The following is a 57,671-nucleotide window of genomic DNA, read 5'->3' on the forward strand; positions in this document are numbered from 1 at the left end:
AACGACTGCTATCGCTCCGGCATTAATAAAGGGATTCCGCGGTTTGCCCCCTTCGTGTTCAAGTTGAACGATAGAGTTAAACGGGTCACCCGATGGCTCACGGCCTACATTGGACCAAAGCGCATCGCCCATTTTTCCCAACGCAATCGTCAGCGTAAACACTTTCGAAATACTCTGAATCGAGAAAGGAGTGGTGGCACAACCGGCTGAGTAGCGTGCGCCTTCCACTGTAGCAAGTGAAATGGCAAATTTTTGGGGGTCCGCATGAGCAAGCTCAGGGATATAGTCGGCCACCTTACCACGCTCGGTTTCGGCGGCCATTGCCCTTGCGATCTCATTGAGTAAATCTTGCATTTATAGCCGTTAATTTTGGGTAAAAGAGGGCTGCCAAAATACCCGAAAACGGCGGCAATGTCTGTCAGAAGCCTATCGCTAGTAGGCCAGTGAAGAGCCTTGAGCAGCTAGATGGTTATTCTTTTTTATTGTACGAAATAGTGAAATAAGCAAAAAACCGATAAAGATTCCACTTTTTTAGTTTTACGATGGTAAAAGCATTTGCCGATTTCTTTAATTATCACTCATAAATTTATTTTGTTTTAACAAAGGTTTGAAAGGCTAAAGATTTAAAGCATTTCGCTTGCGGTGTGTTAAGGGGCATCTAGACTTGGCTCTCATGGGCGATTTAAAAGGAGAGCGCTAATGGCAAAGGAAACCATCACCGATTCACTGCCCACCGCATCGTTTAGCGAAACAGTATCGTTCTTGTTTAAGGTCATGGCGCCCAATATTGCCAAGGGCGTCATTATTCGCCGCCCAGGCGTTATGCACGTTGCTGAGCGATGGGCACTGGACAAGCGCTCCATTAAACAAGTACAGGCGTTTAATAATAAATATGGAAAGGGCCCGCTACTTTTTAAAACACCGTTCAAACCCATGGCATTGATATTAGACCCGGATGATGCAACCCGGGTAATAGAGGAGACGCCTGAACCCTTCGCCACGGCTGAATCAGCAAAAAAGAGCGCACTTGCCCATTTTGAACCGGATGTAGCGTTGATCTCAAAGGGTAAGGCCCGCGAAGAGCGGCGGCGGTTAAATGAAGACGTTTTAGAAAGCGGTTGTCCGATGCACCGTTTTTCTGATCACTTTACCCAAGTGGCTGAGCAGGAGGTAAACGCACTCTTAAAGGCCGTTTATCATCATAATAATAAGCTGGACTGGCCCTTGTTTTTTGATGCCTGGAACCGTGTCGTGCGTCGCGTGGTGCTGGGGGATGCTGCTCGGGATGATTACCCGCTCACCCAGGAGCTTATTCAACTGCGTAAGGCTGCTAATTGGGGGTTCATGCGTCCCAAGCGCAAGCGGTTACGGCAAAAATTTCATAACCGTTTAGCGCACTATGTCGAGCAGGCTGAAACCAATAGCCTAGCGGCGAAGGTGTCCCATTACGCCACCGGGAGCCAGGCAAAACCTGTGGACCAGATGCCTCAGTGGCTATTCGCGTTTGAGCCTGCCGGTATGGCGACGTTTCGAGCGTTGGCGCTGCTATGCGCCCATCCGGCTCAGGCTGAACGGGCTCAGCGTGAAATTAACCTCTCCCCACCGCCAGACAACCCCTTTTTACAAGCCTGTGTGCTGGAAGCCTTGCGGTTGTGGCCAACAACGCCCCTTATTCTACGCGAAACAACAGAGCGAACGTGCTGGTCGCAAGGCGAAATGCCTACCAATACCACGCTGCTTATCCATGCGCCCTATTTTCACCGTGATGACCGCACATTGGACATCGCCAACCGCTTTGCGCCCGATATTTGGCTAAACCCTGAGCAACTTAAGCACTGTCCACTGCTGCCTTTTAGCGGAGGGCCGGGTATTTGCCCTGGAAGAAATATCGTCCTGCTGGTGACCAGTGCGGTACTGGCCGCGCTGATGAACAACCACACGTTTACGTTAAACCCGCCCGACAGGCTCACAGGAGATGAGCCCATACCGGCGTTATTAAGCAACTTCCATCTCTGTTTTCAGGTTAAACAATCAGATGCTTTATCACGCCAGGAGGGCTGAGGGCGCGTAAAGCGCTTGTTTGAATCGCTAAGCCTGCTGGAGCGCCGCTGCAAGGGTGGTCTTCTTTGCCCTTGATGTGCGTTGCATCCTTGTAGAGTGCTCGCTACAGTTCGGCCTTTGCTGGGCTAACTGAACGTATGGAGCATGTCGCATGGCCACCTTAATGATTCAAGGCACCACGTCAGATGCAGGTAAGAGCACCGTGGTCGCCGGGCTATGCCGAGTGCTTAAACGTCGAGGCTTTCGTGTGGCTCCTTTCAAGCCTCAAAACATGGCATTGAACAGTGCCGTAACTGAAGATGGCGGAGAAATCGGCCGCTCTACCGCTCTACAAGCACAGGCCGCTGGCGTGGTACCTCATAGCGATATGAACCCTGTGCTGCTTAAGCCGGAATCGGACCGCGGTGCCCAGGTGATTTTGCGCGGCAAGGTGTACGGCCATATGGGGGCGCTGGATTACCACGCCTTTAAGCAGACTGCCCAGGAAAGTGTGATGGCCGCCTGGCATGCATTGCAGCGCCGTTATGATGTCATTATTGCCGAAGGGGCGGGCAGCCCTGCCGAAATTAATCTGCGAAAGGGCGATATCGCGAATATGGGGTTTGCGGAGGCGGTAGATTGCCCCGTATTACTGGTCGGCGATATTGATCGAGGGGGCGTATTTGCCCAGTTGGTAGGCACGCTTGAGTTGCTCAGTAAAAGCGAGCAGGCGCGTACCAGGGGATTTATTATTAATCGTTTTCGCGGTGATATTGGCCTGCTGAACCCAGGGCTTGAGTGGCTTACCAAGCGAACGGATAAGCCCGTTTACGGCACCTTGCCCTATTTGCCTGGATTATTATTGGATGCAGAAGATAGCGTAGGCCTCACCCAAAAAACAGCGCAGGTAGCGCCATTAACTATTGTTGTGCCGGCGCTTCCACGTATCAGTAACCATACCGACTTTGATCCGCTGCGCCTTCACCCTCACGTGGCGTTGCATTTTATTGGACCGGACCAACCGATTCCCGCGGCGGATGTCATCATATTGCCGGGGAGCAAGAGTACTGCCCACGATCTGGCGTGGCTAAAGCGCCAAGGATGGGAGGCGGCTATTAAACGCCACCTGCGCTATGGCGGCAAACTACTGGGTATTTGCGGCGGTTTTCAAATGTTGGGCGAATGGGTAGAAGACGCAGAGGGCCTTGAAGGTCCACCAGCGCGCGTTGCGGGACTTGGGTTATTGCCGCTTACCACGCAGATGGTCTCGGACAAGCAGTTGCGTAACGTTGTGGGTCAGCTGCTGCCTGAAGGGGCCAGTGTCACCGGTTATGAGATCCATAATGGGGTTAGCGAGGGCGCGGCGCTGGCGAACCCGCTATTTGATTTGGAAAACCGTCACGAAGGGGCTGTTAGTGACGATGGACAAATAATGGGTACCTATCTGCACGGCTTGTTTGACCATCCTGATGCGTGCCAAGCGCTCTTGAAGCGCTTTGGGCTGACCGAAGTAGGCCAAGTGGATTACCTGGCCCATCGCGAAAAAGAGCTAGAGCGTTTAGCGGATTCGCTGGAGGCGCATTTGGAAATAGAGGCAATTATTAAGCTTATCCAGCAAGCTTAATGGTCTGATAGCAAGCGGCGCTGGTCGTTTGCCTTGCAGTTGTGTCTTTGCTGATGCTGTCATAAGGATAAATTCTGGCTGGTATGCCGCGTCGGTATCCTCTAACCTTGCGGCGTTAACGTAGCTGATACTGGTCGCAACAGCGTAAAAGAGAGCGTCATGAAGGTAGTTCAGATTAAAGAAGCGGGGCAGCGAGATGCCTGTTTAGCGCAACTGTGCGCTAGCGTTTATGGTCAGCAGGCAGGATTAACCCCGCTGGTGGTGTTTGCCGGTACGCGCAAGGTGCTGTTTACGCAGGAAATAGCCCGTTTGGTGGCGGGTGTTGATGGTGCTGGTAAGCCGTTGTCGCTGGCGCTGTTGGTATTGGATGAGGCGGGCGAAGGCATGACGATTACTCACGCCTGCGAGTTTGAGCAAGGCGCCAAGCAGCGGCTCATCAGCGAATTGGCGCTTAAAGCGCCGCTGCGCGTTGAGGTGGATAATGCGGAGCAGGAGGCGGTTTATCAGGCGAGCGGTATCAAGCGCTGGTTTGATGGCGCTGACAGCAAACGCATTGGCTTAAGCGGCCGCCATCCGGCCAGTAATGCAGGCGAACTGGCCGCGACCGTTGTGTTGGATGAGGCGCTCATTTTACGACGCTTTAAGCACGACCCAAAAGCATTTGAAAGCGCCAAACAGGACTTTCTAAACGGCTTGAACCAGTTTCCCGCAACGCTCTGAGCATGCTTATTCTGTGAGCTGGCCGAGGCTACTTTTTGGCCAGCTCGCGCATGGCGCTTTCCAGCCCTTCCAGTGTCATGGGGTACATGCGGTCCTCAATAATGTCACGAATCAACTGCGTGGAATACGTGTACTCCCAAGCGCGAGGTGGCATAGGGTTAAGCCATGCCAAGTGGGGAAAGGTCTCGCAGACGCGTTTCAGCCATGCGCCGCCGGGCTCTTCATTAAAATGCTCGACGCTGCCACCTCGGTGAGTAATCTCATAAGGTGACATGGCCGCATCGCCTACGATGACTACCTGATAATCCGCGCCGTAAGTGTGGAGCACGTCCATGGTGGGGATGCGCTCGCTGCCGCGTCTTGAATTATGTCGCCAGACCCCTTCGTATAAACAGTTATGAAAGTAGTAGTGTTCAAGATGCTTGAATTCGGAGCGGGCAGCCGAAAACAGCTCCTCACAAACGCGAATGTGATCATCCATGGAGCCGCCTACATCCAGAAACAGCAGCACCTTAACAGCGTTGTGGCGCTCAGGGCGCATCTGAACGTTTAGTAAGCCCCCATCGCGCGCTGTTTCACGAATGGTACTGTCGACATCGAACTCTTCCAAAGCACCTTGGCGGGCGAACTTGCGTAATCGGCGCAGCGCCATTTTGATATTGCGGGTACCCAGCTCCAGCGAATCGTCATAGTCGCGAAAGCGCCGTTCATCCCAGACCTTTGTTGCGCGGCGATGGCGTGAGCCTTCCTGGCCGATACGAATGCCTTCAGGGTTATAGCCATAGGCGCCAAATGGGCTGGTGCCGCCTGTGCCAATCCACTTGTTACCGCCTGCATGGCGCTCTTTTTGCTCCTCTAGGCGTTTTTTAAAGGTGTCGATCAGCGCTTCCAGACCGCCTAGCGATTCAATGTTGGCTTTCTCTTCATCCGACAGCTGCTTTTCAAATTCCCGGCGCAGCCAGTCATCGGGAATCAACGCCTCAATGGCGGCATCCATGTCTTCAAGGCCTTTAAACCAGGCAGCAAACGCACGATCAAAGCGGTCAAAGTGGCGTTCGTCTTTAACCATTACCGTGCGAGCGACTTGGTAAAATGCTTCCATATCGGCAAACACGACGCCACGTTCAACCACCGCGTGCAGGTCCAATAACTCACGCAGCGACACAGGCACGCCCGCACGCTTTAAGGTTTCGAACAGACCAATAAACATGGCTTAACGACCTGTGCCTTTCTGACGGCGTAACATAAATGCCAGGCGTTCAAGCAGCTGGGTATCCTGCTCGTTTTTAACCAGTGCGCCGGCCATGGGCGGCAGTGCCTTGGCTGGGTCGCGGTTGTAGAGCGCTTCCTGGGCAATTTCATCCGCCATTAGCAGCTTAAGCCAATCAACCAGTTCAGAGGTTGAAGGTTTCTTCTTAAGGCCGGGCGCATCACGTAGTTCGAAAAATACGTTCAGCGCTTCGCCGACCAGCCGCGGTGCAATATCCGGAAAGTGCACATCCACTATCGCCTGCTGAGTGGCTCGGTCGGGAAATTCAATGTAATGAAAAAAGCAGCGGCGCAGAAATGCATTGGGTAGCTCTTTTTCATTATTGGACGTGATGATAATAATGGGGCGTTGATCGGCTCGGATCGTTTCACCGGTCTCGTAAACGTGGAACTCCATGCGATCCAGTTCCTGGAGCAAGTCGTTCGGAAACTCGATATCGGCCTTGTCTATCTCGTCGATCAAAAGCACGACACGTTCATCGGCCGTAAAGGCTTCCCACAGTTTGCCGGGCTTTATGTAGTTGGCTACGTTCTCCACGCCTTCGACACCTAGCTGAGAATCGCGCAGCCGGCTAACCGCATCGTACTCATAAAGCCCTTGGGCGGCCTTGGTACTGGATTTAATATGCCAGGTAATTAGCTGAGTGCCCAGTGACTCGGCCAGCTCTTCCGCGAGCAGGGTTTTACCGGTGCCAGGCTCGCCCTTAATCAGCAACGGCCGTTCAAGAACAATCGCCGCGTTAACCGCTTGCTTTAGTGCATCAGTGGCAATGTAGGAAGAAGTAGAGTTAAACGCCATGAAGAGTGCCTCGACGGGTCGAAAACGTATTCAAACAAGTGTACGTGAGGGTAGGTGTCGGGGCCAACAGCCAATTCCGATGGCGTTAAATAGAAGCACCAAGACCCAATGGGTACGCACGGTACCTTTATGGGGCAAAACTACGTAAGCACGGACAGGATTGGTGCACTTTCTTCGCATGGGATATTGAGGTAGGCGAGCTGAGTACGAGTGTTTTTTTTATATGTTTTTGTATTTTAATGATTTTTAGAATGATGGCACGTAGTTCGCTATATCTTAAGTAAGAAGCAAATGAACAGCGTCACGAGCCACATTGAATGCTCTTCCTTCTTTGCTATATCGCCACGGTAATGACCGTTTTGCGATACACCGTGTGAGCTGGCGTGCTCCACTTGGGTCCCCTTCGGGGGGCTTTTTTTATATTTGAAGAAAAAGAGCTAGGCTTTGTACGAAAACTGCTTGCGCTCGACCATACGGCGTTAAAAATCAGCTCAAAATACTCATTTACTCATGTAAACTCCGTTTTTTCGCTGATTTTTGCCTTGTCTGGCCTTCGCTCAGCGACTTTTCGTACAAACCCTAACATTTTCAACATATAACAAGAATGTCACAAGAAATTTGGAAACACTGTTCGATTGGTATATATTGTATAGGTAAGCCGGTTGGTCGGCACCAATCCCAAGCTAAAATGCATAGAGGGTGAACCTAATGAGCAATATGAAATTAATTTCAGCCGCTGTGGTAACTGCTGGCTTAGCACTGGCAAGCCAGGCTGCCTTAGCGTACAACGCTGGCGATGCATTTGTTCGTGGTGGCGTCGCTCAAACCGATACAGGATCAGGCAACGGTAATATCAATGGAGAGTCACTGAACGTTCAAAGCGAGACAGGCTTTACGTTCGGCGCTGGTTATCTATTTACTGATAAAGTGGGTGTTGAGCTTAATAGTTCTGAAAAGTTTGAACATCAGCTCAATGCGGCATCACAAGACCTGGGAAGCATTGACCGCTTACCCGTAAATCTATTGGTAAATTACTACCCCATGGGTGGGCTGGATTCACGTGTTCAGCCGTACGTTGGTGCAGGTCTTAACTACACACGCTTCTCGGGTGGTCCTGACAATATTGACGTACGCAGAAGCTATGGCGCTATCGGCCAAGCCGGTGTGGATTTAGCAGTCACCCAGAACGTGTTACTGAATGGCTACGTAAGCTATGCGGATGTGGATGGCGAGATCAAACGTGATGGCGAGCATATCGGTAAAGTCGATATGGATCCGGTCACCGTCGGCGGTGGCGTGACGTTCCGTTTCTAAGGCATAAGCCAGCTTTAAAATATCATCTAACACCCGGCCTTGCGCCGGGTGTTTTTGTTGCGGCTTAACCACAGGTTCTGCTACGGGCCTTATGGGGTCAGATTATCGTAACCGCTTTCAGTGACCACTACGTTATCCTCGATACGAATACCACCACAGGACATTAACTGATCCACCAGCGTCCAGTTAATTGGAAGCGATGTGTCGCGTAACGGGTTTAGGAGCATTGGAATAAAGTAGAGTCCTGGCTCAACGGTTACCACCATGCCGGGTTTCAAAATGCGCGTTAAGCGCAGGGCGGGATGTTCGCTGGGGGCAGGGGCCGCTGAGCCATCAGGGTGGCGTAAACCGGCTACGTCATGCACTTGAAGCCCCAGGGAGTGACCTAAACCGTGTGGGCAGAAGGCGCGAGTGACCCCTTCGCTTACCGCTTGCTCGACGGTGCCTTTAAATACGTCATGGGCAACGAGGATGCTTCCCAGGGCTTGGTGCATTTGCTGGTGTAACTCAACAAAAGAGGTATCCGGTTCGATGCGACTAATAATGTCATCTTTTAGATGATGTAGTGCCGTTACCAGTTCTTCAAAAATCGCGGGGGCATCAGGCCCTGCGTGGGTGCGGGTGATATCTGCGCAGTAACCTCTAAAGCGTCGCCCGGCATCTACTAACAAGCTGTAGCGCTGGCTGGGTGGTGTTATATCGTAATGTTGGTAGTGCAGGACGCCTGCATGTCCATTCAAACCAATAATATTCTGGTAGGGAACGTTAGATTCGCGCTGTCGGCTAGCCGCTAGGTAGGCCAGTTGAATATCGAGCTCCCCTGAAGCGCCAATAAAGGCGGCTTGGGCGGCCTTGTGACCTGCTATTGCAAGGTGATTGGCTTCTCGTAGACAGGCAACTTCGTAAGGTGTTTTGAACATGCGAAGTTCATCAAGCGCTCGCACAACCTCATCAGGGGCTGTTTCAGCGTTCAGCGCCTGCTGAATATCGGGCGCCGTGCTTGCTATATCGCCGATGACGACGCTGCGGCCCTCTAAATGAGGCGCGCGTGCGTGGGCACACTGATGTACATCAATGACGGATAGCCAAGGCTCATCGGGTAGCTGAGTAGGCTGATGCCAAAAATCAGCGGGCGCATGCAGATAAAACTGCGGTTTTTTACCAGGCTCAATGACTAGCCAGCTGTGCTGAATGTCCGCAAGGCCTACCCAGTGCATAAAATGGCCATAGGTTTGGAAAGAGGCGGCATGATCGTCAGCAAAATGATGGCTGGCGTGGCCGCTATAAATCACCAGACTGTCAAAACCGTACTTTGCTAACACCTGCTCATAGGCATGTTGTAAATGAACGATATGATCAAGCTGCAGGTTAAAAAGCGTTGTTGACATGAAAGTCTATCCTGTTAACTACGTGACGGGGCGAGTTCGCTCCAGAGTTTGTCTAGTTCTGCATGGTGCTGATGCTGATGGCGGTATAAGCGCAGCTCCATGGGCACATCCCAGCGGCTATCGCCTGCTCTGACGAGGGTGCCTTGGGCGAGCTCATGTGAAACGTTGCGCTCTGGCAGCCAGCTCATGCCATATCCCAGCAGTACCAGCTCTTTTATACCTGCCGCGTACAGGTTTTCACTTTGTGCCACCAGGTGGGTGCTTTGAGGTAATCTGGCCAGGTGTGCCTTTATTGCAGAGCCCAGCAGGCCTCGCTTGGGGTAGGCAAGCCAAGGCGAGGGCTGCTGGCGTGTGCCTGGCAAAACGGTACAAGGCTCGCCTTGAGGGGCAAGGCCTGTCACGGGAATTAGCCGCTCATGGCCGATCACTCGATAGGTACAAGCGCTTGTATCGATATCCAGGTCGCATCGCCCGACAGGCCAGTAACAGATAGCCAGGTCGCACTCTGCGCGCATTAACGCTTGAAAATAGTCGTGAGCAATCCACCCGGTAGCGCGCAGGTAGGGCTGTACATGGTCCTGCCAGCCGGTAGATGCTAGCCATTCAGGCAGGAAATTCCCCAGTAGGCTTTGCGGGGCGGCTACCATAATGCGCCGCTGTTGACCGGCATTAATCTCGCGCAATCGGTCACGCGTTAAACGAACGCGCTCCGTTACCTGTTCGCATAAGGTGAGGAACTCCTCACCGGCGGGGGTTAACGAAAGCGGTAGCGTTTGGCGATTAATGAGCGTAATGCCCATCTCTTCTTCCAACAGTTTAATCCGTCTAGAGAAGGTCGGCTGGGTTACGTTTTGATCATCGGCGGCACGTGAAAAGTGCCGAGTCCTGGCCAGGGCAATAAAGTCTTCTAGCCAGCGAATTTCCATGCTTTACCTCGCAGTGAGATGGCGTGACTGGCCAGTAAATGCCTACGCTTCATAGGCGGCCTTCCTCAACAGCGTGGCAGGCTACACGCGTGCCGTCATCCTGCATTTTTAATTGCGGGATTTCTTGAATGCAGCGCGCATTGGCATACGGGCAGCGACCATGAAAAACACAGCCGCTCGGTAAGTTAACCGGCGTTGGCACCTCACCTTTAAGGCGAATATGCTGCGGCCGGTCATCTTCAAGGCGCGGAATAGATGAAAGGAGTGCTTGGGTGTAAGGGTGGCGGGGCTTGGCGAACAGGGTCGAGGTCGTGGCTATTTCGCATACGGTGCCCAGATACATCACGGCAACCCGCGTACCAAAATGCTCCACTACCGCAAGGTCATGGGTGATAAACAGGTAGGTCAAATTGCGCGCGTGCTGGGCTTCCATCAACAGGTTCAGCACCTGTGCCTGAATAGAGACATCCAGCGCTGAAATGGGCTCATCAGCAACAATAAACTCAGGGTCCACTGCCAGCGCTCGCGCAATGGCAATACGTTGACGCTGGCCGCCGGAGAATTCATGACCAAATCGCTTACCCCAGTCTGGGTCAATGCCCACCGAGCCCATTACTTCTTCGACCTTATCGGCGATCTGCTGGCGGTTCCATGTAGGGTGGTGCAAGCGCAGTGGCTCTTCCAGTGTTTGCTGGATGGTCATCCGCGGATTAAGCGATGCGTAAGGGTTCTGGAAAATCATCTGCATGCGCTTGCGATATGGCAGCAATTGGCGCGAGCTTAAATGGTCAATGCGCTGACCATCATAGTGAATCTCGCCTTCAGACGGGGTGATCAGCCCCATGACCGTACGGGCGACGGTAGATTTGCCGCAGCCGGATTCGCCGACGACGCAGAGTGCCTCGCCACGCATTATCTCCAGGTTTACGCCATTAATAGCGTGTACGTGCTCCTGGTGACGAACGAGCTTGCCGCCTTTAAATCGCAACTGGTCAAGAAAGTCGCCTGACAGCGAGAACCGCTTTTTGAGATCGCAGATTTGCAGAAGTGTCTGGGCTTCTTCGACGTTTTCAGCGGGGATGTGATGCTCTGCCATCGCACTTGCCTGCGTACTCATTGGCTTTCCTCCTTTAAACGACGATCTTCCAGCAGTTCAGCCACCATATGGCAAGCTACCTGGCAGTTGCCCGCTTGTACAAATCCGGGCACTTGCTCAATACAAGCGGGGCGGGTTTGCCCATCGGCGCGCTTAATAAAGTCGCAGCGCGGGTGAAAGGCGCAGCCGCTGGGGAGATTGGAAAGCGAAGGCATACTGCCACGGATCTGATTCAGTCTTTCACCGGGTGTTGCCATCTGGGGCAGGGCATTAATCAGCCCTTGGGTGTAGGGATGCTGCGGGTCATTAATGATCTCACGCGTGGGTCCTTGCTCAATCACGCGGCCAGCATACATGACCAGCATGCGTTGAGTGACCTGACTCACGACGCCAAGGTCGTGAGTAATCAAAATAAGCCCGACATTGTGCTGTTCGCAGAGATCCAGCAATAGCGCCATGATTTCTGCCTGAATGGTGACATCCAGTGCCGTTGTCGGCTCATCGGCAATAATGATGTCCGGGTCAAGCAGCAACGCAATGGCAATAATAATGCGCTGTCGCATGCCGCCGGAAAGTTCATGAGGGTATTGTTCCAGACGCTTTTCCGGTGAGGGAATTTGCACCTGGCGTAATTTATCCAGTGCAATGGCGCGGGCCTCTTTAGAGGAAATCCGTCGGTGAGCTTTTAGACACTCCACCATTTGAGCGCCAATTGATAACACTGGGTTCAGCGTCATCATTGGGTCCTGGAAGATCATTGAGATTCGGTTGCCACGTATTTTACGCAGCCCGCGCTCCGACATGGTATTCAGCGTTTGTCCTTCAAACGTAATACTGCCACCGGCAATAAATCCGGGCTTGGCAATCAGGTTAAGCAGCGAAAACGCCGCAACCGATTTGCCAGCACCAGACTCGCCTACAATGCCTAAACGTTCACCGCGCTCTAGCGTAAAGCTAACGTCACGCAGTGCACGTACTTCGCCTTGGCGCAGGCCAAACCGTACATCCAGTTGGGAAACTTCAAGTAATGCCATGGTGCCCTCAGCCTTTATAGAGTCGTGGGTTCATGACATCGCGCAGCCAGTCGCCCAATAGATTGATAGACAGCACCAGCACTACCAGTACCGCACCGGGAATTAGCGTGATCCACCAGGAGCCTGACTGAATGTAGTCAAAACCTGCCTTGATTAACGAACCAAGCGATGGGTGGGTCTCGGGCATCCCCAGGCCCAAAAACGACAGCGCCGCTTCAGAAATAATGGCGTTGGCAATTTGCACGGTAGAAATAACGAAAATAGGCGATAACGTATTGGGCAACACATGGCGGAACATAATCCGTTTGCTGCGCAATCCCATCACCCGGGCAGCGTCTACATACTCCTTGTTTTTTTCGGCAAGTACGGAAGCGCGCACGGTGCGGGCGTATTGTGGCCACTCGGCCAAGCCAATAATCAGTACCAGCATCAGTACTGCGTATTGACTATAAAAAGAGCTACCCATGGTGGCCTTCACGACAGCGCCGACCACGATAGCCACCATCAAGGTGGAGAACGACAGCTGAATATCCGCCAAGCGCATAAAAAAGGCATCCACGCGGCCGCCCAAATAGCCCGCCATTAGGCCAAACGTCACACCCAAAAGTGCCTGTAAGATCACCGCACCAAAGCCGATTAAAAGCGATACCCGCGTACCGTACAAAATAATTGACCAAAGGTCTCGGCCCTGGGCATCGGTGCCCAGTGAGTAGCGTTCGTCAGCTCCGTCGACCCAGAACGGTGGCAATTCGGAGGCCATAATATCGATCTGACGCAAATCGTACGGATCGGTAGGCGCAATAAGAGGCGCGGCAAAGGCAGCCACTACCAGGCAGATAAATACCGCCAGGCAGAGCTGTGCCGTGCGGTCACTCTTGAAGCTGTACCATAAATAGGAGTCGCGAAAGCGTTGAAAATGGCTGGGCGATTTGCTCTTGGGCACGCTCTTTGTTGTCATCGTCATGCGGGTTTACCCGTCAGTTTTACGGTGGGGTTCACAAAGCCGTAAATCAAATCCACGATGGTGTTGGTCACCACGAAAATGACACCGACAATCATTAGATAGGCCACGATTAGCGGGATATCAGCCCGATTGATCGCGTCCAAAAACATAAGGCCCATGCCCGGCCACTGGAACACGGTTTCGGTCAGAATGGTGTATGCCACCATCGTACCAATTTGAACACCGCCTACGGTGATCACCGGTAGCATGGTGTTTTTAAGCGCATGGACAAAATAGACGCGGCGCATTGAAATACCCTTGGCTCGGGCATACTTAACGTATTCAGACTGCAGTACTTCCATCATTTCAGCGCGGATCAAGCGAATAAACAGCGGCAGCATGATAGAGGCGAGTGAAATGGCAGGTAGCACCAGGTGTTGCAGGCCGCTCCAGGAGGCCAGGTTGGTATCCCAATAGCCAAACACGTGCACCAGGTCATAACCGCGCCCAAACGAGGGCATATTGCCTTGGGTAGATAATGCACTGTTTAACCAGGCCCCCCACGCGGTTCCCTCGGGAAAAATAGAGACGGTAATGCCGATAGAAAAAATTTGAATTAATACAATCGCGGTTAAGAATACCGGGATCGAAATACCGATAATCGACGCCCCCATAAAAAAACGGGAGATAATCGAGCGCGGTTTGATAGCGCTGTATACCCCGATAGGTGCCGAAAACACCACGATAATTAAGGTGGCTGCAAAGACGAGCTCAAGCGTTGCTGGCAGGTGGCGTGCAATAACGCTGAGCGCCGGTTCGCGGTAGAAGTAGGAGTTACCAAAGTCGCCTTGCACGGCGTTTTTGGCAAAGCGTACATACTGCACCATGAATGAATCATTAAGGCCCAAGCGCTCGCGTAGGGCTTCTCGTTCACTTTCGGGGACCGATTGTCCGACCATCTGCTGTACCGGATCACCCAGGTTATCCTGGATGGCGAAGGCCAGCACGCTGATGATGAACATCACCAATACCGCGTGCATCAGCCGCTTGATTAAAAAGGCAATCATGGCGTACGCCACCTATGTAATAGTGTTTAGCAAAGGAAGTCGGGGTAAGTGCCGTTAAACATTTTGCAATGGGTTTTGACGCAACAGTTTTTGACGCGGTTTCGACACAACAAGCGCTTCGCTCTCCAGTTGGCTGGAGAGCGAAGCATCCGTGCAGGCAATTTACAAGCCGTTAATCAAACTTAACGATTAATCACGAGATCGCCCAGATAGGGGAAGTCGATGGCGTTAACGACGGGTTCAATCTCAACGCCTTCGGCAGCGGCATACGCAAGGTTCTGCCAATGCAGCGTGATAAAACCAACATCTTCATACAGCATGGCTTCTGCTTCACGCAGCATTTCATTGCGTCGCTCAAGATCGGTTACGCTGTCGGCTTCAGTGACAAGCGCGTCGATCTCTTCATTGCAGTAATTGCCATAGTTGTATTGGCCCGCACCGCTCTCTTCATCAATACAGAAGGTGAGGTACTGGAAGAAGTTGGCAGTATCTTCAGTATCCGAATGCCAGCCAAGCATGGCGATATCCGATTGACGGGTATCATACTCTGGCCAGTACTGGGCAAGCGGCATGGTGCGCAGGTTAACGTTGATATTGATACGCGATAGCATGTTCGCTACCGCTTGGGCAATTTGTGCGTCGTTGACGTAGCGATTGTTGGGCGCAATCATGTCAACGCTAAAGCCGTCTTCATAACCCGCTTCCGCCATTAGCTCTTGAGCGCGGGTCAGGTCATAGCGTGGTACCAGATCCGGGTTGTGACCGGAGTAGCCTTCCGGTGAAAACTGCCCAGCAGGCGTCGCAAAGCCACGCATTAAGCGATCAGCGATGCCTTCCTGGTTGATGGCAAGGTCAACGGCTTGACGAACGCGCACGTCTTTGAAGGCTTCAACTTGTTCTTCGTTAAGCTGGAAGCCGATAATACGCGTGCCCGGTACTTCGAAAAGCTCAACGTCACTTGCTTCACGAACGCGCTCCAGATCATTCGGCGGCACAGCGTCAATAAAATCGACGCCGCCTGAGAGCAAGGCTGCTACGCGCGCGGCGTTTTCCGCAATCGGCGTGAGTACAATGCTTGAGACATTGCCTTCGCTTTCAGTATCCCAATAATCTTCAAAGCGTTCAAAATCGACACGTACGCCTTGGCGACGGTCAGTAAGAACGAAGGGGCCGGTACCGGAAACATTGCGTGAAGCAAACGAGTTGCCTGCTTTTACGATCTCCGCTTTATCGACGCCATTTTCGGTTTCACCAGTATAGAACTGGCTATCCATGGGAAAAATGTAGGTCGCCAGGTTGAGCAACAGCGGATAGGGGGTCGTCGTCGTGATTTCCACCGTGTAGTCATCAACCGCTTCGGCGGTAGCAATGGGCTCAAAAATGGCGCGGTAGTCAGGGCTCTCTTTTAAGCGCTCAATCGTCCATACCACGTCTTCAGCCGTCAGCTCGTTACCCGAATGAAACTTGACGCCTTCACGAAGCGTCATGCGCATATGCGTATCGTCTGTTTGTACCCATTCAGTTGCCAAGCGGGGCTCAAACTGAAAGTCCTTGGTCCAGCGGACGAGAGGATCAAACGCCAAGTGGGAGAAACGCAGCATACCGCCGGAAAGTTGTTCGTGAATATCAAGCGTTTCCGGATCGGCGGAGTAGCCAATGCGCAACGTTTCAGCGTTTGCTGTCAAAGGGAGCACTGCGCTACCCGCAACAGTTGCACCGATAATAGTGGCCAGTATCTTTTTTTTGAGCGCCATAATCGTTCCCGTCTTATTGATAATTTTATTGTTCACATTACCGTCTAAACGCTATTGGCGAGACAGCAAAGCAGACACGGTCAGCTTGTAAGCTATCCTATTAACATAGAGAGTGTTGAATGCGTCATACAATCGAAATAATGATAGACCCTATTCAACTATTGAATGAATGGGCTTGTAGCAGTGAATAGTGGAGTGCAAGCTAGTCTAAAGTCGTAGATGAAAAATAAACGGGCGTTTGGTATCAGCCCACGAAAGCCATTAGTGACCCGCTGGAAGGCAGGCTGAAAATGATGAAATGGAATCAATGGATCATTCTGGTGTTAATCGGTTGGCTTCCATTAACCGCACAGTCTGACACTATTGAAGGCATGCTGGACGGCGAGCCGCGGGAGTGGTTTGTGCTGAGCCAGGGCCGTGACTCCAATGCTTCTTTTGTAGAGGTTGGCGATCAACGCCAAATCACTATCACAGGGTTTGTCGAGCCTGATCAAAGGGACGCCTACGAAGGGTTGTCTATTAGCCTGGCGGTTGAAGACAACCAGCTTATCGATGCCCAAGTGGTACAACTGATCGGTAGCACCACCGTACCGCCGCTTTACACCTCTGAAGGAGGCAGTATTACCGTCACGTTGACGCAGCTTGAGCAGCAAGGCAGCCACATTCATATTGCTGGGCGTGTCGAAGGCGTATTGGCGTTGCAAACTGCACTGGACGACGCGCCCAGCCGGGCTGAGGGAATCGACATCGATGTGCAGTTTGACGTTAATGCCTATCGAGCACGGTTCTAACAAGCACAGTTTTAAGCTCCAAATTGCTGATGCAGCCATGCATTAATATCATCAGACTCATACAGCCACTCTTTGCGACCATCTTCGTGGTGAATCTTTAAGCAAGGCACTTTGGTTTTGCCGCCGCCTTCAAGGAGGTCCTGCTTATGTGCGGGGTCATGCTGAACATCGCGCAGCTCAATGGTTAGTCCTAAGCGGGCAATTTCTTTACGCACCTTAATGCAGAAAGGGCAGGTACGGAATTGATAAAGGGCCAGACGTTGGCAAGCCTGGTCGACGCGCGCTTGATCGGCGGGGGCACGCTCAATCGCGTTAGGCGTTGAGAGTTTTTCACTGATAAGCATGACCGGTGCCAGCACCAAACGAACACCACGGAAAAAATAGCGAATTAATACACGCATAATAAACTCCATCGCTAACCCTGGGGCATGGGTCAGCGTTCTTAGAAAAAGTACGTCATTGTAAACAGCGATGCTACGCGCCAACAGGTGGGCTTTAAACAAGCGTGCGCGCATCCTGCAATAATCGAACGCATTTGTCACTTGGCTACGCTCGCTATACGTATATTGGGGCATTTTCTAACCCCCAGGTGTGCTTAAACCCTTGCTTCTGGGTGAGTAAACAAGCCGAGCATGCTAGTCTTTTCAGCTATTTTAAGCTGTGTTTATTACGTTGTTCAGGGACAGAAACCATGCATCTCCATATTATCGGTATCTGCGGCACCTTTATGGGTAGTCTTGCGCTGCTCGCGCGCGAGCAGGGCCATCAGGTTAGCGGGTCAGATGCAAACGTCTATCCTCCGATGAGCACTCAGCTTGCTGAAGCAGGCATTACGTTAATGGAAGGTTATCGAGCAGAGCACCTTGGTGCTTCGATTGACTTGGTGGTAGTGGGGAATGCGCTGTCACGCGGGAACCCGGAAGTAGAGGCGCTCCTTAATAGCGGTTTGCCGTATACCTCAGGAGCGCAATGGCTTGCTGAGCATGTGTTACCAGGGCGGCGAGTAATTGCTATCGCCGGTACCCATGGTAAAACCACCACCGCCAGTTTACTGGCCTGGCTATTGGAGAGCGCGGGCCAAGTACCGGGCTTTTTAATTGGCGGTGTGCCGCGTAACTTTGGTGTTTCCGCTCGGCTGGGTGATCCTCAGGGGCCTTTTATTGTTGAAGCAGATGAGTACGATACGGCCTTTTTTGATAAACGCTCCAAATTTGTACACTATCGCCCCGATATTGCTGTGCTCAATAATCTTGAGTTTGATCATGCGGATATCTTTCCGGATTTAGCTGCTATTGAACGCCAGTTCCATCACCTTGTGCGCACCGTACCCAGCCAAGGGCGCCTGCTAGTAGCCGATGAACAGCCAGCGCTAGAGCGCGTCATAGCGATGGGAGCCTGGACACCCATTAAGCACTTTGGTGAGCAGTCCCAAAGTGCGTGGCAGCTCTGCCTTGAGCGCCCTGATGCCAGCCGTTTTCAGGTGATTCACCGCACAGACCGGGGCGAAGAGGATAGCGTCGTCGAGTGGTTGTTAAGCGGCGTTCACAACGCGCGAAATGCCTTGGCAGCGTTGGCGGCTGCCCACGAGTGCGGAGTTGATTTAGCCCGGGCGTGCGCAGCACTAGCGCGTTTCGAAACGCCACGCCGACGCCAGGAAGTGCGTGGAGAAGTGGGGGGCGTTCAAGTCATTGACGACTTTGCCCATCACCCCACGGCGATTGCGGCGACCTTGCAAGGCTTGCGTGCCACAACGACCAAAGGGCGCTTGCTGGCGGTCATTGAACCACGCTCCAACACCATGCGGTTAGGTGCGCTACGCGATCGACTCAACGACAGCATCGCTGATGCGGACCAGGTGTATTGGTATCAACCTGCCGGTATTGATTGGTCGATGGAGGCGCTGGTAGCTGAGCAAGGTGCTAAAGCTCATCTTTATCAGCAGATTGAAACACTGGTAGAGGCGGTTGTTCGCCATGCCGAACCGCTGGATCGGATTGTGGTGATGTCCAACGGTGGCTTTGAGGGCGTACATGAACGTCTACTAAATGCCTTAACGGCCAAGGAATTGAACGCGTGAGTACAGATTCCCTGTTCAAAAAGCCGATCACCGTGGCATTAACGGGCGCTTCTGGGGCGCAGTATGGCCTGCGGCTGATAGACGTATTGGTAGAGGCAGGCCATGAAGTGTGGGTCATGATCTCCAAAGCGTCACACATGGTGATTGCCACGGAAACCGAGATTAGCCTGCCTGCTCAGCCAGAACGGCTGGCTGCTGCATTGAGAGAGCGTAGCGGCGCCGCGCCTGGCCAAATCCGCTGCTTTGGGCGAGAGGACTGGATGGCGCCTGTTGCCTCCGGGTCTGGAGCGGCCTCGGCTATGGTGGTGTGCCCATGCTCGACGGGAACGCTCTCGGCTATTGCCACTGGGGCAAGTAACAACCTGATTGAACGGGCGGCCGATGTCGCGATTAAAGAGCGCCGAACGTTAGTGCTAGTGCCCCGAGAGAGTCCATTTTCGCCTATCCATTTGGAACATATGCTGGGGCTAAGCCGCATGGGGGTTGTCATTTTACCTGCCGCCCCCGGATTTTATCACCGCCCGCAATCCATTGATGATCTCATTGATTTTATTGTGGCACGCATTCTTAATCAGTTGGGCATTCAGCATACCTTGATGCCTCGCTGGGGCGAGGATGAAGCCGATAACATGTCTAAGGATAAGCAATGAACTGGGCCACGCTCTCTATATTTGTACCCACGTTTTTATTTGTGTCACTCACGCCGGGTATGTGCATGACGCTTGCCATGGTGCTGGGCATGACCCAAGGCGTAAAACGTACGCTGTGGATGATGATGGGAGAGCTGGTTGGCGTAGGCTTGGTAGCCGCAGCAGCAGGCGCCGGGGTAGCCGCCTTAATGCTCCGTCAGCCTGAACTCTTCACGGTGTTCAAGTGGGTGGGCGGCGCTTATTTGGCCTATTTGGGCATTATGATGTGGCGCTCTCGTGGGCGTATGGCGATACCCAGTGAACTAAATGCGGGGCCTGCCGCCGGGCGGCTAACACTTGCCATGCAAGGGTTTGTCACCGCTGTGGCTAATCCGAAGGGGTGGGCATTTTTTATGGTACTGCTGCCCCCCTTTTTGGATAGCAGCCGCCCGCTGGGTAGCCAGCTGGTTCTGCTGATTGTGGTTATTTTGTTGATCGAGTTTGCCAGCTTGTTGGTGTATGCCGTCGGCGGTAAAACGCTGCGTAAAACGCTGGGAAAAAGCGGCAATGTTCGTTTACTTAACCGCATTGCCGGCACGTTAATGATGGGCGTTGGATTATGGCTGGCGCTAGGCTAGGCCGCCTACACTGGTGGAAAGAAAACCACGCGAAGGCTGATTAATACCAGCGAGGCCGACCCCAATAGCAGCCAAGGGCAGGGCGTTAATGGCTTTCGAGGATAGCGCTGCCAGCTTAGACGAACCAGTGCACAGATCATCAGCCCAAGCAGAGCGCCGCCGACCAGGTCACTAAACCAGTGCACGCCAATAACGAGCCGTGACAGTGCCATTGGCACCGCCAAAGCAATCGCCACCCAATAGATCCAGATACGTTTTTGGAGAGGTAGCTCTGAGGCAATAAACGCGGCGGCCAGGCCCAATATGACAACCGAGGTTGACGTATGGGCACTCGGATAAGAGAGCGAGCCGGTCAGGTAATCGGGGGTGTCAGGTCGAGCACGCCCGAAAATGGCTTTACCAAGCGTGTTAAGAAGCGCTACGCCTCCCACCGCCGCTCCCCAATGCAGCAAGGCATCCCATCTTCTATAAAAGATCATCCATAGTGCCCACGGCAGCAACAGGACGGCAATGCCCAGCTTGTCGCCAATCTTGGCAAATACGGCACCAATAGCGATAAGGGTGTCGCTTTGAAGCCAGCTAAAGAGCCGTTGGATATAGAGGTCGAGCGTCAATGGACCATTGTGATGCACAACCAGCAGTGTCCAACCCGAAAGGCAGGTTAAGGCAATAATAAATAGCAGCAGCGAAGCGAGAGGGACTTCGCCAGATTGGCTCATGACAAGCCAGGGTCGGCGCATAAACGGAATACGACGTGCCAGACGGGCGGTGGCAAGGTAGAGACGCCCATGACGGCCTACCTGTGCTCGCCCCCAGGAAAACACTACCGCGAGTACCACCACGCTGGCGGCTATTATGAGCAACGCTGTTTCGATGCCCGGGGGTAAATTAAGGTGTTCTTGCCATGTTCGTCCGAGCAAATAGCCTGGCAGTACATAGGCAGGTGCCCACAGTGCGGCAGATGTGATATTTGCCCATAAAAAATTACGGGGTGGCATCCGCATCATGCCCGCTATAAGCGGAATGACGGGTCTTACCGGGCCAACAAATCGGCCAATAAAGACCGAGTAAAGGCCGTAACGATCAAAAAAGCGAGAGCCTCTGCCTAGCCATTCTGGATGTAGGGAAAGTGGCCAGCGTTGAGTGATTTGTGCATGGTGGCGATAACCAAGCCTGAAACTAATGCCGTCGCCGATCACCGCGCCTAAAAAGGCGGCCATTACTAACCACACTATCCCGATAGACTCATGCCCCGCGAGGGAGGCCACTGCCGTAATCAGCACCACGCCGGGTACCAACAGGCCCACTAATGCTAACGATTCTGCAAGCGAAATGAGCAGCATCAGCAGAAGAAGCATGAAAGGCGAGAGCGAGAGCTGTTGAAAGGTTTCGACTAAAGACACGAGGGACTCCTTGAAGGGCGATACGCTGTCATCCGTTTGCCAGCGCATGAGCACGGGCGTGCAGGCGTTGTATATAGCGCTCGAAGCTCTCTTTATGAGGCAAACAAGCTGCAATGCGGGCTTCAAGATGACCGGTTTCAACCAATACACACTGGGAAAGTGCATGCTGTAGCCGCTCACGAACCAGCAGCGCACCGCTTTCGCTGGTGTCGGGCAGCACCAGCCAGAAGGTGGCCTCGCCAGCGCGCCCCAATATGTCATGATCACGGCAGCGACCTATCACTTCGCTACACAGTGTATCAAGTAGCGCGATTTTAGCTCGAGAGCCGAACTGCTCTTCGGCCATATCCAGCTGTGGCAGGTGAATGACCAGTACCGCTAAGCGCTTGTTAAGCATGGCAGCACGCTGAAATTCGTTGTTTAAGCGCTCCTTTAGCGTTTCGTAGTTGTAGGCGCGACAGTGACAATCATAGGGGTCGGTGGCCTGTAGTAATGCGCGGCGGCGAGCATGCTCCCATCGAGGGAGGGCCAGCAGTAAAAGCAAAATAACATAGCCGAGATAGAAGGGTGGCTCAGGTGTCGGGTGAGAGATAAACAACCAGACAAGGGGGCCAAGCACCCCCGTCAGCACCAAGGCAAGCCAAAGGGGTAAGAGTATAAAAGCAGAGGTGATGGGTAGGCCAAGCCAGATGGCTGATGCGTTAGAGATAGAAAGCGTACTTAATACCGTGAGGTAGGTGCTGCCTACCAGCAGTATTTGAGATATGTATCCCTTTAATCCCTGCCCTAAATGCATCAGTAGGGCCGCTAATAGCACCAGGGTAACAAACGCGGGTACCCATAAGCTCTGGTAGCTGCCCATTTTATAGAGCCATAACGCGTACCCCATCATTACTACCAGGCTGGTACTGTAAGTGATGATCATTAGCCGCTTGGAGAACGGATAGCTGTTCATGAGGAACCCAGCGTCTTGGGGGTATTGCAGAGGTGTTCAAGCGTTAAGGTTGAAGACTCAATATCCATTAGCGGCTCATGATGGCTCACCACATTTTCAGGAAGTGCTGCTTGGAGCTGCTTGCGACGGCGTGTGGCTTCTTGTGGCGAGCGAGAAAGCATCAAGGCGGCAAGCGTTGTGCTATTCAGACGATAGGTGTTCTCAAAGGAGTAGGTTAGCTCACAAAGCTTTTTTGCGGTGGGCCAAAGCTGGCGCCGCTTAACCTGCAATATAAATAGCTCTGCGTAGATAGCCTCGCGCTCAGAACGGGTTTGCTCACGAGGAAGATCGCGCAGCAACTGTTCGCCAGCCCAAAGATTAACCTTTGGGATAAGCCGCAAACGCTGGCCGATAGCCCCATTCATATCAACCAATTGGCGTGCGCTAGAAACCGCCAGTAAGCACAGTATGCCCAATAACAGCACTATTAGCCCCCCGGCTGGAAAGGACAATTGTGGCGCTATTAAGGCGCCGCTAAGTAGTGCGGCCATGGCATTAAGTACAAGAATCCAGCGCGCCTGGGGTAGTATGAATATAGCCGCCCACGCCCAGATCAACATATCATGCTGTTCTGGTGCGCTGGCAATTAATCCCAGCAGTAATAAGCCCGGCAGCACTTGCCAGGGCAGCCCTCTGGAGTGACGATGACTAAAGTCCAGAAGCAGCGCCGTAATGCAAAGCCAACTGACGGAGAGCCAAAGCAGCAGGATGGCCATGGGCTGTGCGCCCAACGTCCAGAACGCTAGTGCAGCCGCTGCGGCGAGTAAATTGGCTCTAAGCAAGTGAATTTTGTATTTGCTTTGCATGGTGGCTTACTATTCGCCTTCACGAACTCCATGTACGTTCCCCGTCGTCTAATCAGCGGTGACAGGACCAAGTGTGAAACTTAAAATGCTCATTATAACGTTTAAGTAGCGTAATATATTGCCTATTACTGGACACAATTACGACGCGCCTGACCAGATAAAATGATGGCGGCGTGCATGATGATAAAGGGAGACAGCATGAGCGTTTCAACGCCCTTACAAGATGAGGCTCAACAGCAACTCACCGCCGGTGATGTTCCCGCATACATGCAGGCGCTTGGAAAGGCAGCTCGTTCAGCCGCAAGTGAGCTACGTCGTGCCGATACCGGCATTAAAAATCGTGCCCTTGAGTCAATAGCGCAGCAGCTGATGACGGCTCGCGCGCGTATTTTAGACGCCAACGCTCAGGATATGCAGCGCGGTAAGGAAAATGGTCTGGATAGTGCGTTACTTGACCGCTTGGCGCTTGATGACGCCCGTTTTGATGCGATGATTGAAGGGCTGCGTCAAGTGGCCGCCTTGCCTGACCCGGTGGGTGAGATAGACGATATGAGCTACCGTCCCAGTGGCATCCAGGTAGGCAAAATGCGCGTGCCTTTAGGGGTCATTGGCATCATTTACGAATCACGCCCCAATGTAACGCTTGAAGCGGCCAGTTTGTGCTTAAAATCGGGCAATGCCTGCATTTTACGCGGCGGGTCAGAGGCGAGCGCGTCCAATCAAGCCATTGGCGAATGCATTACGCAAGGACTGCTGGATGTGGGGCTGCCTGCTAACTGCGTTCAGGTGGTGGCGACGACCGACCGTGCCGCTGTCGGCGCATTGATCAGCATGCCTGATTACGTGGATGTCATTATTCCGCGTGGTGGGAAATCGCTGATTGAGCGAATCTCGCGTGACGCTACAGTGCCCGTTATCAAGCACCTTGATGGTGTTTGTCACGTCTATATTGATACCACGGCGGATCCAGCTAAAGCCTTGGCTATCGCGGTCAATGCTAAAACGCACCGTTACGGCACCTGCAATACCATGGAAACACTTCTGGTTGATGCGCCAGTGGCTGATTTGCTGTTGCCAGAGCTGGCGCGGGCTTACGCAGGACATGAGGTTGAGCTACGAGGCTGTGAACGCACTCAAGCGCTGCTTCCTCAGGCCTTGGCGGCATCCGAGGAAGATTGGTACGCCGAATATCTTGCTCCGGTATTAGCGATCAAAATAGTGGATGGCGTGGAAGAGGCGATTGCGCATATTGAGCGCTATGGCTCGCACCATACCGACGCTATTGTGACCCAGGACTACTCTCTGGCGCGCCGTTTTATGGCCGAGGTGGACTCAAGCTCTGTGATTGTGAATGCCTCAACCCGCTTTGCCGATGGGTTCGAGTATGGGTTAGGTGCTGAAATTGGCATTTCGACCGATAAGCTGCATGCACGAGGGCCGGTGGGGTTGGAAGGCCTTACCACGCGTAAATACGTTGTATTCGGCGATGGCCAGGTTCGCCAATAAGGCGTGTACGCTATGAGTTTTGCAGCGCTATGAGTGGTAGGTCGATATGAATTCAGTACCCATAAAAGCAGGCATGCTGGGAGGGACATTTGACCCTATTCACCATGGCCATTTGCGCAGTGCTTTGGAAGTGCGAGAAGCATTGGGCCTTGACCAGTTGCATATGATACCGGCGCCAAAACCACCTTTACGTGGTGCACCACAAGTGTCGGCAGAGCAACGAATGGCGTTGTTACAAGCCGGGATTGGCACTACGCCTGGGCTTTACGCGGATAACCGTGAGCTGCGCCGCGAAGGGCCATCCTACAGCGTTGATACGCTTGCTGAACTGAGGGCTGAATATGGTGAACAGGCACGTTTAGTCATGGTGATTGGGTTTGATGCCTTTTTACGCCTTCCTCAGTGGCAGCAGGTTGACACGTTGTTTTCCCTCGCTCACTTGGTAGTGATGGCTAGGCCTGGCTATCAAACACCCTGGTCTGATGAATTAAGGGAACTGGTAGGACAACGTGAAGTCGAAGGCGTGGACTCGCTGATGCAGCGCCCCAGCGGTGGCGTTTTACTGCTGTCGCTCCCTTCGATGATGGCAATTTCAGCGACCTATATTCGTCAGCGGCTGCGTGAGGGAAAAAGCGTTCGGTATTTGCTCCCGGAAGCGGTTGAAGAGGCCATTTTACATAAAGGCTTTTACCAGGACGTTGAATAGCGCTGGTAGTCACGCAAGAAGCCGTTACAATGGCCCGCTTTGCTAGCCGAACACCATACGAGGTTATCTGCAGGAGTCATGCACATCGATACACTGAAAAGCCTAGCGCTTGATGCGTTAGAAGACCTTAAAGCACGCGATATCACTCAACTGGACGTTTCCAGCTTAACTGAGGTTACCGACCTTATGTTGATTGCTAGTGGTACGTCTACCCGGCATGTTGCGGCACTTGCGCAAAACGTCGTAGAAAAAGCCAAGGCAGCCGGTCTTGCGCCGCGCGGTGTTGAAGGCGGTGATAATGCGGATTGGGTATTGGTCGACCTGGGTGACATTGTTGTTCATATCATGATGCCGGAAGCCCGTGCACTTTATGACCTTGAACGCCTCTGGGCAGACCTGCCTAGCGATGCAAGCATGACGGATGAGGCACGCACGCTTTTTGAAGAGCGAGCCACGATGTCATGAGAATAAGGCTGTTGGCGGTAGGTACGAAAATGCCTGCTTGGGTTGAAGAGGGCATTGAAACCTACCGTAAACGGCTCCCTCGGGATTTCAGCCTTGAAATAGAAGAAATCCCGCTTGGCCAGCGCGGTAAAAATGCAGATATTGCCAAAGCGCGTGCTCAAGAGGCTCAACGCATTCGCGATAAACTGCGGGGTGATGAGTATCTGGTTGCGCTGGAAGTAAAAGGCAAACCCTGGACAACCGAACAACTGGCCCAGGAAGCGGATAGCTGGCGTATGGAGGGCCGCGATATTGTATTGCTGGTCGGTGGGCCTGATGGTCTTGAACCTTCCCTCTCTGCGATAGCCGATAAAGCGTGGTCATTGTCACCGTTAACGCTGCCGCACCCGTTAGTTCGTATCATGCTGGCCGAGCAGCTTTATCGTGCCTGGACGCTATTAGTTGGTCACCCCTACCACCGTTAACGGCTCAAAAGGTGGTGGTATTTGTTGGCTGTGTTGCGTCAATCGTCTGATTTGAGAGTCATCTGTTGCCATGCCCCAGCGCCGTGACACGCTAAAAAATTCTGAGCAAGAGTTGCGCATTTTTCGTGTCAGAACACTTCTTGCCGTTCTGGTCGTTATAACGCTTACCGGTCTTCTGGTAGGGCGTTTAGGCTACTTACAAATTGTTCAACATGAAATTTACACCACGCGGTCAGAAAAAAACCGTGTGCGTGTTGAGCCGCTGCCACCTAATCGAGGTTTGATTTATGACCGAAATGGTGTGCTGTTAGCTGAAAACCGGCCTACTTATAACCTGACGCTGGTGCGTGAGCGTGTTGATGACCTTGATGCAACGCTGGCCCTGTTAGTGGAATTGCTGGAACTGCCAGAAGAAGATATCGAGGCCTTTAACGTACGTTCACGCCAACGACAGCGTCCTTTCCAACCTGCGCTCTTAATGAGCGATTTGAGTGAAGCCCAAATTGCTCGGCTCGCGATTAATCGCCACCGCCTGCCAGGCGTTGAAGTCGAAGCCCAACTGCTACGTTACTATCCCGATTCAAACGTTATGGCCCATACGCTGGGCTATGTAGGGCGTATTAATGTTGATGAGCTGCAAAATTTGGATGCCGGCCGTTATGCCGGCACCCACTTTATTGGTAAAACCGGCATTGAACGCTTCTATGAAGAGGAGCTTCATGGCGAAGCAGGCCTGCGTAAAGTCGAAACCAACGCCCGAGGGCGAGTATTAAGAGAGCTGGGCCGCACCGATCCAGTGCCTGGGAAGAACATAACGCTGACAATTGATAAGTCGCTACAAACGCTTGCCTACGAGTTAATGGATGGGCGGCGTGGGTCGATCGTCGCTATTGCGCCTGCAACGGGCGAGATTCTGGCCATGGTGTCGACGCCTGGATTTGACAGCAACCAGTTTGTGACCGGGATCGATGTCGCCTCCTATCGCGGCTTGCAGAACGACTTGGATTTACCTCTTTTTAACCGCTCTATTCGTGGCCACTATCCACCAGGTTCGACCATTAAACCCTTTTTAGCCCTCGCGGGACTGGCTGAGGGGGTTATTACCCCAGACAGCACGATTAGCGACCCAGGCTATTATCAACTGCCTAATGACTCCCGACGTTACCGGAACTGGTTGCGCTGGGGGCACGGTCGTGTGGATTTAGAGCGTTCATTAGCAGTCTCTAATAATACTTACTACTACACATTGGCCCATGATTTAGGTATCGATAATCTGCATGAACGGATGAATGGGTTCGGATTCGGGCGACGAGTCGCCTACGATGTTCAGGGGGAAAGCACTGGGCTGATGCCGTCTCGCGAATGGAAACGGGAGCGTTTTAACCAGCCGTGGTATCCCGGCGAAACCTTGTCAGTAGGTATTGGCCAAGGTTACTGGCAAGTAACGCCCTTGCAACTGGCAAGCGCAACGGCAACGCTTGCCAACCGGGGCCACTGGGTAAAACCCCGCTTAGCTCTCCAGGTGGGCGATACGCTGCTTCGTGAAGATTTACCCGACACGCTGGACGATATTCAGCTGGAAAATGATGCCTGGTGGGACCGGGTATTTAGCGGTATGGAGAAAGTGCTCACCGGTAGCGAAGGCACTGCACGGCGGACTGGCGTTGGCCTTGAGTATCGAATGGGCGGCAAATCGGGAACGGCTCAGGTGTTTTCTTTGGGCCAGGACCAGCGCTATAACGCCGATGAGCTTGAGGAACGCTTGAGAGATCACGCCTTGTTTGTAGCGTTTGCGCCGGTTGATTCCCCCCAAATTGCCGTGTCGGTTATCGTTGAAAATGCGGGCGGCGGCAGTACCCATGCAGCGCATTTGGCGCGCGCCATGACCGATGCATGGCTTTTAAAAGATGAAGCGCCTGACGCAGATGATGTACGCGACGTGTTGGAAGAAGATACCGCTCAAGTGGAGGGGAACTGACCTATGCCCTGGCAGACGCTTACCCGCCCATTGCGTCGTTATCCCGTTCGACCGCCCGATAGCGGTATCGCGCGACGTAAAAGTATTTGGGAACGCATCCATATTGACCCTTGGTTATTAGGCCTTTTATTGGTCTTAATGGTGGGTGGCCTACTGGTTTTATATAGTGCGTCTGGCCAGCGTATTGAGTCGGTAATCGCTCAGGCGATGCGGTTTGGCGTTGCGCTGGCAGTGATGGCATTATTGGCGCAGCTGTCACCGACCACGTTTTTACGCTGGGCACCCTTTGCCTATGGCGCAGGGGTCATCATGTTATTGGCAGTGGAAATTGCCGGTGATATTGGCATGGGGGCTAAGCGCTGGCTTGAGATCCCTGGCGTTATCCGATTTCAGCCCTCAGAGATGATGAAGCTAGCGGTTCCGTTAATGGTGGCTGCCTATTTGAATCGTTGCCAGCTTCCACCGCGATTAAAGGATATTGTGGTGTGCGCGGTGATCATTGGTGTGCCGGTTGTATTGACCGCTATTCAGCCGGACCTGGGTACATCGTTACTGGTGGCCAGTGCGGCTGTCATCGTGGTTTTGCTCGCGGGTCTTTCATGGCGCTTGATTGGATTTGTTGGTGGATTGTTGGCTGCGTGCGTGCCGCTTTTGTGGATGAACATGCACACTTACCAACGTCAGCGGGTATTAACCTTTCTTGATCCAGAAAGCGACCCACTAGGCTCGGGTTGGAATATTATTCAGTCAACCACGGCCATTGGTAGTGGAGGGCTATGGGGAAAGGGGTGGCTGGGGGGCACGCAGTCGCAGCTTGAATTTCTGCCTGAGCGGCATACTGATTTTATTATTGCCGTATTGGGTGAAGAGTTTGGGCTTATCGGGATGCTGGTTTTATTGGCGCTTTACTTGATGATCGTAGGTCGCGGTATTTGGTTGGCGGCTTCTTCACAGGATACGTTTGGACGTCTTTTTGCCGGTAGTATCATTCTCACCTTTTTCATTTATGTGTTTGTCAACGTGGGGATGGTTAGCGGTATTTTACCCGTGGTAGGCGTGCCGCTGCCCTTGGTGAGTTATGGCGGCACCTCTAGCGTGACCTTGTTGGCAGGGTTCGGTATTCTCATGTCTATTCATGCCCATCGTCGGCTATTGCCACGTTAGTATTTCAGTCAGGACGGTGTGTTTTCAAAGGAGTGGTGAGTTGATAAAAAGGGCCCGAAATAAAGCTGGCAGTTGCCTTGTTGCCGCGCTAATAGCGTGTTCGATGCCTGCCGTATTCGCTGAGGAGCATTCGGCGGAAGGGGTGGACCTGCAACATAATGAACGCACCCAGGTATTGGTAGATGAGTTAATCGCCCAAGGCATACCGGAAGCGTGGTTACGTGATGCTTTCTCTCAAGCCGCATATTCTCAAGCGGTGCTGGATGCCATGGAAGGCGCGGCAGAGCGCCGCTTAAAGTGGCACGAGTATCGCGATATATTTTTAACTGAGCAGCGTATCGAAGAGGGCGCTGCCTTTATGCAAGCACACGCTGAGACCCTGGCACGTGCGGAAGATGTTTATGGCGTGCCGGGTAATGTTATTACCGCCATTATTGGCGTAGAGACGTACTATGGCCGCCATAAAGGGCGCCATCGCGTGCTGGATTCACTGGCTACGCTGGCGTTTTATCACCCCAGTCGAGGGGATTTTTTCCGAGGTGAGCTAGCCGCCTTTTTACAGATCGCCTATGAGCAAAAGGTCGACCCGGCTGAACTTTATGGCTCGTATGCAGGCGCAATGGGATATCCTCAATTTATTCCCACTAGTTACCAGGCCTATGCCGTTGATTTTGACGATGACGGCATTCGTGATTTATGGGAAAACCCAGTGGATGCCATCGGTAGCGTCGCGAATTATTTTGCTGAGCATGGCTGGCGGCACAATGGTGCCATTTATCATGAAGCAACGGGACCGGAAGTGTTGCCCCAAGCGCTGACGTTTAACCAAACGTCTTCGCCGACCATGAGTGTGGCCGAGACAGCCCAGCAAGGGATTGAACCGCAAGAAGCGCTTACTGATACCTTGTTTGTGATGCCCTTGGTGTTTGAGATGGATGATGGACAGCTACGCTATCGGCTGGGTGAAAACAACTTTTATGTTATTACACGCTATAACCACAGTCATTTATACGCCATGGCAGTGACAGAGTTAGCTGAGGCCATTCAACAGCAGGCTGAGGAACAAGGATGAGCATGTTGCAACCAAGGACCTGGCAAGTAGGCAGTATGATCGCCTTGATAATAGTGGTAAGCGGTTGCGCGAACCGTGAAGCTCAGCGCGTTGCTACGCCATCTCAAACTCACCCTGACGCTGCTGCACCCGCCGCAAGTACTACTGCCAGTGGAGGTGGGCGCTATGCCATGCATGGGGATGCGTATCCTGTTGCGCCGCCGGATGTATCCACCGTGCCGGATGCTGTACCACGTAATGAACCGCGTTCTGCAGGAGGCAACCGTCCAACCTATGAAGTATGGGGTGAAAAGTACCATGTAATGCCGGATGCTTCTGGCTATGCCAAGCAAGGTTTAGCTTCGTGGTACGGCGAAAAATTTCATGGCTATGCGACCTCAAATGGCGAGATTTACGACATGTATAAAATGTCGGCGGCGCATCGCTCGCTACCGTTGCCCACCTTTGCACGCGTTACCAGCCTGGACAGCGGGCAGTCAGTGATTGTCCGTGTTAACGACCGTGGTCCTTTTCATAGCGATAGAGAGATAGATCTTTCATACGCAGCCGCCGCCCGGTTGGGTATATTGGATAATGGTACAGGACGAGTAAAAGTCGAGGCCATTGAGCCTGATCGTTGGCTAGCTGAGCGCGGCGGGGCGCCCGCGAGTGCTGCGCCCGTTGCCGAGTCCGCATCGTCAGCCGCTACGCAACGTGCGCCTGCAGCCGTACCGCAAACAGCCCCGTCTGTGTCCTCTAATAACCCCTCTGAGGGTGAGGTTTCAGGCGGCTATTACCTTCAGATTGCTGCGCTGGGAAGCGCTGATAGCGCTCGTAAGCTTAGCCAGCGATTGACAGACGAATTGCCTCACAGCGTTCGTGTAATGAATGAGGCTAACGTGCATCGTGTGCAGGTGGGGCCAGTAACACCGGCTCAAGAGACCCAGGCCCGGGAAGCGCTTCGTCAAGCGGGGTTTCCTCAAGTTTTTATCGTGAGATAATTCATTTTTTATATTCTTTGGTGCTTAGCGCCACTTTCTTGCAAGTGAGATGTTAGTGATGAATGTATTCGTGTCGATTCGCCGCTCTGCCCAATTATGTTTGTTTGCGGCCATGACGGCTGTTGCGTTGCCTGCTGCGGCTCAAGTCATACCTCAGCCGCAAACGATTATTCCAGCCGCCCCGCAGCTCGCTGCCAGTTCCTGGATTTTAATGGATGCCAATAGCGGGCGAATTCTGGTTGAACACAACGCAGACGAACGCTTGGCGCCTGCAAGCTTGACCAAGCTCATGACCGCCTACCTTGTCGAGCGTGAGTTGGATCGCGATACCATCGCATTGGATGATCTGGTCAATGTCAGTGAAAATGCCTGGCGGACTGGTGGCTCAAAAATGTTTATTGAAGTGGGTAACCAGGTCCCCGTCGAGGAGTTGCTGCACGGCATTATTATTGTGTCAGGTAACGATGCCAGCGTGGCTATGGCAGAGCACTTGGCTGGTGGGGAGGCTCCTTTTGCTGACTTAATGAACCAGCATGCGGCTCGACTGGGGATGGAAAATACCCACTTTGAAAATGCAACGGGTCTTCCTTCTGATAATCACTATTCAACAGCGCATGACTTGGCGCGACTTTCACGTCATATCATCAATGATTACCCTGAACACTATGCGATCTACTCGCAGCGCCACTTTTCCTATGGTGGAATTGATCAGCCCAACCGTAACCGCCTGTTGTGGCGTGACCCGTCAGTAGATGGTTTGAAAACGGGTTGGACAGATGCTGCGGGCTACTGCCTGGTGTCGTCAGCTGAGCGCGATGGCATGCGGCTTATTTCGGTTGTGATGGGCACCAATTCGGATGAAGCGCGCGCACAGGAAACTCAGAAGCTTTTAAGCTATGGTTTTCGTTTCTACGAAACCATGAACCTCTACGAGCGTGGTGCTGTGCTTGCAACGCCGCGTGTTTGGGGTGGTGACATTAACGAATTGCGTGCGGGGGTGGATGAAGAAGTGTTTATGACCCTTCCGCGTAACCGTAATGAAGAGCTGCGTGCTCGTCTTAATCTACACTCTGATTTACAAGCACCTATTGCGGTAGGTGATGATGTGGGCACGCTAGAGGTCTACTTGGGTGAAGAGATGGTTGGCGAACGCCAGTTGGTAGCGCTTGAAAATGTGGAAGAGGGCGGGCTGTTTAAACGCCTTTTTGATCAGGTTCAGCGCTTCTTCAGCGGTTTAATTGCGAACTTCACTGACTAAGTGATTTGGCTCAGGTGCGTCCTGGGCCTTTTTTACCTTCAATAAAAGGCGCGTTATGACTAAGGATACGAAAAAGGGATTTCGAGACCTGCGCGAGCCGGTGGCAGAAGAAACCCCCAAGATCACTTTTCCTTGTGACTACTCTTTAAAAATAGTGGGTGATGCTGCTGAGGATTTTACGGCTTGTGTTTGTCAAATCGTGGTGCGTCACGCACCGGATTTTGATGAATCGACGCTGCAAGTGGTGGATAGTCGAAACGGTCGTTTTCAATCCGTTCGCATCACGATTAATGCGACCAGCGAGCAGCAAATTAGCCAGCTGTTTGAAGAGCTAAAAGCCACTGGCCGTGTTCATATGGTGGTGTGAGTGAGTCGTTCTGCACCTGTTGAGCTGCACTGCTTGGGTCGCAGGCCGTATCTGCCCGTTTGGGAAGAAATGCGCGCCTTGACGGATTCTCGTGACAGTGAGACGCCGGATCAGTTCTGGCTGGTAGAGCATGACGCTGTCTTCACCCAAGGGCAGGCAGGCAAACCTGAACATCTATTGATGCCAGGCGACATACCGGTGGTGCAAACCGACCGTGGTGGGCAAGTAACGTATCATGGCCCAGGGCAGATAGTGCTGTATCCGCTATTGGATGTTCGGCGCAGTAAAATAGGCGTGCGTGACCTGGTGTCTGCACTGGAAAATGCAGTCATTACGGTGTTAGCCGACTATGGCGTCAGTGCACATGCGCGCCCAGATGCACCGGGTGTGTATGTCAAAAGCCCGATGGGCGAGGCCAAAATAGCGTCGTTGGGTTTGCGAATTCGGCGGGGAGCCAGTTACCACGGCGTCGCGTTGAATGTGGATGGAGACCTTTCTGCTTTTCAGCGCATCAATCCCTGTGGCTACGCAGGTATGGCGGTCACTCGCTTGGCTGATCTTGTTGCTTTGCCTAATGAGCATTACGTAGGCCAACAACTGGCATCTGCGCTGGCACTAAAGTTAAACAGAGAGCTGGTGACTATCGGCTAATCGCAGTGGTTTCTATAGAGCAGACAATGGTAGTACATAAAAAGAAGCCGCCGCGATAGTTAATATTCGTGGCGGCTTCTTGTTTTAAACTTACTCTGATCAAGCCCGTGCTTAATTCTGTTTCAGCCTACATTTAGGGCGGGAATAATATTAGGGTCAGACTCCTGGCCGGGGATCGCTGCCGGTGAGGCCAGCCCGAGGTTGTTCTTTTCGAACACTCGGTCAGCGCGATAGCTTGAACGAACCAGCGGGCCAGAAGGCACTTCCATAAAGCCTTTTTCAAGCCCTAGCACACGGTAGCGATCAAACTCTTCAGGGCTTACCCAGCGCTCAACCGGCAAGTGGTTTTTCGTGGGGCGCAGGTACTGGCCGAGTGTCACAATATCGACACCAATTTCACGAAGATCATCAAACGTTTGCAGGATCTCCTCATCGGTTTCGCCAAGGCCCAGCATAATACTGGTTTTGGTAATGACATCGGGGCGATGCTTTTTCGCGTAGGCCAGAACGTCGAGTGTTTTACGATAGCCTGCACGGGGGTCGCGAACCCGGCTGGTCAGGCGTTCAACGGTTTCGACATTTTGCGCAAACACTTCAAGGCCCGAATCCACAACGCTCTCAATGGCTGCGTGTTCACCATCGAAGTCAGGCGTCAGCGCTTCAACGACCACGTCTGGTGTACGCGCTTTAATAGCACGGATACAGCTTGCGTAATGGCTCGCACCGCCATCGTCCAGATCATCGCGATCAACCGATGTTAGGACGATATAGCGAAGCCCCATTAATTCGACGGACTTGGCGGTGTTTTCGGGCTCTTCGTGGTCCAGCCAGCCTTTGGGGTTGCCCGTATCAACGGCGCAGAAACGGCATGCGCGGGTACACACAGACCCCATCAGCATGATGGTGGCAGTTCCATTGCTCCAACACTCGCCCATGTTAGGGCAGTGTGATTCAGCACAGACGGTACTTAGACGATGCTCAGAGACATTGCGCTTAACGGCTTCAAAGCGCTCGCCACCGGGAATTTGAGCGCGCAGCCATTTGGGCTTGCGTTCAAGAGACGGGGCTTCAGCCTGCGCGCTGCGCACCTTCATGCCATCCTTGATCGCCGTTGTGCCGTGTTCATTACGGAATTTCTGGCCGCTGGGTACACGCTGTGTGGGGTTGTTGCTCATAGGAATAGAGCCTCTCTACTGTGCGGCAGGCAAGGCTTATCATAGAAACTTAAGCGCTTGCCCCCCAATCATGCCGATTAATACGTTGCCAATTAACAGATTACTAATTAATACATAGGTAGTAGGTGTAATGTAACATATCTGGTGATTAACAAGACACCGTCAACTTAGCTTACAGGCATGGGCAAACAGGCAACACCGTGGCTTGGTAAGGGGCTAGGAGATGCTGCAAAGTAGTCTTGATACTCAGTGACATGCTCGCGAATAAACCGCATGAAAAGCTCAGCCACAGGTGTGGGAAAGCGTTCAAGGCGATAAACCGTGCACCATGCTCGGCGAATGGGAAAATCCGGTAGCGGAAGTTCAAACAAAAGACCCTGCTCAAGCTCTAGCTGTACGGCAAGCCGTGGCAGCACGGCCACGCCTAAATGCGCCATAACCCCTTGCTTGATGGCTTCGTTAGTACCGAGTTCAATACGATGCGGCAGCGCGACTTTTTGATAAGCAGCAAGCTGTTCAAAGGCATTGCGCACGCCGGAGCCTGGCTCGCGCATTAACACATAATGGCGGGAAAAATCAGCCAGAGTAGGCGTCAGCATGGCGAGTAAAGGGTGGTCAGGCCATACCACTGCTATTAGTTCATTATCGATGATGGGCGTCACGACTAAGCGATCATCCTCGGGCACCATGGCCATAATCACCAAGTCATCTTGCTGTTCGGCCAAGCGCTCAAGCGCCTGGCTACGGTTACACACCTTTAAGCGCACATGAATATCAGGGTAGCTTGCGCGAAAGCGGGCCAGTATATACGGCACGATATACTGCGCTGACGACACGGCGGCCAGGTTGAGCTCCCCGGAAATTTTTCCATTGATGTCTGACAGGTTCATCTGCAACCGGGAGAGCTGGCTAAAGATTTCTCTTGTTGATAGCGCCAGCGTATCGGCGGCAGGCAGCACATGCAGCGTTTTTCCCGCATATTTAAACAGCGGCTGGCCAAGTGCCTGCTCCAGTTGGCGTATCTGAGCGCTGACGGCGGGTTGGGTAAGCCCTAGCTGTTCTGCTGCGCGTGAGTAAGAGCGTTGGCGATATACCGCCTGGAAGACTTGTAATTGACGAAACGTTAGGCGATTGAGCAGCTTAGGGGATGACATAACAACCTCAAGAGAATTGCCCTCCGGCGGCGAATAAGACGGCGAGCGCGACGAATGACTAACGCTGCCTAAAAATGCTACCACTGTTTATGCCTGCCGTGTCGCTAGTTTGCAGCGCTTGCGGTAAATCAGTGGTGTTACCCATCGACGTCTGTTGAGAAGTGGCTTAAGCTATATTGCATCGCAGCATCATGGTTTTTAGGTTGATCGCCAGCGCATTCACCCTAGGGAGACTCTATGAATTTTCTCGCCAACCCTTTGCTTACCGCTAACTCGTTAACACGTACCTTTTGGGGGCAGTCAAACGACTCCTCCACGCTGCTACCGGGCAGTGAGACGCTGTCCTCTTTCATGGACCCCTTTGGGTTTGGACGTGCCGCGGCCGATTACTGGCGAGATAGCGTTGAGCGTAGCGTGCTCTATTGGGATGTAATGCGTGAGCGTGGCAACCAGTATCTGGAGCACATGGAACAAACCAAGCCGAGTGTGCTTGGGTTTAAAACCGAAGTGCTGCTTGATGGTCGCACGCTTGCCCAGCCGACCAACTATGAATTGCTGCGTGTATTGCCCCCTGAAGATACCGTCACTGACCCCCGCAAGCGCCCGTTCGTGGTGGTTGACCCGCGTGCAGGGCACGGTCCTGGTATTGGTGGCTTTAAGCCTGACAGTGAGTTAGGCGTGGCGTTAAAAGCAGGGCACCCTTGCTACTTTATCGGCTTCTTGCCCTTCCCTGAACCGGGGCAAACGGTTGAGGACGTTGTCGAGGCAGAAGTTGCTTTTCTACGCCATGTGATTGAGCTGCATCCTGATATAAGCGAAAAGCCCATGGTGGTAGGCAATTGCCAAGCGGGCTGGCAGTTGATGATGGCGGCCGCACTTGAGCCGGACGTTTTTGGGCCTATCTTGATCGCGGGGGCGCCGCTCTCTTACTGGGCGGGGGAGCATGGCAATGCGCCCATGCGTTATACCGGCGGCATGACGGGGGGGAGCTGGATCACCGCATTCACCAGTGATATGGGTAACGGCTTATTCGATGGCGCTTGGTTGGTGCAAAACTTTGAGCGCTTGAATCCTGCCAATACGTACTGGAAAAAGCAGTACCACCTGTACGCTAACATCGACACAGAAACTGAGCGTTATCTTGATTTTGAGCGCTGGTGGGGCGGGCACGTGGTTCTGGGTGGCGAAGAAATCCAGTACATCGTCGATAATTTATTTGTCGGTAACCGGCTGTCGACGGCCCAACTGGTAACCCGTGACGGGCGGCGGATTGATCTGCGTAATCTACGTTCACCGGTGGTGGTGTTCTGTTCGCGTGGTGACGACATTACCCCGCCCCCTCAGGCGCTGGGCTGGATCCGTGATTTATACGAAGATACCGACGATATCATCGCCAACGACCAAACCATCGTCTACTGCATGCATGATACGACCGGCCATTTGGGGATCTTTGTATCCGGCAGCGTATCCCGCAAAGAGCACTCTGAGTTTACCGCCAATATGGACTACATCGATGTGCTGCCACCGGGGCTGTATGAAACCTCGGTTACCGAGGCGCCAGAGGGTAGCGATGCCGCGCTGTACGAGCGTGACTACTTATTGGAATTTACGCCGCGTAACTTTGAAGAGCTGGATCGTGAAGTGCAGCATGATGCGGACGATGACCGGCGTTTCGCGACGGTTGCCCGAATTTCCGAGATAAATTTGGGCTTGTATCGTTTGTATGTGCAGCCCTGGTTGCAGGCCATAATGACGCCAGAAGCAGCGCGCTTTATTCGGCGTATGCATCCTATCCGCTTGGGCTACAAGCTGCTGTCGGACCGCAATCCTTTATCTGTCCCCCTGCCGGTAATGGCGGAAGCAATACGCAAGAACCGTCAGGAAATTGGTCCAGACAATCTCTTTAAAGCGCTAGAGACGATGCACTCTGACCAGATCGTCGCCGCATTGAGTGCCTGGCGCGATCTGCGTGATAGCAGTACAGAGCGTCTGTTTATGGATGTCTATGGCCAGCCACTGCTACAGGCGGCTGTCGGGCTTTATGGTGATGCGCATGTACACCGTCGGAGGCCGGGCGCTGAGCCTGAGCATCGTCGCTTCCTGGCGCGGCGCCGGGAAGAGTTAGGTAAGCGCATTGCTCAAGGGGGCGCGCATGAAGCGATTATGCGTTCATTAATCTACGTGTTGGGTGGAGCACCCTCCACCGATGAGCGCAACTTCAAGCAGTTACGTGCCACAAGGACGAAGCTTGAGTCAGACATCGAGCTTTGCGAATTCAAGCGCTTGGTGCGCGAGCAATTCTTTATTTTAAAACTTGATCGTGAAAGGGCGCTGAATACGCTACCTGAGTTACTGGCCGGTGAAAGCAACAGTGCGATTGATGGCTATATTAAAAACCTGGAGCAGGTGTTTGCAGCAAGCGGTGAGCTTACTGAACACGCGGCAGAACGTTTTGTACAGGTAAAAGCGTTGTTTGATAAAGCACGTCCGGCCAAGCCTGCGGTCAAAAAAACGGCCGTCAATAAGGCAACCACGGTTGAGAGCCCACCGAGTGAGGCCAAAAAGACCGACACGTCAGTGAGCCAAGGCAAGGTCTCCCGCAAACGTTAATCGGATCCTGATTGAAAAAGAACGCCTCTACTTTACCGTAGGGGCGTTCTGCTTATGAAAGAAATAGTAGGTTGCTGATCTCGTAACGTCAGTCTAGTGTCTAGCTACTTCGGTATAAAAAAGTAAGCTTTTCTCACTACTGTTCGGTTGACACTGGCGCTAAGTGGAGGCCTGGGGTAGGGTAGGCGCATTTTTTCATCCGTATGTTTGTCTCGGCGAGTGAAATAACGCCGCAAACTCAAAACCATGCGGTACCGTATTCAGAGCGCGGGCTCTCGGCCCAAGCAATAGAAAAGTGGAGCACTATGGGCAAGTCACTGGTCATCGTCGAGTCGCCAGCGAAAGCGAAGACGATTAATAAGTATCTCGGCAACGATTTCATCGTCAAGTCGAGCGTGGGTCACATTCGTGACCTGCCGACCAGCGGCTCGGGCAAGGCTGCTTCCGACCCCAAGGAGCGCGCTCGCCAAGCCGCGGCAACACGTAAAATGTCGGCGGAAGAGAAGGCAGAGTATAAAAAGCGCAAGAGCCACGATCAGTTAATTCGGCGTATGGGTATTGATCCCAACAACGGCTGGGAAGCCCAGTATGAAGTGCTGCCGGGCAAAGAAAAGGTAGTGGCTGAGTTAAAGAAGCTTGCTGAAAAGGCAGACGCCGTTTACCTGGCAACGGATTTGGACCGCGAAGGGGAAGCCATTGCTTGGCACTTGCGGGAAACCATTGGTGGAGACGACAGCCGTTATAAGCGTGTGGTCTTTAACGAAATTACTAAAAATGCGATTCAGGATGCGTTTAAAGCCCCTGGTGCGCTCAATATTCCTCGTGTAGAAGCTCAGCAGGCGCGGCGGTTCTTGGACCGCGTGGTGGGCTTTATGCTGTCGCCGCTGCTGTGGGCCAAAGTGGCCCGTGGCCTCTCCGCTGGCCGCGTTCAGTCGGTTGCGGTGCGCCTCATTGTTGAGCGCGAGCGGGATATTCGCGCGTTTATTCCTGAAGAGTTTTGGGATGTGCACGCGGATTTAGTCTCACCAGACGGCGAACTGGTACGCTTTGTGCTCGCCAAGCAGGATGGCAAGGCGTTCAAGCCAACGTCTGAGCAAGACACGATGTCGCGTATTGCGGCGTTGCGTAATGCAAAGCTTGCGATTACCTCGCGTGAAGATAAGCCGACCAGCTCCAAACCAACGGCGCCGTTTATTACCTCTACGCTGCAGCAGGCGGCCAGTGGGCGCCTGGGCTTCTCGGTCAAGAAAACCATGACCATGGCCCAGCGGTTGTATGAAGCGGGCTATATCACCTATATGCGTACCGACTCCACCAACCTCTCGAAAGATGCGGTTGAAAGTGCGCGTGAGTTTATTGGCAGCGAGTACGGCGAGCGCTACCTGCCCGAGGCGCCCAATCGCTATAGCAGCAAAGAGAGCGCTCAGGAAGCTCACGAAGCGATTCGCCCATCCAGCGTTGAGCGCAAGGCAACCGATTTAGTGGGTATGGAACGCGATGCTGAGCGTTTGTATGAGTTGATCTGGCGTCAGTTCGTCGCCTGCCAGATGACGCCGGCCGAATATCTGTCGAGCACATTGAGCGTTGAAGTGGATGGCTACGACCTACGCGCTAAAGGACGTGTTCTGAAGTTTGACGGCTATACGCGGGTCATGAAGCCGAGCGGTAAAAATGAAGACCAGACGCTGCCCGATTTGCCCAAAGGCACGCCGATGGCGATGGAAACGCTGGACCCTCAGCAGCACTTCACCAAGCCCCCGGCGCGTTATACCGAGGCAAGCCTGGTTAAAGAGCTTGAAAAACAAGGGATTGGCCGTCCTTCTACCTATGCGTCGATAATTTCGACGATCCAGGATCGCGGCTACGTGCAGCTGGAAAATCGGCGTTTTTATGCCGAGAAGCTGGGGGATATCGTTACCGAGCGCCTGAAAGAGTCGTTTCCTGACTTGATGGACTTCTCTTTTACCGCACGTATGGAAGATAGCCTGGATGAGGTCGCTGAAGGCGAACGCAACTGGCGAGCGCTACTCGATGCCTTCTATGGTGAATTTCGTGAAGAGCTGGCCAAGGCAGAAAGCGATGACGGGATGCGCCCCAACCAGCCCGTGCCAACCGATATTGACTGCCCCTCGTGTGGCCGCAAGATGCAGATTCGTACCGCGTCTACTGGGGTGTTTTTAGGTTGCAGTGGCTATAACCTGCCACCCAAAGAGCGCTGCAAAACCACGATCGATTTGATCCCGGGTGAGGAAGCAGTAGCGGCAGATGCCGGTGAAGAGGCCGAAACCAACGCCTTGCGTGCCAAGCATCGGTGCGATAAGTGCGGCACGGCAATGGATAACTACCTGATTGATGAAACCCGCAAGCTGCATATCTGCGGTAATAGCCCTGACTGTGATGGTTATGAAATAGAGCAGGGCAAGTTCAAGATCAAAGGCTACGACGGCCCGGTTATCGAATGCGATAAGTGCGGTTCACAAATGCAGCTTAAGTCCGGCCGCTTTGGCAAGTACTTTGGCTGTACCAATAGCGAGTGTAAAAACACTCGCAAGCTATTGAAAAGTGGTGAAGTGGCGCCGCCCAAGATGGACCCGATTCCGATGCCGGAACTTGCCTGTCAGAAAGTGGATGACCACTACGTATTGCGCGATGGGGCAAGCGGCCTGTTTTTAGCGGCCAGTAAATTCCCCAAAAATCGTGAAACGCGTCCGCCGTTGGTGAAGGAGCTGAAAGCTCATGCTGACGAGTTGCCTGAGAAGTATCACTTCATTCTCAAAGCGCCCAGTGAAGACCCGGACGGCCGCCCAACTCAAATTCGTTTTTCGCGTAAAAGCAAAGAGCAGTACGTGATGACCGATGAAGAAGGCAAAGCCACAGGGTGGAAAGCAACGTTCGATGCAGGCAAATGGCACGTAGAGGACAAGCGTAAATGAGCGACCGCTCCCGTACTAATCAACTGCTCTATCAGGCCGAGCTGCTGGTAAGTATGCCTGTTGGTGAGGATGAGCATGCGGTCGCTCGTCAAATGGCGCTCGAAGAGAGCGCCTTGGCCCTGTTTGAACTGGCGTTATGTTCGCTGCTGAAAGAAGTCACCGAACATGCTCGTCTGGAAAACCATGCCTGGCGTGAGTTATTAGCCCTTGATGGTCCGCCCATGGCAGAGCTTCAGCGGTTGCGCGATGTGAGGCGCGAGCCGGGTAGTTGGCTAAACTGGCTGGCGTTCAAATTAGAGCAGTTGCACAGCAGCGACGGGGCTGCACGACGCACCGTCACTAATCCCGCTATGATCGCCATGGGGAGCCAGAAAAGCTTGAGGGAACAATTGCTTGATTACGTAAGCGATGCAAAGCGGGAAATAGCCGCTCTAAGGGAGACAAGCCAGGAGTGGTAAGCATGCCTCATGACGAATCTATCCTGACCGGCTACGCTCATACAGCAGCATAATGTTGCCGAGATGATAGAACGACTGAAAAGGAGACGCGGATGCGCTACAACCAGGTCAAGGACTTAGTCGTATGGGCTGAAGGTTTTCACGAGCGTATGGCTCGTCAGTACAGCGAAGCGGCTGATAGGACAGATAATGAGCGTTTGAGCATGGTGCTGACTTATCTAGCTAGCCGAGAGCTTCGGATGCAGAAAGGGCTTGATGACTTGTTTCATGATGGTTATGACCATAGAGACGTGTTGGAGACCTGGTTTGATGAGTCAAGTGAGTTTCCCCAGCCACCTGAGCTTGAGCGCTTTACGGAAAAGTCTGAATGGAATTCAGTCGATGAAATAGCGCGCATGGCTGTTGAGTCCAATCGAAAGCTTCAAGAACTCTATGAGCATCGCGCTTCCAGAGCTGCTATACCGCCAGAAGCAGAGTTTTTTAATGCGCTGGCAGAGGGGCACGAAGCAGAAATTCGTAAGCTTGTCAGCAGTATGCAAAAGTTTGACGATATTTAGCGCTGCGTTGAATAGCGTTTCATTGGCAGGGCTTGGCGTGTCCACATGGTTAAATTGTTCTCAAAATCGCTGACAGACGCGGTGTATATAAGGTATAACACCTTCAAGAAATGCTTAGTTGGCCAGTGCTGAGCTAACCTGTTTTTGAGAGCTAACCTATGCCTTTAAACCGTCGCCGCTTTTTAGCGCTGGCGCTTGGCTGGCCAGTAGTGGCCAGCGCTGCTACGTCAAATGCTACGCTAAACTCACAGCCGATAGACCTGGTTGAGACGTTACTGTCTCGGGCTCATTTGCCCCGCTACAGCAACGAAGTATGGTTATTGATAAATGATCAAGAATCTACGCTTAGCGTGTATCGTGGCGATACGCTGGTTGAGCTTTTTAGCCCGGTTTCGCTGGGTCGCTCAGGTGCAAAAACGCAGCGGGTAATGGGGGATAACGTTACGCCGCTGGGCGAATTTCGTATTAATCGTTTTAATTACGAAAGTCGATGGCATATCTTTATTGGTATCGATTATCCTACGCCGGCCCATGCGCGGATGGCGTTAGAAAATGGCATATACTCGCAACGCGATTATGAAGCCTATTTCGACTATTACCGCCGATATGGCCATCCTCCGCAAAATACGGCGCTGGGTGGAGCCATTGGTGTTCATGGTATCGGCAGTGCAGACCCTGATGTTCATAGCCGTTACCACTGGACTCAAGGGTGCGTGGCGGTAACAAATGAGCAAATTGAGCGAGTTGTGCAGCTTGTTGATATTGGCACTCGCGTCGTGATCGGCTAGTCTTATGTTGTTGAAGGAAGTAAGAGGTTTTCTACAAGTGGCTATAGACAAGCGTTGTGGTCTATTATAAAACAGCGTTTGACTAGCGTGCTCATGCACAAGTCACTGAAAAGAACCTGCACCGCAGGTAGACAAAGCGCAGCTAAGCAATTAGCCTAGGTTTGTCATACCCTTAACGTTGTACCCAAGGAAGACTCAAGGAGAACATTATGACTTTGAAAACGACTCTGAAAATGACCGCCGCTGCCGCTTCTCTGGCAATCCTGGCTGGCTGTGCTTCTACCAGCGCTCTGGAAGAAGTTCGCATGACTGCTGAATCTGCACAGGCTGATGCCGCAGAAGCACGCAGCATGGCTTCACAAGCTCTGAACACTGCAAACCAGGCACAGCGTGACGCGAATGCTGCACTGCAGATGACTGAGCAAAACCGTGAAGAAATGAACCGCATGTTCCAGCGCTCCATGCAGAAGTAATTCTGCTTGGACCACTGGGTTGATGTTTGACTCAGCGGTTGCTGAAGATGTAAAAAAACCCCGCCTCGGCGGGGTTTTTTTATTGCTTGTCTATTTTAGGTTAAGCATCTTCTTCAGTCATTTGTCGGTGGCTAAGTTCTACCTCCTCAAGCAGGCTGTTACGGCTGGCAGGCTCCTCTTCTACGGTTGGCTGTGCCTGAGGGCCATAAAGGGCTACAAAACGGCCGTTAGGTGATTCTACGGCGCTTTTTACTTTTGCATAGTCGACAGCTACCTGGTCTTCAGTTAGCGCATCAACGCGATCAATGGCATCCAGGAGCGGTTCAAAGTCACCCACGTTCTCTTCAAGCTGCGGGTAGGACTGCACGAACAGCGTGCCATCAGCTGCCCAGCCAGCTTTAAAAGGCGCATCCATCAAGTTTACTTGCGTACCGCTTGGCAGGCGCTCGTAGAGTGACTTAATGTCTTCAGGGTACATACGAATGCAGCCGCGGCTGGCGCGCATGCCAACGCCATCAGGGCGGTTGGTGCCATGAATCAGGTAGCTCGGCATAGCAAGCAGGATGGCATGTTCGCCCAAAGGGTTGTTCGGCCCAGCAGGCACTACGGAGGGAGCAGGCTCGCCGCGAGCGGCCGCTTCACGACGCATGGAGGCAGGAGGGGCCCACGCCGGATCTTTTACCTTAATGGTCGTGCGTGTAATGCCAACGGGGGTTGCAAACTCTTCACGGCCCACACTCACCGGATACGTTTCAACGATGCCCGGGTTGTTGGCAGGGTAGTAATACAGACGCAGCTCCGAAAGGTTAACAACAACCCCTTCACGTGGTGCGGGCGGTAAAATATATTGGGCTGGAATAACGATTTCCGTCCCTTCGCCAGGCACCCACATGCTGACACCGGGGTTGGCCATGCGGATTTCTTCGTAACCGATATTATGACGACGAGCGATATCAATGAGAGTCTCAGCAGGGTCATCAACCGTGATGGTATACGACTCACCGATAATGTCGCCTTGGTCAGGGAGTCGAAAATGCCCGCGGGGTAGTTCACGCGCGTCGGTAATCTGCTCAGCGCTTGCCACGGATTCATCGGCGATCGCGGGCGCATTTTCTGCTTGTTCAGATGCGGTTTGCGCATAAGCAGGGCCAGTAAGGGAGGCTGCCAACAATACTGCCAGGCTGGTAGGACCCCAAAGGTTGAATTTGTGACGAATGTTCATGATCTTTCCTAATAAGTTAGTGCACTGCTAGTACGCGTAAACGGGCAAACAATGGTTGCTTGCCGTCAGTTTGCCCCAAGGTTCACGCCGCCGCTACTTTTTGATTAAGGGTCGTTATAAGTGCTTCAACTTGCTCGAAACGCTGATCGCTGTTTTCCATGGTAAATTCAAACCGCAAGGTGTCTGCACCATCCAGGCGGTAGTGCTTGGGCGATGTTTGAATCAACGTAACCAGGGTGAGTGGGTCGACCTTCGTTGTGCCATCAAACAGCACCCGGCCACGGCTTTCGCCTGCTTCAATACGGCTAATGCCTAGCTGCTCTGCGCGTTGGCGTAGCTTTGTTTGACGTATCAGGTTCTTCAGCGGCTGTGGCAGTAGGCCGAAGCGGTCAATGAGCTCGACCTGTAGTTCTTTAAGCTCACTATCGCTTTGTGTATTGGCAATGCGCTTATACATAACAAGCCGCTGCTGTACATCATGAATATAGTCATCTGGAATCAGCGCTGGCAGGTTCAAGCTAATTTCTACGCCGGTATTGAAGGGCGCCTCAATATTAGGTGTTTTGCCAGCGCGGATTGCTTTCACTGCTCGATCCAGCATTTCCATATAAAGAGTATAGCCAATGGTTTCCATTTGGCCGCTTTGTTCATCTCCTAGCAGCTCACCTGCGCCACGAATTTCCATATCGTGGCTTGCCAGAGTAAACCCAGCGCCAAGGTCATCAGAGGCGCTTATAGCCTCAAGGCGTTTAACCGCATCGCGCGTGATGGCCTTGGGAGGAGGCGTAAGCAGGTAAGCATAGGCCTGGTGGTGGCTGCGGCCTACGCGCCCTCGTAGTTGGTGCAACTGCGCTAGGCCAAACTTGTCGGCTCGCTCTATGATAATGGTATTGGCGCTGGGTACGTCAATGCCGGTTTCAATGATCGTTGAGCATACCAATACATTAAAACGGCGATGATAAAAGTCCGACATTACGCGTTCAAGGCTGCGTTCTGGGAGCTGGCCATGCGCCACGGCTACGCGAGCTTCTGGCACCAGCTCGCGGATCTGTTGAGCCGCGTTTTCAATCGTCTTTACTTCGTTGTGAAGGAAGTAGACCTGACCACCGCGAAGTATTTCCCGTAGCAGGGCTTCTTTGATAATGCTGTTATCACGCTGCTGTACAAACGTCTTAACTGACAAGCGGCGAGTGGGCGGTGTCGCAATAATAGAAAGATCCCGAATACCGCTCATGGCCATATTGAGTGTGCGTGGGATGGGGGTGGCAGTGAGGGTTAGAATATCAATCTCTGCACGCAGGGTTTTAAGCTTTTCTTTTTGCGCAACGCCAAAGCGGTGCTCTTCGTCGATAATTAGCAGGCCCATCTGAGGTAGCTCAACATTTTTGGAGAGCAACTTATGGGTGCCAATCACGATATCGGTTTGACCGTTTTTGATGCTTTCGAGCGTCTGGGTCATCTCTTTGCCCGCCGTAAAGCGCGAGATCAAACGGATATTGACGGCCGTATCGGCAAAGCGGTCACGGAAGTTTTCAAAGTGCTGGCGGGCGAGCAGCGTGGTCGGCACGAGAACGACGACCTGGCGACCTGACTGCACGGCCAGAAACGCGGCACGCATGGCCACTTCGGTTTTACCAAACCCAACATCACCACATACCACGCGGTCCATGGGCTGCGGAGAAACCATGTCCTCAATGACGGCTTCAATGGCCGCTTGTTGATCAGGCGTTTCTTCAAACGGAAAGCTGGCGGAAAAGCGCACGTACTCATCGTTTGGCGCTTCATAGACAACCCCTTGCTGGGCTTCTCGTCTTGCGTAAACATCCAGCAATTCAGCGGCAGTATCGCGAATCTTTTCGGCCGCTTTACGGCGCGCCTTTTCCCACTGATCAGAACCAAGCTTATGCAGCGGTGCCAGCTCATCATCAGCGCCGCTGTAGCGTGAAATAAGGTGAAGGCTGTCAACGGGTACATAAAGCTTGGCGCCATCGGCGTAAGAGAGGGCTAAAAATTCGTTGGCCTGACCGCCGGCTGCGAGGGTTTCTAGCCCCAGGTAACGTCCTACCCCATGTGCCTGATGAACAACGGGTGCCCCTTCGCGTAGTTCCGAAAGGTGGCGAACCGCCAATTCATTATCATCAGTGGCTTTTTCACGCCGCCGGCTTTGGCGAACGACTTCGCCGAACAGTTCCGTTTCGCTAATAATGGCAAGGCTAGGGTCAGTAAGCCATAAGCCGCTATCTACCAGGCTTTCCGTGATCGCGAAGGGGTGTTGGCTTTTAAGAAATGACTGAAAGCTATCAAGATAAGGCAGTGACAGGGTGAGCGGTGCAAGCACTTCCTCTAATGCTTCGCGACGCCCGCGTGACTCAGCGACAAACAGGACCCGCGTATCAGGTTCGCTATTTAAAAAACCTTCCAATTCGCTCAGCGGCTGTTTGGCGCGTGCATTGATGGCCAGCGGCGGAAGCGCTTTTGCTTCCGGCATTAAGGCATGGCGATGCGCTTCGTCTTCAGTGAGTTCAATACGAGGGCGTGATTTGATCGCCGAAAATACATCATTAACCGGGAAAAATGCCCGGCCAGGCGGCAGTAGTGGGCGGGTAGGGTCAACGCCCAGGTTGATGTGGCGTGCCTCAATGGATTGCCAGTGTTGTTCGGCGGCCTGAAAAACGCCGGGTAGCAGTGCTACCCGCGTATCATCGGTTACGTGATCAAACAAAGACGCCGTTTCGTCAAAAAACAGCGGCAAATAGTGCTCGAGCCCAGGCGAGGGGATGGCTTTAAGAGCGTCGTTATAGAGCGGGCACTGGCGAGGGTCGACGTCGAACAGGGTTTCAAATTGCTCGCGAAAGCAGGCGATTGCGCTGCGGCTAAGCGAGTACTCATGGGCAGGAAGTAGTTCCAACGTGTCTATCTTGCCCGTTGAGCGTTGACTGCCAGGGTCGAAATGACGAAGTGTGTCGATCTCATCATCAAATAAGTCGATACGAATCGGCTCATCCATTCCCATCGCAAAAAGATCAATGAGTGCGCCGCGTATGGCGTATTCGCCAGGCTCGTACACGGTTTCAACGGCGCGATACCCTGCCCGGGTAAGCGACTCCCTAAAGGTATCCCGATTAAGCTTGGCGCCCGCGTTCAGCGTCATCACGCGTCCTGCGATATACGAGACGGGGGGAAGGCGCTGCATTAATGTATTAATAGGCACCAATGCAATGCCGCGTACACCGTCTTGTAGCTGGCGTAATGTGCGCAAGCGTGCTGAGACGATATCCTGATGCGGAGAAAAACTGTCGTAGGGGAGGGTTTCCCAATCAGGGAATGGCAGTACAGGGACATCGCTGTAGAACGCCAGGTCTTGTTCCAGGCGTTGAGCGCTGGCCGTGTTGGGGGTAATTACCAGCAGCGGGGCGCTAGAAGCTACCTGGGCTAACGCCAGTGCAGACGCACTACCCGGGGGCGCGGTCCAGAAAAGCGTGTCGCGGGCCCCGTGTGGCTGAGGCGGTTCGAGCAGAGAGAATGAGGGCATAGTCAGGTCATTTTGCGCTGAAACGGATATTGGATCATACACGATCGCCTCTTTCAGTTAGAGGGCCAAAACATTACTGTTACTGTGAGAGCCTATTTTGTGTTTGTAGTCAAACCTCTATTTCTGTAATACCCCTACAACGTGTGCGACCATCCTTCCATTGCGAGTAGCTAATAAGGCCGGGATAATGCGCCTGAAACCTTTTATCACTACCTTATCATTACCCAATGAGGCCGCATGTGAGTCAGCAAGCTCTCGAAAACGTTTTTGAGGAATGGCAGAACAACCAGGCTCTGGCCGAACAGATGATCCCGCTTGTTGGGCGCCTTTATCGGCATAACAATGTTGTGGCTACCATGTTTGGGCGCTCACTGATCAATCAGTCCGTTATTCGTATCCTGAAAGATCATCGGTTTGTGCGCAAAATTGAAGGGACAGAATTGTCGGTTGAGGACACCTTCCCCATCGTTGAAGCGATGAGCGCGCTTAATCTGGGGCCTGCTCATGTTGATGTGGGTAAGCTGGCGGTCATGCTTAAAAAGCAGGGCGGTGGTGATGTAAACGCATTCTTGCATAACGAACTGCAGGATATTATTGGCGGTTATCAGCCGGGAGCCAGTAAAGGCGAGCCGCAGGATGTTGTGCTTTACGGTTTTGGGCGCATTGGTCGTCTGTTGGCGCGCGTACTGGTTGAAAAAGCCGGTGGCGGAAACCTGTTGCGTTTGCGCGCGATTGTGGTGCGTGGGCGTGGCGATGTGGGTAAAGACCTTGAGAAGCGTGCCAGCTTACTGCGTCGTGACTCGGTGCATGGCCCGTTTGAAGGCACTATTTCTGTTGATGCCGAAGCGCGTACGCTTACTGTAAATGGCAATGTGGTTCAGGTTATTTACGCTGACTCACCCAGCGAAATCGATTACACCACTTATGGCATCAAAAACGCGGTCATTGTTGATAATACCGGTATTTGGCGCGATGAGGCTGGCTTGGGTCAGCACTTGGAGTGTAAAGGCGTGGCCAAGGCGCTACTAACGGCGCCAGGTAAGGGCGATATTAAAAATATCGTTTACGGTGTTAACCACGCGACCATTGGTGAGAATGACCGTATTGTATCGGCGGCTTCCTGTACCACCAATGCCATTGTGCCCGTTCTAAAGGTGCTCAATGATCAGTACGGGGTCACCACCGGTCATGTGGAAACTGTTCATGCTTACACTAACGACCAGAACCTGATTGATAACTATCATAAGGGTGATCGTCGTGGCCGCAGTGCGGCGCTTAACATGGTGTTAACCGAAACGGGTGCAGCCAAAGCCGCAGCAAAAGCGCTACCTGAATTGGAAGGCAAGCTAACGGGCAATGCGATTCGCGTGCCGACGCCGAACGTTTCGATGGCCATTTTGAATCTGACGTTAGATAAGCCAACCGATGCTGCCGCGCTGAATGACTATTTGCGCCGTATGTCCATTGATTCGTCTTATCAGAAGCAGATTGATTACGTGGACTCTGCTGAAGTGGTTTCATCGGACTTCGTTGGCAACCGCCATGCTGGCATCGTGGACGCAAAAGCAACGATTGCTAACGGTAATCACGTGGTTGTGTACGTGTGGTACGACAATGAGTTTGGTTACAGCTGCCAGGTTATTCGTATCCTGCAGCAAATGTCGAACGTACAGTTTTTAAAACTGCCACGCCACGCATAGTGCCTCTATGCCGGTGAATTAGCTGCGGAATAGCTTTTTCCATCGCGTCTGGATTGCTTAACGCCACCTTCGGGTGGCGTTTTTAATTGTAAAATCAAGTGTCATGGATGGCATGTAACACTTTATGTGGGCATCAGGGATGTGGTCATTGTCCGCGCTTATCTTTATAATGTTGTAGATTTTTCGGGGTGGTTCAAGCGTGCTTGGGCCTGACTGGTAACGATCTGACAGAAAACAACAATTCACTGAACAGAAAATAAGCATTCGAACCCCTTACCTTCGTATATCCGATCCATCAACTGGGCGAGACTATGATCGAAGTCAAAAAAGGCCTGGATCTCCCCATCACGGGAGCGCCCGAGCAGCGTATTGAAGATGCGCAGCCTGTGCGTTACGTGGCAATCCTGGGCACTGACTACGTTGGCATGAAGCCAACCATGGAAGTTCAGGAAGGGGATAAGGTCAAACTGGGCCAGCTGCTCTTTACCGATAAAAAAATTGAGGGTGTCCGTTTTACGGCACCTGCAAGCGGTGAAGTAGTATCCATTAACCGTGGCGAAAAGCGTCGCCTGCTATCTGTCGTTATTAAAGTTGACGAGAATGAAGAAGCGATGGCATTTGCTTCTCATGATCGCGCTTCTTTAGCGCAGCTTGACCGACAGTTGGTCGTTGACCAGCTCGTTGAGTCGGGGCTTTGGACAGCGTTACGCACACGTCCTTTCTCTCGCACGCCAGCTATTGATAGCATTCCTGCTGATATCTTTGTAACGGCCGTGGATACCCACCCGTTAAGCGCTGATCCAGCAATTGTCATCAATGAAGAAACCCAGGCATTTGAAGACGGCCTCAAGGTGCTAACACGCCTGACCGAGGGCAACGTTTTTCTGTGCACGGGGTCTGATGCCAATATCCCTGGCGAGGATATTGACGGTGTGAAAACCGAAAGTTTTGCCGGTCCGCATCCTGCGGGTCTAGTGGGTACGCATATCCATTATCTTTCGCCAGTCGCGCTGCACAAACAAGTCTGGCATATCGGTTATCAGGATGTGATCGCGTTTGGTAAGCTCTTTGCCGAAGGCAAGCTGCATACAACTCGTGTTGTCGCTGTTGGCGGCCCACGCGCTGAAAAACCTCGTCTTCTGCGGACCCGCTTGGGAGCAAGTACCCAAGAGTTTTTGGCAGATGAAGTCATCAAACCCGATGACACCCGAGTAATTTCCGGCTCGGTTTTTTCGGGCTTCTCGGCGGAAGGTCACCTGACCTACCTGGGGCGTTTCAGCAATCAGATTAGCTTGCTTGAAGAGGGCAACAAGCGTGCCTTGTTAGGCTGGCTTTCTCTTGGGGCCGATCGTCACTCGATTCTGGGTATTTACCTCTCGCGTATTAAAGGCCTGCGTAACTACGCGCCTACCACGTCGACCAATGGCTCTGAACGTGCCATGGTGCCGATTGGTACTTACGAGACGGTAATGCCGCTGGATATCATGCCGACTCAGCTGCTGCGCTCGCTGATCGTGGGCGACATTGAAGTTGCCATGCAACTTGGGTGTCTGGAGCTAGACGAAGAGGATCTGGCGCTGTGCACATACGTTTGCCCCGGCAAATATGAGTATGGCCCTATCCTGCGTGACAACCTCGCCATGATCGAGAAAGAGGCCTGATAATGGGTATTCGACAAACACTCGATAATCTCGAGCCGCATTTCCATAAAGGCGGTAAGTACGAAAAGTTCTACCCGCTTTATGAAGCCGTAGATACGATTTTCTACTCACCCCCAAGCGTTGCCAAAACAACGTCGTTCGTGCGCGATGGTATCGACCTGAAGCGCATTATGATCACCGTTTGGCTGTGTACTTTCCCGGCAATGTTCTTTGGTATGTGGAACGCGGGTTGGCAAGCCAACGTGGCTATTGATGCAGGCTATGCCTCCATGGGTGGCTGGCGTGAAGCGATCCTGATGACCTTGGCTGGCGGGCATGATGCGGGTAGCTTGTGGTCCAACTTTGTTCTTGGTGCCACGTACTTCCTGCCTATCTACCTGGTCACTTTTGCCATTGGTGGTTTCTGGGAAGTACTGTTTGCCATCAAGCGTGGCCATGAAGTTAATGAAGGTTTCTTCGTTACTTCAGTGCTCTTTGCGCTGATTCTTCCGGCCACTATTCCGCTTTGGCAGGTAGCGCTGGGTATCACCTTTGGTGTCGTGATCGGTAAGGAAATTTTTGGCGGTACGGGCAAAAACTTCCTGAACCCGGCGCTTACGGGTCGTGCCTTCCTCTACTTCGCCTATCCTGCGCAAATTTCCGGCGACGCCATTTGGGTGCCCGCTGATGGTTATACGGGTGCAACGGTACTTTCGATGGCGTTCCAGGACGGCATGGGTGCAGTCACTAATGCGTTTAGCTGGTGGGATGCCTTCATTGGCTTTATTCCAGGCTCAGTAGGTGAGGTGTCGACGCTTGCGATCCTTGTCGGCGCATTGGTGCTGCTCTACACGCGTATTGCCTCGTGGCGAATAATGCTTGGCGTGTTCCTGGGAATGGTAGCCACCAGTACGTTGTTTAATCTGATTGGCTCCGATACCAACCCCATGTTTGCCATGCCGTGGTATTGGCACTTCGTGATAGGTGGGTTTGCATTCGGTATGGTCTTTATGGCTACTGACCCCGTCTCTGCTTCCATGACGACCCAGGGCCGTTTGATATTTGGTGCGCTCATTGGTGTACTGACGGTACTGATTCGCGTGGTTAACCCTGCCTTCCCCGAAGGCATCATGTTGGCAATTCTCTTTGCTAACCTGTTTGCACCATTGATTGACCACTTCTTCGTCCAGGCCAATATAAAACGCCGTATCAAGCGTACTGGCGTTCCGGCCGAGGAGACTGCCTAATGGCACAAGGTAATAACTCAATCAAGAAGATCCTGATTGTCGCGTTTTCATTGTGTATCGTGTGTTCGGTAATCGTTTCGACGGCCGCCGTGGCACTACGACCTGCGCAGCAGCTCAATCAGGAATTAGATCGTAAAACCAACATCCTTAACGTGGCGCGTTTATACGAGCCGGGAATGGATGTAGAGGAAGCGTTCCGGACCCAAATTACGGCGCGTGTGGTTGAGCTTGAAACCGGTGAGTATACCGATGAGTTTGACCCCGAAACGTTTGATGGGTTTGAAGCATCACGTGATCCGGCAACCGGCCGCACGCTGTCCGGAGACCGCGATATCGCCGGGCTTTCTCGGGTTGAAAATTACGCGACTGTTTATTTGGTCGGTAATGCAGACGACCCAGACCAAATCGTATTGCCGATTCGTGGGCAAGGCCTGTGGGGCCGGATGATGGGCTTTTTGTCGATCGAAGGCGACGGTAATACTATCATCAGTATTACCTACTATGACCACAGTGAAACGCCGGGTCTGGGTGCTGAAGTGAACAACCCGCGTTGGCAAGCGCAGTGGGAAGGCAAAGAAATTTACGCTGAAGAAGGTTCTCTTTCGCCAGCCATCCACTTAACCAAAGGCGGCGCGAGTAACGAAAATGAAGTTGACGCGTTATCCGGTGCTACCCTCACCAGTAATGGTGTGACCAATATGCTGCAATTTTGGTTAAGCGAAGAAGGGTTTGGTCCGTACCTTGCGACATTCCGCAGTGGTGCTGATCCGGAAGATGCCGACAACACCGATACCGACTTCGAAGACGGTGAGGGGGCTTAATCATGGCGGACGTAAATGCAAAAAGCGTTTTAATAGCGCCTATTTTTCAGAACAACCCCATTGCACTTCAGATATTGGGGATCTGTTCTGCGCTGGCAGTAACGACCAGCATGAGCGTGTCGTTGGTAATGGCGTTAGCTGTTATTTTCGTAACATCGCTCTCAAGCTTTTTCGTATCATTGATTCGGAATCATATTCCTTCTTCGATCCGTATTATTGTGCAGATGACGATTATTGCTTCATTGGTAATCGTGGTTGACCAGATCCTCAAAGCCTATGCTTATGAAATGTCCAAGCAGCTGTCGGTATTTGTGGGTCTGATCATCACCAACTGCATTGTAATGGGTCGTGCGGAAGGCTTTGCCATGTCCAACACTCCCGGCATGTCTTTCCTGGACGGTATCGGAAATGGCTTGGGCTATGGGTTCGTGTTGCTGGTGGTTGGCTTCTTCCGTGAGCTGTTGGGTGCGGGTAGTGTGTTCGGTTTTACTATCCTGCCTACCGTTCAAGATGGTGGCTGGTATGTGCCTAACGGCCTGCTGCTGTTGCCTCCGTCCGCCTTCTTTATTATCGGCCTGATGATTTGGGTTATGCGCTCAATCGATCCAGGGCAGGTAGAAGAGACTGAGTTCAAGATGAAGGAAAACTCCAAGCCACAGGAGGCTGTGTAAAATGGAACACTATTTAAGCCTTTTCGTCGCTTCGGTTTTTGTTGAAAACCTGGCCTTGGCATTCTTTCTGGGGATGTGTACTTTTCTCGCGGTCTCCAAGAAGGTTTCCTCCGCGTTTGGCCTGGGCATTGCGGTTATTGTCGTCCTGACTATTTCAGTGCCTGTTAATAACCTGGTATTCAACCTTCTGCTTGCGCAAGGTGCGCTTTCCTGGACCGGTATTAGCGGTGCTGAGAACATTGACCTCTCATTCCTTGGGTTATTGAGCTATATCGGCGTCATTGCAGCACTAGTGCAAATCCTTGAAATGTTCTTGGATAAGTACGTGCCTGCACTGTATAACGCGCTTGGCGTATTCCTGCCGCTTATTACCGTCAACTGTGCCATCCTGGGTGGCGTGCTGTTCATGGTTGAGCGTAACTACAACTTCGGTGAATCCCTCGTTTATGGTTTTGGATCCGGTGTTGGTTGGGCGTTGGCTATTACGGCCTTGGCAGGTATCCGTGAAAGGCTGAAATACAGCGATGTGCCTGGTGGCTTGCAAGGGCTGGGTATTACTTTCATCACCGTAGGTCTGATGTCGTTGGGCTTTATGTCCTTCTCGGGCATTCAGCTCTAAACGGAGCCGGTTTTTCCCGGCGGCGCTCTGTGCTGCCGGGTTACAGGAAACCTCAGCAATAGGAAACCGACATGGTTGATACATCTGTCATCTTGCTCGGTGTTGTCATGTTCACGATCATCGTTATTAGCTTAACGGTGATCATTCTGGCAGCGCGCAGCAAGCTTGTGAGTAGCGGGGACGTGACGATTGAAGTTAATCACGACCCTGAGCACACCTTGACGACTCAGGCCGGTGGTAAGCTTTTAAACACCTTGGCGGCAAATGGTATTTTCCTCTCCTCGGCATGTGGTGGCGGTGGTTCTTGCGCCCAATGTAAATGCCGTGTGGAAGAGGGTGGTGGTTCCATTCTGCCGACTGAAGAGTCGCATTTCACCATGCGTGAAAAGAAAGAGGGCTGGCGGCTCTCTTGCCAGGTGCCCGTTAAGCAAGACATGAAGATCGAAGTACCTGAGGAAGTGTTCGGCGTTAAAAAGTGGGAAACCGAAGTTATCGCTAACCCTAACGTCGCGACCTTCATCAAGGAGCTGAACCTAAAACTGCCTGAAGGCGAAGAAGTTGCCTTCCGCGCGGGTGGTTATGTTCAGCTGGTTGCACCGCCTTACGATATTAAATTCTCCGATTTTGATATCGAGGAAGAGTATCGCGGCGATTGGGACAAGTTTGGAATTTTCAAGGTTGCCCATAAGAGCAATGAGGAAGTGATTCGCGCCTACTCTATGGCGAACTACCCGGAAGAGAAGGGTATCCTCAAGTTCAACATTCGTATTGCTACACCGCCCCCAGGCAGCAGTCATCCGCCGGGCCTAATGTCTACCTACGTCTTCAACTTGAAACCTGGTGACAAGGTGACCGTAATGGGTCCGTTTGGTGAGTTCTTCGCCAAGGATACCGACGCCGAAATGATCTTTATCGGTGGTGGTGCGGGTATGGCGCCGATGCGTAGCCATATCTTCGATCAGCTTAAGCGTCTTAAGTCTAAGCGTAAAATGTCTTTCTGGTACGGTGCACGCTCTTGGCGTGAAACCTTCTACAACGAAGAGTACGATCAGTTGGCAGAAGAGTTCCCGAATTTTGAATGGCATCTGGCGCTTTCTGATCCGCAGCCTGAAGATAATTGGGAAGGGCCGACGGGCTTTATCCATAATGTACTGTATGAAAACTATCTGAAGGACCATCCGGCGCCTGAAGATTGTGAATACTACATGTGTGGGCCGCCCATGATGAATGCTTCCGTGATTAAGCTGCTGCTTGATCTGGGGGTTGAGCCTGAAAATATCATGCTGGATGACTTCGGCGGGTAAGCGCTCTGGTAATCGAAAGTAGCCTTCGGGCACATTTGGGGCTGGCCGTAAGGTTGGCCCCATTTATTTTGAATAGACTCAAGCCTACGCTACCTTCGCTAATAGGTGCTGAGCGGTGAATAAGTGCTTGGCAGTTATCAGTACGTGGCAGCTAATAAGTATGTGTCAGCTAAGGTACAATTAAGGTATAGCGAGTATCTGGAAGGCACTAATTGCCTAAGCTGTTGTCGGTAGGTGGTGCATCCATAGCAATGCGGGGAGGTTAACATGGCGATTTGGCTACTGGTATTTGGCTTTATGGCGTTGATAATGTGCGCAATGGCGGTTGGCGTTTTAATGGGTCGTAAGCCTATCGCAGGTTCATGTGGCGGTTTAAACCAGATTGGTATGAAAGACGGCTGCGATATTTGTGGCGGTAAAGATGACGTATGCGAAGAGGAGAACCGCAAGCGAGGAAATGTGCGTCGCCGCAGTGATGAAAGCCGCGGAGCGGACTTGGGCTACGACGCTACACGGCGCTAGCACAATCCGTAACCGTATCGGAAAGAGAAAGAGTGCAGGGCGCAGCCGAGAGATCAGCTGCGCCTTATTATTGGGGAACGAGGAGACGCAGAGAGTATGGCGGTTCACAATTACGATGTCGTGGTTATTGGTACAGGCCCTGCAGGTGAAAGCGCGGCTATTAACGCCGCCAAGCACGGTAAGCGTGTAGCGATTATCGAAAAGCAGGCACAGGTAGGCGGTAACTGTACCCATTGGGGCACTATTCCCTCAAAAGCGTTGCGCCACCAGGTTAAGCAAATCATGGCGTTTAACACCAACCGAATGTTTCGCGATATTGGTG

General features: G+C 52.6%; 52 protein-coding genes (1 of these 52 running past the window's edge). 34 read left to right on the plus strand and 18 right to left on the minus strand.

All coding sequences use genetic code 11. The features are described from left to right. Positions 1-354 (minus strand): glutaminase (locus ACT3TY_RS07790; protein WP_444627831.1); only part of this gene is annotated, 354 nt, incomplete at its 3' end. A gap of 345 nt (positions 355-699) precedes the next feature. On the opposite strand from ACT3TY_RS07790, the gene ACT3TY_RS07795 reads away from it, so the two are divergent. The 3 genes from ACT3TY_RS07795 to ACT3TY_RS07805 all read left to right on the plus strand — a co-directional run bounded on the left by ACT3TY_RS07795 (position 700) and on the right by ACT3TY_RS07805 (position 4,384). Continuing rightward, complete coding sequence (locus ACT3TY_RS07795) at positions 700-2,061, plus strand: cytochrome P450 (protein ID WP_444627832.1); 1,362 nt, start codon at positions 700-702, stop codon at positions 2,059-2,061. Positions 2,062-2,212: 151 nt separating this feature from the next. Beyond that, on the plus strand, positions 2,213-3,664 hold the full coding sequence (locus ACT3TY_RS07800) for a cobyric acid synthase (RefSeq protein ID WP_444627833.1): 1,452 nt from the start codon (positions 2,213-2,215) through the stop codon (positions 3,662-3,664). Positions 3,665-3,823: 159 nt separating this feature from the next. After that, positions 3,824-4,384, plus strand: coding sequence for a hypothetical protein (locus ACT3TY_RS07805; protein WP_193053150.1), 561 nt, complete (start codon positions 3,824-3,826; stop codon positions 4,382-4,384). Between the two features lie 28 nt (positions 4,385-4,412). Here the strand turns inward: ACT3TY_RS07805 and ACT3TY_RS07810 are convergent, their stop codons facing one another. After that, positions 4,413-5,594, minus strand: coding sequence for a vWA domain-containing protein (locus ACT3TY_RS07810; protein ID WP_444627834.1), 1,182 nt, complete (start codon positions 5,592-5,594; stop codon positions 4,413-4,415). A 3-nt stretch (positions 5,595-5,597) separates the two neighbouring features. Beyond that, positions 5,598-6,452: an AAA family ATPase gene (locus ACT3TY_RS07815; protein ID WP_444627835.1), complete on the minus strand. Its 855-nt coding sequence runs from the start codon at positions 6,450-6,452 to the stop codon at positions 5,598-5,600. Positions 6,453-7,160: 708 nt separating this feature from the next. Here ACT3TY_RS07815 and ACT3TY_RS07820 point away from each other — a divergent pair. After that, complete coding sequence (locus ACT3TY_RS07820) at positions 7,161-7,766, plus strand: OmpW/AlkL family protein (protein WP_444627836.1); 606 nt, start codon at positions 7,161-7,163, stop codon at positions 7,764-7,766. 89 nt (positions 7,767-7,855) lie between these two features. On the opposite strand, the gene pepQ is transcribed toward ACT3TY_RS07820, so the two are convergent. The 7 genes from pepQ to ACT3TY_RS07855 all read right to left on the minus strand — a co-directional run bounded on the left by pepQ (position 7,856) and on the right by ACT3TY_RS07855 (position 15,974). Then, on the minus strand, positions 7,856-9,154 hold the full coding sequence (gene pepQ / locus ACT3TY_RS07825) for a Xaa-Pro dipeptidase (RefSeq protein ID WP_444627837.1): 1,299 nt from the start codon (positions 9,152-9,154) through the stop codon (positions 7,856-7,858). Positions 9,155-9,168: 14 nt separating this feature from the next. Beyond that, the gene (locus ACT3TY_RS07830; RefSeq protein ID WP_444627838.1) at positions 9,169-10,080 is read right to left on the minus strand and encodes a LysR family transcriptional regulator; all 912 of its coding nucleotides are present in this window, start codon (positions 10,078-10,080) and stop codon (positions 9,169-9,171) included. Between the two features lie 49 nt (positions 10,081-10,129). Further along, a complete protein-coding gene (locus ACT3TY_RS07835; RefSeq protein WP_444627864.1) occupies positions 10,130-11,176 on the minus strand; it encodes an ABC transporter ATP-binding protein in 1,047 nt (348 codons plus the stop codon). 17 nt (positions 11,177-11,193) lie between these two features. Further along, positions 11,194-12,210 (minus strand): ABC transporter ATP-binding protein, encoded by a 1,017-nt coding sequence (locus ACT3TY_RS07840; protein ID WP_172118205.1) that lies wholly within the window; start codon positions 12,208-12,210, stop codon positions 11,194-11,196. Positions 12,211-12,217: 7 nt separating this feature from the next. Continuing rightward, a complete protein-coding gene (locus tag ACT3TY_RS07845; RefSeq protein ID WP_176372180.1) occupies positions 12,218-13,174 on the minus strand; it encodes an ABC transporter permease in 957 nt (318 codons plus the stop codon). Continuing rightward, a complete protein-coding gene (locus ACT3TY_RS07850; RefSeq protein WP_087107568.1) occupies positions 13,171-14,220 on the minus strand; it encodes an ABC transporter permease in 1,050 nt (349 codons plus the stop codon). The genes ACT3TY_RS07845 and ACT3TY_RS07850 overlap by 4 nt, the downstream gene beginning before the upstream one ends. A gap of 182 nt (positions 14,221-14,402) precedes the next feature. After that, complete coding sequence (locus tag ACT3TY_RS07855; RefSeq protein ID WP_441679828.1) at positions 14,403-15,974, minus strand: ABC transporter substrate-binding protein; 1,572 nt, start codon at positions 15,972-15,974, stop codon at positions 14,403-14,405. Between the two features lie 290 nt (positions 15,975-16,264). On the opposite strand from ACT3TY_RS07855, the gene ACT3TY_RS07860 reads away from it, so the two are divergent. After that, positions 16,265-16,765 (plus strand): hypothetical protein, encoded by a 501-nt coding sequence (locus ACT3TY_RS07860; RefSeq protein WP_444627839.1) that lies wholly within the window; start codon positions 16,265-16,267, stop codon positions 16,763-16,765. 11 nt (positions 16,766-16,776) lie between these two features. Here the strand turns inward: ACT3TY_RS07860 and ACT3TY_RS07865 are convergent, their stop codons facing one another. Beyond that, a complete protein-coding gene (locus ACT3TY_RS07865) occupies positions 16,777-17,166 on the minus strand; it encodes a glutaredoxin family protein (protein WP_441679824.1) in 390 nt (129 codons plus the stop codon). Between the two features lie 290 nt (positions 17,167-17,456). Between ACT3TY_RS07865 and mpl the strand changes: the two genes are divergently transcribed. The 3 genes from mpl to ACT3TY_RS07880 are packed head-to-tail and all read left to right on the plus strand — an operon-like array spanning position 17,457 to position 20,109. Continuing rightward, positions 17,457-18,842, plus strand: coding sequence for a UDP-N-acetylmuramate:L-alanyl-gamma-D-glutamyl-meso-diaminopimelate ligase (mpl, locus tag ACT3TY_RS07870; protein ID WP_441679822.1), 1,386 nt, complete (start codon positions 17,457-17,459; stop codon positions 18,840-18,842). Then, entirely contained in the window at positions 18,839-19,492 is a 654-nt protein-coding gene (locus ACT3TY_RS07875; protein WP_441679820.1) for a flavin prenyltransferase UbiX, read from the plus strand. The genes mpl and ACT3TY_RS07875 overlap by 4 nt, the downstream gene beginning before the upstream one ends. Then, positions 19,489-20,109, plus strand: a complete 621-nt coding sequence (locus ACT3TY_RS07880) for a LysE family translocator (protein ID WP_172118359.1) — start codon at positions 19,489-19,491, stop codon at positions 20,107-20,109. Before ACT3TY_RS07875 ends, ACT3TY_RS07880 begins: the two co-directional genes overlap by 4 nt. Positions 20,110-20,114: 5 nt before the next feature. Here ACT3TY_RS07880 and ACT3TY_RS07885 read toward each other — a convergent pair whose 3' ends face one another. From ACT3TY_RS07885 to ACT3TY_RS07895, 3 genes are read right to left on the minus strand one after another with little or no spacing between them, the layout of a single operon-like run. Beyond that, a complete protein-coding gene (locus ACT3TY_RS07885; protein WP_444627840.1) occupies positions 20,115-21,512 on the minus strand; it encodes a bifunctional DedA family/phosphatase PAP2 family protein in 1,398 nt (465 codons plus the stop codon). Between the two features lie 28 nt (positions 21,513-21,540). Beyond that, positions 21,541-22,467, minus strand: a complete 927-nt coding sequence (locus tag ACT3TY_RS07890) for a diguanylate cyclase domain-containing protein (RefSeq protein WP_444627841.1) — start codon at positions 22,465-22,467, stop codon at positions 21,541-21,543. Next, on the minus strand, positions 22,464-23,312 hold the full coding sequence (locus ACT3TY_RS07895) for a hypothetical protein (protein WP_444627842.1): 849 nt from the start codon (positions 23,310-23,312) through the stop codon (positions 22,464-22,466). The genes ACT3TY_RS07890 and ACT3TY_RS07895 overlap by 4 nt, the downstream gene beginning before the upstream one ends. 198 nt (positions 23,313-23,510) lie before the next feature. Here ACT3TY_RS07895 and ACT3TY_RS07900 point away from each other — a divergent pair, with 198 nt between their 5' ends. From ACT3TY_RS07900 to lipB, 11 genes are all read left to right on the plus strand, one after another. Then, a complete protein-coding gene (locus ACT3TY_RS07900; protein ID WP_441679480.1) occupies positions 23,511-24,818 on the plus strand; it encodes a glutamate-5-semialdehyde dehydrogenase in 1,308 nt (435 codons plus the stop codon). A 46-nt stretch (positions 24,819-24,864) separates the two neighbouring features. Beyond that, positions 24,865-25,524, plus strand: a complete 660-nt coding sequence (gene nadD / locus ACT3TY_RS07905) for a nicotinate-nucleotide adenylyltransferase (protein WP_441679478.1) — start codon at positions 24,865-24,867, stop codon at positions 25,522-25,524. Between the two features lie 78 nt (positions 25,525-25,602). Continuing rightward, positions 25,603-25,989 carry a ribosome silencing factor gene (rsfS, locus tag ACT3TY_RS07910; protein ID WP_193053138.1) on the plus strand — a complete coding sequence of 129 codons (387 nt, stop codon included), beginning with the start codon at positions 25,603-25,605 and terminating at the stop codon, positions 25,987-25,989. Next, positions 25,986-26,453, plus strand: coding sequence for a 23S rRNA (pseudouridine(1915)-N(3))-methyltransferase RlmH (rlmH, locus tag ACT3TY_RS07915; protein ID WP_193053137.1), 468 nt, complete (start codon positions 25,986-25,988; stop codon positions 26,451-26,453). Before rsfS ends, rlmH begins: the two co-directional genes overlap by 4 nt. A gap of 70 nt (positions 26,454-26,523) precedes the next feature. After that, positions 26,524-28,431, plus strand: a complete 1,908-nt coding sequence (gene mrdA / locus ACT3TY_RS07920; protein ID WP_444627843.1) for a penicillin-binding protein 2 — start codon at positions 26,524-26,526, stop codon at positions 28,429-28,431. Between the two features lie 3 nt (positions 28,432-28,434). After that, positions 28,435-29,595 carry a rod shape-determining protein RodA gene (rodA, locus tag ACT3TY_RS07925; RefSeq protein ID WP_441679475.1) on the plus strand — a complete coding sequence of 387 codons (1,161 nt, stop codon included), beginning with the start codon at positions 28,435-28,437 and terminating at the stop codon, positions 29,593-29,595. A gap of 103 nt (positions 29,596-29,698) precedes the next feature. After that, on the plus strand, positions 29,699-30,667 hold the full coding sequence (gene mltB / locus ACT3TY_RS07930) for a lytic murein transglycosylase B (RefSeq protein ID WP_444627844.1): 969 nt from the start codon (positions 29,699-29,701) through the stop codon (positions 30,665-30,667). Continuing rightward, the gene (locus ACT3TY_RS07935; RefSeq protein WP_444627845.1) at positions 30,664-31,647 is read left to right on the plus strand and encodes a septal ring lytic transglycosylase RlpA family protein; all 984 of its coding nucleotides are present in this window, start codon (positions 30,664-30,666) and stop codon (positions 31,645-31,647) included. The genes mltB and ACT3TY_RS07935 overlap by 4 nt, the downstream gene beginning before the upstream one ends. Positions 31,648-31,705: 58 nt before the next feature. After that, positions 31,706-32,905 (plus strand): D-alanyl-D-alanine carboxypeptidase family protein, encoded by a 1,200-nt coding sequence (locus ACT3TY_RS07940; protein WP_441679484.1) that lies wholly within the window; start codon positions 31,706-31,708, stop codon positions 32,903-32,905. 55 nt (positions 32,906-32,960) lie between these two features. Beyond that, positions 32,961-33,272, plus strand: coding sequence for an HP0495 family protein (locus ACT3TY_RS07945; RefSeq protein WP_193053132.1), 312 nt, complete (start codon positions 32,961-32,963; stop codon positions 33,270-33,272). Further along, positions 33,273-33,923 carry a lipoyl(octanoyl) transferase LipB gene (lipB, locus tag ACT3TY_RS07950; RefSeq protein ID WP_444627846.1) on the plus strand — a complete coding sequence of 217 codons (651 nt, stop codon included), beginning with the start codon at positions 33,273-33,275 and terminating at the stop codon, positions 33,921-33,923. It begins immediately after the preceding gene. Between the two features lie 122 nt (positions 33,924-34,045). Here lipB and lipA read toward each other — a convergent pair whose 3' ends face one another. Together lipA and ACT3TY_RS07960 are read right to left on the minus strand one after the other, a co-directional pair. Beyond that, complete coding sequence (gene lipA / locus ACT3TY_RS07955) at positions 34,046-35,098, minus strand: lipoyl synthase (RefSeq protein ID WP_441679469.1); 1,053 nt, start codon at positions 35,096-35,098, stop codon at positions 34,046-34,048. Positions 35,099-35,265: 167 nt separating this feature from the next. Next, positions 35,266-36,252, minus strand: a complete 987-nt coding sequence (locus tag ACT3TY_RS07960; protein WP_172118374.1) for a LysR family transcriptional regulator — start codon at positions 36,250-36,252, stop codon at positions 35,266-35,268. A gap of 237 nt (positions 36,253-36,489) precedes the next feature. On the opposite strand from ACT3TY_RS07960, the gene ACT3TY_RS07965 reads away from it, so the two are divergent. From ACT3TY_RS07965 to ACT3TY_RS07990, 6 genes are all read left to right on the plus strand, one after another. Further along, on the plus strand, positions 36,490-38,862 hold the full coding sequence (locus ACT3TY_RS07965) for a DUF3141 domain-containing protein (RefSeq protein ID WP_444627847.1): 2,373 nt from the start codon (positions 36,490-36,492) through the stop codon (positions 38,860-38,862). Between the two features lie 305 nt (positions 38,863-39,167). Continuing rightward, complete coding sequence (gene topA / locus ACT3TY_RS07970) at positions 39,168-41,795, plus strand: type I DNA topoisomerase (protein ID WP_442353352.1); 2,628 nt, start codon at positions 39,168-39,170, stop codon at positions 41,793-41,795. Continuing rightward, entirely contained in the window at positions 41,792-42,253 is a 462-nt protein-coding gene (locus ACT3TY_RS07975) for a DUF6586 family protein (protein WP_087107522.1), read from the plus strand. Before topA ends, ACT3TY_RS07975 begins: the two co-directional genes overlap by 4 nt. Positions 42,254-42,345: 92 nt before the next feature. Further along, positions 42,346-42,810 (plus strand): hypothetical protein, encoded by a 465-nt coding sequence (locus ACT3TY_RS07980; RefSeq protein ID WP_087107520.1) that lies wholly within the window; start codon positions 42,346-42,348, stop codon positions 42,808-42,810. 158 nt (positions 42,811-42,968) lie between these two features. Then, positions 42,969-43,598 (plus strand): L,D-transpeptidase family protein, encoded by a 630-nt coding sequence (locus ACT3TY_RS07985; RefSeq protein ID WP_087107518.1) that lies wholly within the window; start codon positions 42,969-42,971, stop codon positions 43,596-43,598. Between the two features lie 209 nt (positions 43,599-43,807). After that, positions 43,808-44,071: an Lpp/OprI family alanine-zipper lipoprotein gene (locus ACT3TY_RS07990; protein ID WP_087107516.1), complete on the plus strand. Its 264-nt coding sequence runs from the start codon at positions 43,808-43,810 to the stop codon at positions 44,069-44,071. A 100-nt stretch (positions 44,072-44,171) separates the two neighbouring features. On the opposite strand, the gene ACT3TY_RS07995 is transcribed toward ACT3TY_RS07990, so the two are convergent. Together ACT3TY_RS07995 and mfd are read right to left on the minus strand one after the other, a co-directional pair. Continuing rightward, positions 44,172-45,293, minus strand: a complete 1,122-nt coding sequence (locus ACT3TY_RS07995; protein WP_087107514.1) for a L,D-transpeptidase family protein — start codon at positions 45,291-45,293, stop codon at positions 44,172-44,174. 82 nt (positions 45,294-45,375) lie between these two features. After that, a complete protein-coding gene (gene mfd, locus ACT3TY_RS08000; protein WP_444627848.1) occupies positions 45,376-48,825 on the minus strand; it encodes a transcription-repair coupling factor in 3,450 nt (1,149 codons plus the stop codon). A gap of 239 nt (positions 48,826-49,064) precedes the next feature. Here mfd and ACT3TY_RS08005 point away from each other — a divergent pair, with 239 nt between their 5' ends. The 9 genes from ACT3TY_RS08005 to sthA all read left to right on the plus strand — a co-directional run. Beyond that, positions 49,065-50,525, plus strand: coding sequence for a glyceraldehyde-3-phosphate dehydrogenase (locus ACT3TY_RS08005; protein WP_193053122.1), 1,461 nt, complete (start codon positions 49,065-49,067; stop codon positions 50,523-50,525). Between the two features lie 311 nt (positions 50,526-50,836). After that, the gene (locus ACT3TY_RS08010) at positions 50,837-52,186 is read left to right on the plus strand and encodes a Na(+)-translocating NADH-quinone reductase subunit A (protein ID WP_441679455.1); all 1,350 of its coding nucleotides are present in this window, start codon (positions 50,837-50,839) and stop codon (positions 52,184-52,186) included. 2 nt (positions 52,187-52,188) lie between these two features. After that, a complete protein-coding gene (locus ACT3TY_RS08015) occupies positions 52,189-53,412 on the plus strand; it encodes an NADH:ubiquinone reductase (Na(+)-transporting) subunit B (RefSeq protein ID WP_193053120.1) in 1,224 nt (407 codons plus the stop codon). Beyond that, positions 53,412-54,233: a Na(+)-translocating NADH-quinone reductase subunit C gene (locus ACT3TY_RS08020; RefSeq protein WP_441679454.1), complete on the plus strand. Its 822-nt coding sequence runs from the start codon at positions 53,412-53,414 to the stop codon at positions 54,231-54,233. Before ACT3TY_RS08015 ends, ACT3TY_RS08020 begins: the two co-directional genes overlap by 1 nt. Before the next feature lie 2 nt (positions 54,234-54,235). Next, complete coding sequence (locus ACT3TY_RS08025; protein WP_087107502.1) at positions 54,236-54,904, plus strand: NADH:ubiquinone reductase (Na(+)-transporting) subunit D; 669 nt, start codon at positions 54,236-54,238, stop codon at positions 54,902-54,904. Position 54,905: 1 nt separating this feature from the next. Next, entirely contained in the window at positions 54,906-55,523 is a 618-nt protein-coding gene (gene nqrE / locus ACT3TY_RS08030) for an NADH:ubiquinone reductase (Na(+)-transporting) subunit E (RefSeq protein WP_087107500.1), read from the plus strand. 71 nt (positions 55,524-55,594) lie between these two features. Next, on the plus strand, positions 55,595-56,827 hold the full coding sequence (nqrF, locus tag ACT3TY_RS08035) for an NADH:ubiquinone reductase (Na(+)-transporting) subunit F (protein ID WP_444627849.1): 1,233 nt from the start codon (positions 55,595-55,597) through the stop codon (positions 56,825-56,827). 267 nt (positions 56,828-57,094) lie between these two features. After that, complete coding sequence (nqrM, locus tag ACT3TY_RS08040; protein ID WP_087107496.1) at positions 57,095-57,349, plus strand: (Na+)-NQR maturation NqrM; 255 nt, start codon at positions 57,095-57,097, stop codon at positions 57,347-57,349. A gap of 96 nt (positions 57,350-57,445) precedes the next feature. Continuing rightward, positions 57,446-57,671 carry the 5' end (the start) of a Si-specific NAD(P)(+) transhydrogenase gene (gene sthA / locus ACT3TY_RS08045; RefSeq protein ID WP_172118387.1) on the plus strand. 1,166 nt of this gene lie beyond the right edge of the window, so only the first 226 of its 1,392 coding nucleotides appear in the window; the start codon lies at positions 57,446-57,448; the stop codon falls past the right edge of the window.

Origin of the sequence: Halomonas sp. AOP22-C1-8, from assembly GCF_052378905.1 — a bacterium.
Classification (GTDB): Bacteria; Pseudomonadota; Gammaproteobacteria; order Pseudomonadales; family Halomonadaceae; genus Vreelandella; species Vreelandella citrativorans.

Coding starts and splice junctions, on each gene's coding strand:
- ACT3TY_RS07845 (WP_176372180.1), bottom strand. CDS start 13,174: ATGACGATGACAACAAAGAGCGTGCCCAAGAGCAAATCGCCCAGCCAT.
- mfd (WP_444627848.1), bottom strand. CDS start 48,825: ATGCCCTCATTCTCTCTGCTCGAACCGCCTCAGCCACACGGGGCCCGC.
- ACT3TY_RS07935 (WP_444627845.1), top strand. CDS start 30,664: ATGAGCATGTTGCAACCAAGGACCTGGCAAGTAGGCAGTATGATCGCC.
- nqrM (WP_087107496.1), top strand. CDS start 57,095: ATGGCGATTTGGCTACTGGTATTTGGCTTTATGGCGTTGATAATGTGC.
- ACT3TY_RS07835 (WP_444627864.1), bottom strand. CDS start 11,176: ATGGCAGAGCATCACATCCCCGCTGAAAACGTCGAAGAAGCCCAGACA.
- rodA (WP_441679475.1), top strand. CDS start 28,435: ATGCCCTGGCAGACGCTTACCCGCCCATTGCGTCGTTATCCCGTTCGA.
- ACT3TY_RS07820 (WP_444627836.1), top strand. CDS start 7,161: ATGAGCAATATGAAATTAATTTCAGCCGCTGTGGTAACTGCTGGCTTA.
- ACT3TY_RS07805 (WP_193053150.1), top strand. CDS start 3,824: ATGAAGGTAGTTCAGATTAAAGAAGCGGGGCAGCGAGATGCCTGTTTA.
- ACT3TY_RS07995 (WP_087107514.1), bottom strand. CDS start 45,293: ATGAACATTCGTCACAAATTCAACCTTTGGGGTCCTACCAGCCTGGCA.
- ACT3TY_RS08015 (WP_193053120.1), top strand. CDS start 52,189: ATGGGTATTCGACAAACACTCGATAATCTCGAGCCGCATTTCCATAAA.
- rsfS (WP_193053138.1), top strand. CDS start 25,603: ATGCACATCGATACACTGAAAAGCCTAGCGCTTGATGCGTTAGAAGAC.
- nadD (WP_441679478.1), top strand. CDS start 24,865: ATGAATTCAGTACCCATAAAAGCAGGCATGCTGGGAGGGACATTTGAC.
- ACT3TY_RS08010 (WP_441679455.1), top strand. CDS start 50,837: ATGATCGAAGTCAAAAAAGGCCTGGATCTCCCCATCACGGGAGCGCCC.
- mrdA (WP_444627843.1), top strand. CDS start 26,524: ATGCCCCAGCGCCGTGACACGCTAAAAAATTCTGAGCAAGAGTTGCGC.
- mltB (WP_444627844.1), top strand. CDS start 29,699: ATGCCTGCCGTATTCGCTGAGGAGCATTCGGCGGAAGGGGTGGACCTG.
- ACT3TY_RS07900 (WP_441679480.1), top strand. CDS start 23,511: ATGAGCGTTTCAACGCCCTTACAAGATGAGGCTCAACAGCAACTCACC.
- nqrE (WP_087107500.1), top strand. CDS start 54,906: ATGGAACACTATTTAAGCCTTTTCGTCGCTTCGGTTTTTGTTGAAAAC.
- ACT3TY_RS07840 (WP_172118205.1), bottom strand. CDS start 12,210: ATGGCATTACTTGAAGTTTCCCAACTGGATGTACGGTTTGGCCTGCGC.
- ACT3TY_RS07880 (WP_172118359.1), top strand. CDS start 19,489: ATGAACTGGGCCACGCTCTCTATATTTGTACCCACGTTTTTATTTGTG.
- ACT3TY_RS07795 (WP_444627832.1), top strand. CDS start 700: ATGGCAAAGGAAACCATCACCGATTCACTGCCCACCGCATCGTTTAGC.
- ACT3TY_RS07800 (WP_444627833.1), top strand. CDS start 2,213: ATGGCCACCTTAATGATTCAAGGCACCACGTCAGATGCAGGTAAGAGC.
- ACT3TY_RS08025 (WP_087107502.1), top strand. CDS start 54,236: ATGGCGGACGTAAATGCAAAAAGCGTTTTAATAGCGCCTATTTTTCAG.
- topA (WP_442353352.1), top strand. CDS start 39,168: ATGGGCAAGTCACTGGTCATCGTCGAGTCGCCAGCGAAAGCGAAGACG.
- ACT3TY_RS07865 (WP_441679824.1), bottom strand. CDS start 17,166: ATGCGTGTATTAATTCGCTATTTTTTCCGTGGTGTTCGTTTGGTGCTG.
- ACT3TY_RS07960 (WP_172118374.1), bottom strand. CDS start 36,252: ATGTCATCCCCTAAGCTGCTCAATCGCCTAACGTTTCGTCAATTACAA.
- ACT3TY_RS08020 (WP_441679454.1), top strand. CDS start 53,412: ATGGCACAAGGTAATAACTCAATCAAGAAGATCCTGATTGTCGCGTTT.
- pepQ (WP_444627837.1), bottom strand. CDS start 9,154: ATGTCAACAACGCTTTTTAACCTGCAGCTTGATCATATCGTTCATTTA.
- ACT3TY_RS07860 (WP_444627839.1), top strand. CDS start 16,265: ATGATGAAATGGAATCAATGGATCATTCTGGTGTTAATCGGTTGGCTT.
- ACT3TY_RS07855 (WP_441679828.1), bottom strand. CDS start 15,974: ATGGCGCTCAAAAAAAAGATACTGGCCACTATTATCGGTGCAACTGTT.
- ACT3TY_RS07945 (WP_193053132.1), top strand. CDS start 32,961: ATGACTAAGGATACGAAAAAGGGATTTCGAGACCTGCGCGAGCCGGTG.
- mpl (WP_441679822.1), top strand. CDS start 17,457: ATGCATCTCCATATTATCGGTATCTGCGGCACCTTTATGGGTAGTCTT.
- ACT3TY_RS07975 (WP_087107522.1), top strand. CDS start 41,792: ATGAGCGACCGCTCCCGTACTAATCAACTGCTCTATCAGGCCGAGCTG.
- ACT3TY_RS07830 (WP_444627838.1), bottom strand. CDS start 10,080: ATGGAAATTCGCTGGCTAGAAGACTTTATTGCCCTGGCCAGGACTCGG.
- ACT3TY_RS07980 (WP_087107520.1), top strand. CDS start 42,346: ATGCGCTACAACCAGGTCAAGGACTTAGTCGTATGGGCTGAAGGTTTT.
- rlmH (WP_193053137.1), top strand. CDS start 25,986: ATGAGAATAAGGCTGTTGGCGGTAGGTACGAAAATGCCTGCTTGGGTT.
- ACT3TY_RS07810 (WP_444627834.1), bottom strand. CDS start 5,594: ATGTTTATTGGTCTGTTCGAAACCTTAAAGCGTGCGGGCGTGCCTGTG.
- ACT3TY_RS07990 (WP_087107516.1), top strand. CDS start 43,808: ATGACTTTGAAAACGACTCTGAAAATGACCGCCGCTGCCGCTTCTCTG.
- ACT3TY_RS07895 (WP_444627842.1), bottom strand. CDS start 23,312: ATGCAAAGCAAATACAAAATTCACTTGCTTAGAGCCAATTTACTCGCC.
- ACT3TY_RS07815 (WP_444627835.1), bottom strand. CDS start 6,452: ATGGCGTTTAACTCTACTTCTTCCTACATTGCCACTGATGCACTAAAG.
- nqrF (WP_444627849.1), top strand. CDS start 55,595: ATGGTTGATACATCTGTCATCTTGCTCGGTGTTGTCATGTTCACGATC.
- ACT3TY_RS07890 (WP_444627841.1), bottom strand. CDS start 22,467: ATGAACAGCTATCCGTTCTCCAAGCGGCTAATGATCATCACTTACAGT.
- ACT3TY_RS07985 (WP_087107518.1), top strand. CDS start 42,969: ATGCCTTTAAACCGTCGCCGCTTTTTAGCGCTGGCGCTTGGCTGGCCA.
- ACT3TY_RS07965 (WP_444627847.1), top strand. CDS start 36,490: ATGAATTTTCTCGCCAACCCTTTGCTTACCGCTAACTCGTTAACACGT.
- lipA (WP_441679469.1), bottom strand. CDS start 35,098: ATGAGCAACAACCCCACACAGCGTGTACCCAGCGGCCAGAAATTCCGT.
- ACT3TY_RS07850 (WP_087107568.1), bottom strand. CDS start 14,220: ATGATTGCCTTTTTAATCAAGCGGCTGATGCACGCGGTATTGGTGATG.
- ACT3TY_RS07940 (WP_441679484.1), top strand. CDS start 31,706: ATGAATGTATTCGTGTCGATTCGCCGCTCTGCCCAATTATGTTTGTTT.